Here is a 57,671-nt window from a genome sequence, read left to right as displayed (position 1 = left end):
CGGAGAGGAGTTCGTAGTCGCCCGACTCCAGGTCGAGGACGAGGTGGATGGAGGTGGCGAAGCCCTCGTCCCAGTCCTGGCGCAGCAGATAGCCGTTGGCGGCCGGCAGGAAGCCGTGCGGCGGCAGCGAGCCGAGCAGTCCGCCGAAGGCCCCGGAGAGCAGCAGTGCGCGCGAGCCGGCGTCCATGCCCTTGCCGGAGACGTCCGTCAGGAGGACTTCCAGGGTCCGGCCGCCCTGGGTGCGGGCGGCGACGACGAAGTCGCCCGAGAAGGACTGTCCGCCGGCCGGGCGGAGTGCCATCTCGCGGTGCCAGCCCTTGGGGAGCCGGGGCAGGGCGCTCTGCGCCCGGATCCGTTCGCGCAGGTCGAAGAGCATGGTGCCGCCGCGCCGCCAGGGCACGCCGACGCGGGCCCTGAACTGGGCGATGAGCAGCCCGAAGAGTCCGCAGGCGGCGACGACCAGGACCGTTCCCGGGGTGACCCGGGCGGGGCCCTGGGTGTACGGGCCGAGGACGACGGACTCGACGATCAGGGCGCCCGCTGCGGCCGCGTACAGCCCGAGCAGGCTCGCGGGACGCAGCAGCAGTCCGCCGGCGACGATCGGCAGGACGAGCGCGGCGGGCGCGCACCACACCGGGTCGGCGAGGGTGCCGACGGTGATGGCCGGGATCGTCAGCAGCAGTCCGGCGAAGGCGACCCAGTCGGAGCCCTCGCCCCGGAAGTAGTCGACACCGGATTTGCGCAGGGAGATGCGGACCCGGTGTGCGCTCCTGCGCAACCGGGCCGAGTACGAGGCGACACCCACGCGACTTCCCATTGGCCTGGACCCTATCCACCCGGTCGGATCTCGTGCAGGGGGACCCCTGAGACATTGCGCGCGAAATCGGGTCGCCTCGGGCCGCCGTGCGCTGGTATCGATGGCATATGACGACTCAGATGCGCGTACTTGACCCGGCCGAGTGGGACGAGTGGTACGGGATGCTGGAGCTCGCGTTCGGCGGTGTGGCGGAGGCTCCGGAGGAGCGCCGGCTCTGGCAGGAGCTGACCGAGTACGACCGCTCGATCGGTGTCTGGGACGGCGAGCGCTGTGTGGGTACGGCGGGCGCGTTCTCGTTCCGGCTCTCGGTTCCGGGCGGGGCGCTCGTGCCGACGGCGGGCGTCACGATGGTGGGTGTGGCGGCGACGCACCGGCGGCGCGGGATCCTCACCTCGATGATGCGGCGCCAGCTCGACGACGTACGGGCGTGGGGGGAGCCGCTGGCGGTGCTGACGGCCTCGGAGCCGGCGATCTACGGCCGGTTCGGCTACGGCATCGCCGCGTACTCGACGCGGGCGACGATCGACACGAACCGGGTGTCGCTGGCGGTGCCCGAGGGCACGGACGGCGTGGTGCTGCGCCAGGCCGACCCGGCGAAGGCCTCGGGGGCGTGCGAGGCGGTGTACGCGCGCAAGGTCGCGGCGCGGCCCGGGATGACGGCCCGGCAGCCCGGGTGGGAGCAGCTGCCGTTGCTCGACCCGGAGGGCGAGCGGGGCGGTGCCTCGCCGCGCCAGTGTGTGCTCGCGGAGCGCGACGGGGAGGTCGTCGGGTACGCGCTGTACGCGATCAAGCCGGAGTGGTCGTACGCCGGAGCGGAGGGCAGCGTGCAGGTGAAGGACCTGGAGGCGCTCGATCCGGCGGCGGAGGCGGCGCTGTGGCGCTTCCTCTGGTCGATCGATCTGACGTCGTCGGTACGGCTCCACAGCCGGCCGGTGGACGACGGCTGGCAGCACCTGGTGTCGGACCTGAGGCGGTGCTCGCCCACGCAGCGGGACGCGCTGCATCTGCGTCTGGTGGACGTCGGGGCGGCGCTGGAGGCACGGACGTACCAGGCGCCGGTGGACGTGGTGTTCGAGGTCGCGGACGCGTTCTGTCCGTGGAACGAGGGGCGGTGGCGGCTCACGGGGGACGCCACGGGGGCGGTGTGTGTGCGTACGGACGACGACGCGGACCTCGCCCTGTCCGTACGGGAGTTGGGCGCGGCGTATCTCGGGGGCAACTCGCTCGTGTCGCTGGCCTCGGCGGGGCGCGTGCGGGAGCTTCGTGGGGGCGCGTTGGTGCAGGCGTCCGTGGCGTTCGGGTCACCCGTCGCGCCGTGGCTGCCGCACGGGTTCTAGCGCAACGGCTTCGGGGGGCGCCGGGGGGCCTCCACCACCCTGCAGGACGTGTGCCCGCACGGAGTGCGTCAGTGCTGCTGGCAGCCCGGGCACCAGAAGAGGTTGCGCGCCGCGAGGTCTGCCGTGCGGATGCCGGTGGCGCAGATGTGGCAGGGCTGGAGGGCCCGGCGGTAGACGTAGACCTCGCCGCCGTGGTCGTCCACGCGCGGCGGGCGGCCCATCGCCTCCGGGGTGTGCTCGGGGCGGACGGTGTCGATGCGGTTCAGGCGGACGCCCTCGCGCATCAGGGCGACGAGGTCCGTCCAGATCGCGTCCCACTCGCGGCGGGTGACGTCCCTGCCCGCGCGGTACGGGTCGATGCCGTGCCGGAAGAGCACCTCGGCGCGGTACACGTTGCCGACGCCCGCGATGACCTTCTGGTCCATCAGGAGGGCGGCGATCGTGGTGCGGGACCTGGAGATCCGGTTCCAGGCCTTGGCCGGGTCGTCGCCGTTCCGGAGCGGGTCGGGGCCGAGGCGGTCGTGTATCGCCCGCTTCTCGGGGTCGGTGATCAGGGCGCAGGTGGTCGGCCCGCGCAGGTCGGCGTAGTGCTCGTCGTTGACGAGGCGCAGCCGGACCGTGTCGGTGGGCGGCGGTGCGGGGGTCGTACCGAAGCCGAGCTTGCCGAAGAGACCGAGGTGCACGTGGATCCAGCCGGCGTCCGCGAAGCCGAGGAAGAGGTGCTTGCCGTGGGCGTCGACGCCGTCGAGGACCCGTCCGTCGAGGAGTGCCGCGCTGTCGGAGAACTTGCCCTGCGGGCTGCTCGCACGCACGGACCGTCCGCCGAAGCGCTCCAGGTGGTCCTGGGCGAGGCGGTGGATCGTATGCCCCTCGGGCACTGCTGGTCTCCTGGCTGAACGGGGCGGCACGGCCGTGCCGCCGGGGGGTCGGCCCGGCGGCACGGGTGAAGGCGTCGGCCTCCTGGGGGCGGTCAGCCCTCCTGAGGGTGGTGGGCCGGGATCGGGGGGAGCTCGCCGGTGGCCTCGTAGGCGGAGAGCATGTCGATCCGGCGGGTGTGACGCTCGTCACCGGAGTACGGGGTGGAGAGGAAGATCTCGACGAACTTCGTCGCCTCTTCCCGGGTGTGCATCCGGCCGCCGATGGAGACGACGTTGGCGTTGTTGTGCTCGCGGCCGAGGGCGGCGGTCTGCTCGCTCCAGGCGAGGGCGGCGCGCACCCCCTTCACCTTGTTCGCGGCGATCTGCTCGCCGTTGCCGGAACCGCCGATGACGATGCCCAGGCTGTCCGGGTCCGCAGCCGTCTTCTCGGCGGCGCGCAGGCAGAACGGCGGGTAGTCGTCCAGGGCGTCGTAGATGTGGGGACCACAGTCGACGGGCTCGTGGCCATGGGCCTTCAGCCACTCGACGAGGTGGTTCTTGAGTTCGAAGCCGGCATGGTCGGAGCCGAGGTACACGCGCATGATCCGAGTGTGGCACGGCGGGCTCTGGGTAGCGGTCAGCGGGGTCGGGGCCTACGTCCGTGCCGCCAGGGACCTTCGCCCCTTACGCAACGAATCGGAATCGGCCCTTCCGATCACCCCGTCCCCCGGTGTTGAATGCTCGGGCTCGTGACCCGAGCGCCCCACACACGTAAGGAAGCGTTCATGAACACGCAGCCGACCCTTGCGAAGGAAGGCGAGACCACCGGAAACCCCGGTGATTCGCAGTCTTCCGACGGACTCAAGGCCGGTCTCAAGAACCGACACCTGTCGATGATCGCCATCGGTGGCGTCATCGGCGCCGGACTCTTCGGAGGTTCCGCGGCAGGCATCAAGGCCGCCGGCCCCGGCATCCTGCTGTCGTACGCGCTCGTGGGCGCGATGGTCGTCTTCGTCATGCGGATGCTCGGCGAGATGTCCGTGGCCAACCCCACCTCCGGCTCCTTCTCGGCCCACGCCGACCGGGCGCTCGGACGCTGGGCCGGCTTCTCGATCGGCTGGCTCTACTGGTTCTTCTGGGTCGTCGTCCTCGCCGTCGAGGCGACCATGGGCGCGGACATCCTCAACGGCTGGATCCCGTCCGTCCCGCAGTGGGCCTGGGCGCTGATCGTGATGGTCGTCCTGACCGCCACCAACCTCGGTTCGGTCGCCTCCTACGGCGAGTTCGAGTTCTGGTTCGCGGGCATCAAGGTCGTCGCCATCGCCGCGTTCATCGTGGTCGGCGGGCTCGCGATCTTCGGCGTGCTGCCCGGCGCGGACACCTCGTCCGCCGGACTGAGCAACCTCACCGAGCACGGCGGCTTCCTGCCCAACGGCTACGGCGCGATCCTCACGGGCATCCTCATGGTCGTCTTCTCCTTCATGGGCAGCGAGATCGTCACCCTCGCCGCCGGCGAGTCGTCGGACCCGCGCCGCGCGGTCGCCAAGGCGACCAACAGCGTCATCTGGCGTGTCGGCATCTTCTACCTCGGCTCGATCCTGGTGGTCGTCTCGCTGCTGCCCTGGAACGACCCGGCGCTGGAGAAGGACGGCTCGTACGTCGCGGCGCTCGACTCGATCGGCATCCCGCACGCCGGCCAGATCATGAACGTGATCATCCTGACGGCGGTGCTCTCCTGCCTGAACTCGGGCCTGTACACCGCGTCCCGCATGGCGCACTCCCTCGGCCGGCGCGGTGACGCCCCGAAGGCCTTCGCCAAGACGAACGCCAAGGGCGTGCCGCAGACCGCGATCATCGGATCGGTCGTCTTCGGCTTCGTCGCCGTCTTCTTCAACTACAAGTGGCCCGACACGGTCTTCGCCTTCCTGCTGAACGCGTCCGGCGCGATCGCGCTCTTCGTCTGGCTGGTCATCTGCTTCTCGCAGCTGCGGATGCGGAAGATCATCCTGCGGGAGTCCCCGGAGAAGCTGCTCGTCCGGATGTGGCTGTTCCCGTACCTGACCTGGGCGACGATCGCGATGATCGTCTTCGTCCTCGGCTACATGCTCTACAACGGCGGCTCCGCCCGTGAGCAGGTCCTGCTGTCGCTGCTGGTGGCCGGCCTCGTGGTCGCCGTCTCGGTGGTCCGCGACCGCTTCGGCAAGACCCCCGAGCCCGTCACCAAGGACTGAATCCCTGCCTGACGGGTTCTGTCAGGCAGAGACGGAAAGCTCTCCGTGTTCCAGGGAACCCCTGGAACACGGAGAGCTTTTCCATGTCCGGACCGGCTTCGCCCTTCGCCCCGGGCCGGTCGGCGGCGCGTGACGATGCCGGAACGCCTCAGCCCTTGCGGCCGACGGCCTTCCACGCGGTCGGCAGCAGACCCATCGCGAGGGCGGCCTTGAGAGCGTCGCCGACCAGGAAGGGGGTGAGGCCGGCGGCGACCGCCTGCGAGAGCGTCATGCCGGTGGCGAGGGCCAGGTACGGCACGCCGACCGCGTAGATGACGGCGGAGCCGAGCACCATCGCGCCGGCGGTGCGGAGCACCGAGCGGTCGGCTCCGCGGCGGGCGAGGGCGCCGACGACGGTCGCGGCGAGCAGCATGCCGAGGATGTAGCCGAAGGAGGGCATCCCGTAGCCGGAGGTGGCCTGCGCGAACCACGGCACGCCTGCCATGCCGGCGACCGCGTAGAGGGCCAGGGAGAGGAAGCCGCGGCGGGCGCCGAGCGCCGTGCCGACGAGAAGGGCCGCGAAGGTCTGGCCGGAGACCGGGACGGGCGAGCCGGGGACCGGGACGGCGATCTGCGCGGCGATGCCGGTGAGGGCCGCGCCGCCGACGACGAGCGCGATGTCACGGGCGCGGCTGGACGGCAGCAGGTCGGCGAGAACCGTCCCGGAGCGGAGGGAACGGACAGGGGCGACGGCGGTGCTCATCGGTACTCCGCGGAGGGTGAGGGGGTACGGGGACGGATCGACCGTAGTCCAGGAGTGAACGCTCGATCACCATCAGCCACCCACAAAGCGGAGGTTGAGCGCTTCGTGGAGATCGAACAAAGATCGGCGCCCATGCCTCGCGCCACGTGACGCTTGTCACGGCGTGGAGCTGGAAAGAGGGTCATTTTGCGCCAGGAGGCGGTCGGCAGACAGACTGTGAGTTCTCCATAAACACCTCCGAAGGCACGAGCCCCCTCATGCACGACGCACCGACTGCCGTCCCGGCTCCCCCGGCCACCGAACCGGAGCCGCTCTCCCACGGCCTGAAGCAGCGTCATCTGACGATGCTGGGGCTCGGCGGGGTGATCGGGGCCGGGCTCTTCGTCGGCTCGGGGGCCGGCATCGCGGTCGCGGGGCCCGGCATCGTCCTCTCGTATCTGATCGCGGGCACGCTCGCGATGCTCGTCATGCGGATGCTCGGCGAGATGTCGGCGGCGATGCCGGCCTCGGGCGCCTTCTCGGTCCACGCCGAGCGGGCGCTGGGCCGCTGGGCGGGCTTCTCGGTGGGCTGGCTGTACTGGTTCCTGCTGGTCGTCGTCCTCGCCGTGGAGGCGACGGGCGCGGCGCGGATCGCCCACGGCTGGGTGCCGGGCGTCCCGCAGTGGGGCTGGGTGCTGATCTTCATGATCGTCTTCACCGCCGCCAACCTGGCGGCGGTGAAGAACTTCGGCGAGTTCGAGTTCTGGTTCGCCGCGCTCAAGGTCGGCGCGATCGTCCTCTTCCTGGTCCTCGGGGCGCTGGCGATCGTCGGGTGGCTGCCCGACACGGACCCGGTCGGCGCGGCCCATCTGACCGGAGACGGCGGCTTCCTGCCGAACGGCTGGGGCGGCGTGATCTCCGGTGTCCTCGCCGTGGTCTTCGCCTTCGGCGGCCTGGAGGTCGTCACGATCGCGGCCGCCGAGTCGGACGATCCGGCACGCAACGTGGCGCGGGCGGTGCGCAGCGCCGTGTGGCGGATCCTCTTCTTCTACGTCGGCTCGATGCTGGTCATCGTGACCCTGCTTCCCTGGACCTCGATGCTGCCGGGCCAGTCGCCGTACGTCGCGGTGCTGGACGCGATCGGGGTGCCCTCGTCCGGACAGATCATGAACATCGTGGTCTTCGTTGCGCTGCTCTCGGCGCTCAACGCGAACCTGTACGGCTCCTCGCGGATGGTCTTCTCGCTCGCCGAGCGCGGCGAGGCACCCAGGGGGCTGCTCAAGGTCTCGGGCGGAGGGGTGCCGCGCCGGGCGGTGCTCGCCTCGGTTGCCTTCGGCTTCGTCTCGGTGCTGCTCAATCTGAAGTGGCCGGATTCCGTCTTCCTCTACATGCTCAACGCGGTCGGTGCGGTACTCCTCTTCGTCTGGGGGCTGATCGCGGTCTCGCAGCTGCGGCTGCGCCGCCGGATCGAGCGCGAGGCGCCCGAACTGCTGACGCTGAGGATGTGGGGCTTCCCCTGGCTGACCTGGACCGCGCTGGCCGCGATGGCGGCGGTCCTGGGGCTGATGCTGACCGACGACGGGGCGCGGCCGCAGGTGCTGTGGTCGGGCGCGGCCACCGGGGCCGTGCTGCTGGTGGCCGGTCTGCGGGAGCTGCGGGACCGGCGGCGCTCGGGCACCTGAGGCACACGGCCAGGTCTCGGCGCCGAGGCCCACGGGATGGCGGGGGCGGACCTACCGGCGCGTACGAGAAGACACGAGATCTTCACGTTGCGTGAAGCTCGTGACCGTATAGCGGACATCCGTTCCCTGTCAGCGGTACGCACCCACAGACTGTGGCGCGTCCCCCGCCTCCTCCCCGAACAGGGCTGGTTCATGTCCCGGACCACCGCGCCCGCGCCCGTCGACCGCAAGGACGACTCGGCGACGCTCTCGCACGGGCTCAAGCAGCGTCACCTCTCGATGATCGCCCTCGGCGGCGTCATCGGCGCCGGCCTCTTCGTCGGCTCCGGCGCCGGCATCGCCGCCGCCGGCCCGTCCATCGTCCTCGCCTACACGCTGTCCGGCCTGCTCGTCATGCTGGTGATGCGCATGCTGGGCGAGATGTCGGCCGCGTACCCGTCCTCCGGATCGTTCTCCTCCCACGCGGAGCGGGCCTTCGGCTCCTGGGCCGGGTTCACCGCCGGCTGGTCGTTCTGGGTGCTGCTCAGCGTCGCCGTCGGCCTGGAGGGCATCGGCGCGGCGAAGATCGTCACCGGCTGGCTGCCCGGCACGCCCGAGTGGGCCTGGGTCGCGCTCTTCATGCTGCTCTTCTGCGGCGCCAACCTGGCGGCCGTGAAGAACTTCGGCGAGTTCGAGTTCTGGTTCGCCGCCCTCAAGGTCGGTGCGATCACGCTCTTCCTCGGCCTCGGTGTGCTCGCGATCCTGGGCGTCCTGCCCGGCACGGACTCCCCCGGCACGGCCAACCTCTTCGGCGAGGGCGGACTCCTGCCGAACGGCAGCGAGGGCCTGGTCATCGGCCTGCTCGCCTCGGTGTTCTCGTACGGAGGCATGGAGACGGTCACCATCGCCGCCGCCGAGTCCGAGGACCCCGTCAAGGGCGTCGCCAAGGCCGTGCGCACCGCGATGTGGCGCATCTCGCTCTTCTACATCGGCTCGATGGCGGTCATCGTCACGCTGGTCCCGTGGAACGACAAGGCGGTCGCCGAGAAGGGCCCGTACGTCGCCGCCCTCGATCAGCTGGGCATCCCGGGCGCCGGCCAGATCATGAACGTCGTGGTGCTCATCGCCCTGCTGTCCGCGATGAACGCGAACATCTACGGCTCCTCCCGCATCGCCTTCTCCCTGGTCAAGCGGGGCCTCGGCCCGAAGGTCCTCGGCACGGTGTCCAGCGGTGTGCCGCGCTTCGCCGTCCTCGCGTCCTGCTTCTTCGGCTTCGTCTGCGTGGGCCTCAACTACTGGTCCCCCGAGACGATCTTCCCGTGGCTGCTGAACATGATCGGCGGCGTGATCCTGGTCGTCTGGATCTTCATCGCGGCCTCGCAGCTGGTGCTGCGCCGCCGCATGGAGCGCGAGGAGCCCGAGAAGCTGGTCGTCCGGATGTGGGCCTTCCCCTACCTCACGTGGGTGGCGCTGGCCGGCATGGCGGTGATCTTCTTCCTGATGGCCCGTGAGGAGGGCACCCGCGTGCAGCTGTACGCGACGGGCGCCATGACCGTGGCGCTGGCCGTCATCGGACTCGTCCGCCAGAAGGCGGGCGCGGCGCGCCAGGACGCCTGACACCGCCTCCCGTTTCCCCTTTCGCCGGAACGCCCGGACCGCTCCCCGCGGTCCGGGCGTTCCGCCTCTCCCGGGCCCGCCGCGCCACGAGTCCTAGGACCGAGGACTGATCAACTTCGGACACACCTGCTGCTAGCCTGCACTTGCATAGAGGTTGCAATAACTCAGAAGCAGCGAGAGGCTCGGCACATGGCGATCTACACCCTTCCGGAACTGCCGTACGACTACGCGGCTCTGGAGCCGGTGATCAACCCCCAGATCATCGAGCTGCACCACGACAAGCACCACGCCGCGTACGTCAAGGGCGCCAACGACACCCTTGAGCAGCTGGAAGAGGCGCGCGACAAGGACCAGTGGGGCTCGATCAACGGCCTGGAGAAGAACCTCGCGTTCCACCTCTCCGGCCACATCCTGCATTCGATCTACTGGAACAACATGAACAGCCCGAAGGACGGCGGCGGCGGCGAGCCGCTCGCGGCCGACGGCGTGGGCGACCTCGCCGACGCGATCACCGAGTCCTTCGGCTCCTTCGCCAAGTTCAAGGCCCAGCTGACCAAGGCCTCCGCGACCACCCAGGGCTCCGGCTGGGGTGTCCTCGCGTACGAGCCGATCAGCGGCCGGCTGATCGTCGAGCAGGTCTACGACCACCAGGGCAACGTCGGCCAGGGCTCGGTCCCGGTCCTCGTCTTCGACGCCTGGGAGCACGCCTTCTACCTGCAGTACAAGAACCAGAAGGTGGACTTCATCGAGGCCATGTGGCAGGTCGTCAACTGGCAGGACGTGCAGAAGCGCTACACGGACGCCAAGGGACGCACCCCGCTCATCGGCATCTGAGGAACGTCCTGCTCGTGATCGTCTTCTCAACCTTCACCGGGCAGGCGGAAGAAGGGCGGGCCCCCGCGGTGACGTGAACCGCGGGGGCCCGCCTGTACGGACGGCCGTCCTACTCGAAGCTCGGCGCCGCCGTCCGCGTGCGCTTGATCTCGTAGAAGCCGGGCGTCGCCGCCACGAGCAGCGTGCCGTCCCAGAGCCGGGCCGCCGCCTCGCCGCGCGGGGTCGGGGTGACGACCGGGCCGAAGAAGGCGACCTCGTCGCCGTCCGCGCCCGGCACGGAGATGACCGGCGTGCCGACGTCCTGGCCGACCTTCTCGATGCCCTCCTTGTGGGAGGCGCGCAGCTCGGTGTCGTACGTGTCCTTGTCGGCGTAGTCCGCGAGGTCGGCCGGCAGGCCGACGTCCGCGAGGGCCGCCGTGATCGCCTCGCGCGTCGGGCCCTCGCCGTTGTTGTGGAAGCGGGTGCCGAGCGCGGTGTAGAGCTTGCCGACGACCTCGTCGCCGTGCTGCTGCTGGGCCGCTATGACCACGCGGACCGGGCCCCAGGCCTTGGTCTCCAGCATGTCGCGGTACTCGGCCGGAAGCTCGTCCAGCTTGTCCTCGTTGAGGACGGCCAGGCTCATCACCTTCCACCGGACGTCGACCGGACGGACCTTCTCCACCTCCAGCATCCAGCGGGAGGTCATCCAGGCCCAGGGGCACAGCGGGTCGAACCAGAAGTCGGCGGTGGTCCTGCTCTCGGACATGTCACTCCTCAGGGACGGATGTCTATGCGGACGGATGTCTATGCGCCGGAGAAGGAACACCCCCGGCCGGTGAGGGCATTCCCGCGTGTCGCGTGTCAGCTCCACATGGGAGGATCGGTGCTGTTTCGAACGAGCCACGAAGGAGTGACCGTGCCCGGAGAGAATCTGTCCCGCGACGAGGCCCGCGAGCGGGCCGCGCTGTTGTCCGTCGACGGGTACGAGGTCGCCCTGGACCTGCGGTCGGCGGTCGGGGAGTCCGGCGAGGAGGTCCGCACCTTCCGCTCGGTGACGACCATCCGGTTCCGTCGTACGGGTACGGGCACGGCCACCTTCGTCGACCTGATCGCGCCCAGCGTCACCTCGGTCGAGCTGAACGGCCGCGCGCTCGACCCGGCCACCGTCTTCGACGGCGCGCGGATCGCCCTGGACGGCCTGGCCGACGAGAACGTGCTCGTGGTCGACGCCCAGTGCGCCTACAGCCGGACGGGCGAGGGCATGCACCGCTTCGTCGACCCGGAGGACGGCGAGGTCTACCTCTACACGCAGTACGAGCCGGCCGACGCCCGCCGGGTGTACGCCACCTTCGAGCAGCCCGACCTGAAGGCCCCGCACCTCTTCTCGGTGACGGCGCCCGAGGGCTGGACGGTGTGGAGCAACGGCGCCGGGGAGCGGGACGCGGAGGGCGTGTGGCGCTTCGCGGAGACGGCTCCGATCTCGACGTACATCACCTGCGTCGTCGCCGGGCCGTACCACTACGTGACGGACACCTACCGGCGCACGCTGGCCGACGGGTCCGAGCTGGAGATCCCCCTCGGCGCGATGTGCCGCAAGGGGCTCGCCAGGCACTTCGACGCGGACGACGTCTTCCTGATCACCAAGCAGGGGTTCGACTTCTTCCACGACAACTTCGACTACCCGTACCCCTTCGGGAAGTACGACCAGGCCTTCGTCCCCGAGTACAACCTCGGCGCGATGGAGAACCCGGGCATGGTGACCTTCCGCGAGGAGTACATCTACCGGGGCAAGGTCACCCAGGCCGCCTACGAGCGCCGGGCGAACGTGATCCTGCACGAGATGGCGCACATGTGGTTCGGCGACCTCGTCACCATGGTGTGGTGGGACGACCTGTGGCTGAAGGAGTCCTTCGCCGACTTCATGGGCTCCTTCTCGCTGGCCGAGGCGACCCGCTTCACCAACAGCTGGGTGACCTTCGCCAACAACCGCAAGTCCTGGGCGTACCGCGCCGACCAGCTGCCGTCCACCCACCCGATCACGGCCGACATCCGTGACCTGGAGGACGCCAAGCTGAACTTCGACGGCATCACGTACGCCAAGGGCGCCTCCGTGCTGAAGCAGCTCGTGGCGTACGCGGGCCGGGAGGCCTTCCTCGAGGGCGCGCGGCGCTACTTCAAGCGCCACGCGTACGGGAACACGCGCCTGACCGATCTGCTGTCCGTGCTGGAGGAGACCTCCGGGCGCGACATGAAGGCGTGGTCGCGCTCCTGGCTCCAGACCTCGGGCGTCAACACGCTGGCGCCGGAGGTGACGTACGACGCGGAGGGCCGGATCACCGAGCTGACCGTCGTCCAGGCCGGCGACGAGCTGCGCCCGCACCGGGCGGCCGTGGGTCTCTACCGGCTCTCGGCGGAGGGCGAGCTCGTGCGGTACGCGCGGGCCGAGGCCGACGTCGTCGGCGCGCGGACGGTCGTGGCCGAGCTCGCGGGGGCGGAGCGGCCGGACCTGGTCCTCGTCAACGACGACGACCTCACCTACTGCAAGGTCCGGTTCGACGAGGGCTCGCTCGCGACCCTGCGGGCGCACCTGGGCGACATCACGGACCCGCTGGCGCGGGCGCTGTGCTGGTCGGCGCTGTGGAACCTGACGCGCGACGGCCTGATGCCGGCAAGGGACTTCGTGGCGGTGGCCCTCGGCTTCGCGGGCCGGGAGACGGACATCGGCGTCCTCCAGATGGTGCACGCCTGGGCGCGCTCGGCGGTCACGAACTTCGCGGCGCCCGAGTGGCGCGCGGAGGGCGGCCGGCTGCTCGCCGAGGGCGGGCTGCGGGAGCTGCGGCTCGCCGCTCCGGGCAGTGAGCACCAGCTGACCTGGGCGCGGTTCTTCGCCGCGTCCGCCGCCTCGGAGGCGGACTTCCAGCTCCTGGAGGGTCTCCTCGACGGCACGGCGAAGATCGACGGTCTGGACGTCGAGCAGGAGCTGCGCTGGGCGTTCCTGGAGCCGCTCGCCGCGCACGGCCGGGCGGACGAGGCCCGGATCGCCGAGGAGCTGGCCCTCGACGACACGGCGACCGGCAAGCGCCACCAGGTCCGCTGTCTGGCCGCCAGGCCGTCGGCGGCGGTCAAGGCCCAGGCCTGGGCGCAGGTCGTCGAGTCGGACGCGCTGTCGAACGCGCTGGTGGAGGCGACCATCGCGGGCTTCGTGCAGCCGTCGCAGCGGGAGCTGATCGCGCCGTACGCGGAGAAGTACTTCGCCGCCGTCGAGCGGGTGTGGGCGGACCGTTCGATCCAGATCGGCATGGACGTGGTGCGGGGGCTGTTCCCGGCGCTCCACGGCGAGGGGGCCCTGGCCTCGACGGACGCGTGGCTCGCCGCCCATGAGTCGGCGGCGCCGGCACTGCGCCGCCTGGTCCTGGAGGGCCGCGACGACCTGGCGCGCGCACTGCGCGCGCAGGCGTGCGACGGCGGCCTGTAACCCGCACCGCCCCCCGGAGCGCGGCGCCCTCGTCGGGGGCGCCGCGCTCCCATGTGCGGGAGGTGGTGGTCGTGCATTGTCGGCAGTCGAACGTGCGTACTTTAGGACGAGGATGTCCCGGTTTGGCGACGCGCGTGTAACAGCGGTTAGCGGGGGCCCGGGGAGCGGAAGACCCCCGGCATGAACCACAACACCCCCATCACCCCCCGGCCCCTCCCCCTCCCCTCCCTGACCGACGAGCGCCAACGCGTCGCATCCACCGCCCAGTTGCGCGACCAGGGGCTGTCCGGCTCCGACATCGCCGCGCACTGCCGGCCGGGCGGCGAGTGGCAGCAGATCCTGCCCGGCGTCTTCCTGCTCAGCCCCGGGCAGCCCACCAGCGAGGACCGGCTGCGGGCCGCGCTGCTCCACACCGCGCGCCCCGGCGCCGGGCCGGCCGGCCGGGGCCCCGAGGCGATGATCACCGGTCTGGCCGCGCTCGCCCTGCACCGCTTCTCCTCCGCTCCCCCGCTGACCGCGGTGGACCGGATCGACGTGCTGGTCCCCCGCACCCGCAGACTGCGCTCCACCGGCTGGGTGCGGGTGGTGCGCTCCCCGGAGTCGCCCGAGCCGCTGGACATCGCCGGTGTGCCCGTCGCGCCGGTCGCCCGCGCGCTCGCCGACGCGGTGTCCGCGCTGACCGACGCGGGAGTGGTGCGCCGGCTGCTCACCGAGGCCGTGCGTGCCGGTCACTGCGAACCCGGCTCGGTGGTGAGGGAGTTGAACCGGGCGCGGCTGCTCAGCCGGCCGCACGTGGTGGCCGCCGTCGACTCGCTGCTCGCGGAGGGCCGGAGCATCGCGGAGGAGCGGCTCTACGAGATGGTCCGGGAGTTCGGCCTGCCCGACCCGCTGTGGAACGTGGATCTGCGCCTGCCCGGCGGTCCGCACCTCGGCGGTCTGGACGCCTACTGGCCGGACCAGGCGGTGGCGGTGGAGCTGGACACCCGGGCGCCCCGGCAGGACGACGACGCGCTCTGGTCGGAGTACACCCGCAAGCGCGAGCACCTGGAGCGGCTCGGCATCACGGTCGTCCACATCACCCCGCGCAAGCTGCGCGAGGCGATGGACCAGCAGGCCACCGTGGTCCGTACGGCCCTGATGGCCGCGACGGACCGGCAGCCCGCGGCGTACGTCGTCGTCCTGCCCCGCTGAGTGTCAGCCCCGGCCGCAGAACTCGGCCTCGACGACGGTCTGACTGTCCCCCGCCCAGTCGGCGTTGAAGTTCATGGCGAGCGAGTGGCCGCCGTCGCGGGTGGCGACGGCCTGCGAGGAGGAGCCGTGGATGCCTCCGCCGTGACCCCACACCTCCTTGCCGCAGCTGAGCTTGGCCCGCATCAGCCCGAGGCCGTAGGAGAGCTCCGGCGCCTCGGCGCCGACGGGCACGGCGCGCGTCATCTCGCGCATCTCGGCCCTCGGCAGCAACTTCCCCTTGAGCAGGGCCCGGTAGAAGGTCTGCAGATCGTTGGAGTCGGAGATCATCTCGCCCGCCGCGTGGGCGAGGGACGGGTTCAGCTCGGTGACGTCGTACACCGTCGTCGCGTCCGGGTCCCGGGAGAGCTTCGAGTACGCCCGTGAACTCGGCTTCGGCATCGTCACGGTGGTGCCGGGCACACTGGTGGCGCGCAGCTTCAGCGGCTTGACGATCCGCCGCTCGACCTCCTTGCCGTACGGTCGGCCGGTCGCCTTCTCGATCACCATGCCCGCGAGGACGTAGTTGGTGTTGGAGTAGCTCCAGTCGGTCCCGGGGGCGAAGTCCGGCGCGTGGGTCATGGCGACCGCGACGAGCTGCTCGGGGGTCCAGGTGTCGTAGCGGTTCTTCAGGAAGTCGGTGCCGAAGACCTTCTGCTGGAAACCGGGGTCGGAGGTGACGTCGTAGATGCCGCTGGTGTGGTTGAGGAGCTGGCGGACGGTGACCGTGCGGCCGTCGTGGCCGTTGCCCCGGACCACGCCCGGCAGCCACTTCTCGACGGGGTCGTCGAGGTCGAGCCGTCCCTCGGCCTGGAGCTGGAGCAGGACGGTCGCCACGAAGGTCTTGGTGATGGAGCCGACCCGGTAGCGGTCCTCGCCCCCGCGTTCACCTGCGGTTCCGGTCCAGGAGCCGCGACCGCTCCGGGCCTGGGCGACGGCGCCCGGCACGCCCTCCTCGACGGCCCCGTCGAGGGCCCGCTGGGTGGCGGTGTGGTCGGGCTTCTTCGGCGCGGTGGCCGCGGCGGCGGGCGCGGCGAGCGCTCCGGCGGTGAGGGCGGCCACGGCGGTGGCGGCGAGGACGGTGCGGGCGGCGCGTACGGATGTCATGCGGGTTCCCCCTGGTGTCGTGTGACGTCCTGCGGTCACGGGAGGGGACCCGGCGGCGGGCGGGGCGGTTGAGCGGCCCGCCGTGGTTGAGCGGAAATCAGCCGTTCGCGGGATCGGCGAGGCTGGACCGGCCGACGGGCGGTCGATCGCGCCACAACTGCACCCCGATGTCGACCAGTTCGACACGGGTGAGCTCCTGGACGGAAGCGAGCGGATGCCAGGCGGCGAGGTCGGTGGAGCCGCCGGTCTCGTTGCGCAGGGAGCCTCCGGTGATCCGGCTCTCGTAGATGATCCGCAGGCCGTGGAAGTCGCCGGGCCCTGCGAACCGGCGGATCCAGCCTCGCCGGATGGAGTCGATACCGAGGAGGGCGACCGGCTCGGTGAGGTATCCCGTCTCCTCCTCGACCTCGCGGACGACGGTGTCGACCGGCTCCTCGCCGTGGTCCATCCCGCCGCCCGGCAGGGTCCACCGCCGCTCCCCGGCGCTGTTCACCCAGCGGGCGAGGAGTATCTCGTCGTCACGGACACACACGGCGTAGGCCGCCACCCTCAACTCCTGCTTCATGAGCCGAGGTTAGAACCAGTACACGGGGTATGTCCGCCCGGTCGCCCGGGCGCCCGCGAGCCCGACGGCGACGAGCAGGAGGCTCGCGAGGGCGAGCAGGGCGAGGAAGGTCCAGAACGGCGGATTCTGGAGGGTGACGATCACGGCCGTGGCGGCGGCGGGCGAATGCGGGGTGCGGGTGGCCATCATGACGCCGAGCGCGAGACCGCCGGCGAGGGCGGCGCCCCAGAGGGTGGGGCCGGTGACGAGGAGGACGGAGAAACCGGTGAGCGCGGAGAGGAGCTGGCCGCCGACGACCGAGCGGGGCTGGGCGAGCGGCAGGTCGGGGGCGCCGGCCACCAGCGCCATGCTGGCCGCGAGGGGCGGGATCAGCAGGGGCTGATGGAGGACGGTGCCGAGGGCGACCAGGGCGAGGAGCGCGGTGACGCTGACGGTGGTCGCCAGGGCCACGGCCCGGGGACGGGGCCGGGCGGGGGCGGCTGTGGTCATGCGGGGTCCTGGGGAAGGGGCGGGTTGGCGGGCGAGTACTCCGGCTCCGACCAGCGCAGCGGGCTCCCGGACGGGATCTCGACGGTCCGCCGGACGTGGAAACGGTTGACGCGGACGTCGTCGGGGCCGTAGTCGGTGTGGGCCGTGCCGGAGAGCTGGAGCGTGGTGCCGGTCCGCCAGTCGACGAAGAGGAGCCCGGCTCGGTCGTCGGACGCGAGGTTGCCGAGGGTCAGGAACATGGCGTTGCCGGGATAGTCCCGCCAGCTCAGTTCGGTGGGCGCGTCGACCCGGACGAAGCCGGGGTTGCCGCCGCGATGGCTCGCGTCCACGCCGTCGGGGGCGGTGGTCGCGATGAAGAAGGTGTCGGCGGCCCGCACGAACCGCTCCTGGGCGGGGGTGAGTGCGGTGCCGTGGAGCGGGTCTCCGGGCGGGGTGGCGGGATCCGGAGCGTACAGCTCGCGCTTCTGGAGGTACTTCGGGCAGTTGGAGAAGACCTGCTCCGCCTCGACGGTGAAGCCGCGCGGGCTGGGGCGGGCGACGCCGTTGAGGCGCATACGGCGGCGGGTGCGGGGGTCCAGCGCGATCGTCCCGACTGGGGTGGGGCCGGGGGCGGGGGGCGGGGCGGCCACGGAGATCGTGTGCGGGCCGGTCGCCCTGGCGAAGCCTGGGGTGCCGGTGAGGAGGGTGCTCCAGAGCCGCCCGTCGGCGTCCGCCGCGGCGAGCACGAGCATGGGCTGGAGTTCGAGGAAGGCGGCGGCGACGGGGCGGATGCCGTCGCTGATGGAGCGGCCGATGTGGTCGGCGATGCCGGTGACTCCGACGCGTTCCTGGATGGCGCGGGAGCCCGGGTTGTACGGATCCATGGTCGGGGCCTTTCGGGTGGCGCCCGCGCCGGGGCCCGGGGTGCGGGCCCCGGCGCGGGCAGCGCGTTCACAACGGGGGCCTTCTAGAAGAAGCCGCAGGTCGGGGCGCCCTCGGTGGGGGCTTCCGCGCCTTCCGCGCCCGTGGGGGCGAAGATCTCCAGGCGGGTGCCGTCCGGGTCGTGGAAGAAGATGCCGCCCGAGGAGCCGCCCTCGGAGTGGGGGACGACGCCCTCGTAGGCGAACTCGGTGCCCCGCGCCTTCAGGGCCTCCTCGGCCGCTTTGACCCGCTCGATCGACTCGGCCTCGAAAGCGAGGTGGTGCAGACCCGCGCGGCCGGAGTCGTACCCGCCCTCCGCCTGCTGCCAGAGCGTGACGACGAGCTTGCCCCCCTGGCCGAGGAACGCGTACCGCCGCCCGTCCTCCTTGCCCTCGCCGAGCACCTCGAAGCCCAGCACGTTCCCGTAGAAGTCGAGCGAGCGCTCCAGGTCCGTGACGTTGAGCCCGATGTGGTTGGTGACCAGCGTTCCGATCGCCGACATGGCGGTTCCCCTCTCGACATGGCGAGTACTAACCTCTGAGATAGACATTAGAGGTTAGAGAGCGACCGTGCAACCAGTCACGTAACCTTGAGGGGTTAGTTCTACGAGGAGGATGTCCGCCATGACCGTTTCCGACCCGCGCCCCCTGGTCGGCGAACCCGTCTCCCTCGACCTGCTCAACACCCGCTGGATGCTGGACGGCGCGCGCCAGGACCTGCTCACGGACACCGAGGGGCTGGCCGTCTGGCTCCGGGCCAACGCACTCGACGGACGCTTCGCCGCCGACGCGACGACGCTCCGCCACACGCTCGCCGCCCGCGACGCCCTCGCGGGCCTCGTCGACCGGCCCGGCGACCCTGCCGCGACCGCCCGCGTCGACGCCGTGCTCGGCCACGGCCGCATCCGCGCCACCCTCACTCCCGAGGGCCCGGGCGAGCTGGCCGAGTTCGCGGACGCCGCCTGGGGCCCGGGCTGGACGGCGGCCCGCGACTACCTCGACCTGCTGCGGACCGCACCGGACCGGATCCGGTCCTGCGCCCACGAGGCGTGCATCCTGCACTTCTTCGACACCTCGCGGAACGGCACCCGCCGCTGGTGCTCGATGGCGGTCTGCGGCAACCGGGCCAAGGCCTCGCGCCACTACGCTCGTACAAAGGAAAACTAACCGACCGACCAACTCGCCCCGCTTGAGGGCGATTCATTCCCGATGGCGTACGCCGCGCGGTGGCGGATGTGCGCCATCAGCACATCCCGCCACCTGACAACTCTCCACAAACCCCTGTCACTTACGAAAGGCTGAGCGGTCATCCGGTACCGAAATCCGGACCCTCTTCTTTCACAAACAGGGATGTAAATGACCACCCCCGAATCTCAGAGCTCCATACCCGGGCGCTCGACCCCCGGACACAGACGGGCCGCCCGCATCGCGGCGGCCGCCGGACTCGTGACCGCGCTCATCGCGGCCGGTGCCGCTCCGGTCCTGGCCGCCGAAGACCCGGCGACCACCCCTCCGGTCAAGTCCGCCGACTCGGCCGACAAGCTCGGCCCGACGGACGCCCAGCGCCTCACCGAGGCCGAGGCCGCCGGCGAGAAGAACGTCACGATCCTCGTCGCCACCGCCCCCGGCTCCACCGAGCAGGTCGCCGGCCAGCTCGACGCCGTCCAGGGCGCCTCGGTGGGCAAGCAGAACGACAAGCTCGGCTACGTCCGCGCGACCCTGCCGACCGCCAAGGCGGAGGCCGCCATCGCGGCTGCCACCAAGCTCTCCTCCGTCCAGTCGATCGACCTCCAGGCCGAGATCAAGCTGGACGACCCGACCCCGGACTCGGGCACCACCGGTGCCGTCGAGGGCACGACCGTCACGCAGACGTACCCGGCCCCGGGCAAGAACACCCCGGCGAAGAACCCGTACAACCCGTCCCACGAGACGGGCGCGGTCGAGTTCGTCGAGGACAACCCCCGGGCCGACGGCCGCGGCGTGACCATCGGCATCCTCGACTCCGGTGTCGACCTCGGTCACCCGGCGCTGCAGAAGACCACCACCGGCGAGCGCAAGATCGTCGACTGGGTCACCGCCACCGACCCGCTGACCGAGGGCGACGCCACCTGGCGCGCCCAGATCACCCCGGTCGCGGGCCCGGTCTTCTCCGCCTCCTCGCAGTCCTGGAAGGCGCCCGAGGGCTCCTACCAGTTCAGCCGCTTCAACGAGGCGATCACCGCGGGCGGCGACCCGGCCGGTGACATCAACCGCGACGGCGACACGGCCGACCTCTTCGGCATGCTGTACGACCCGGCCGCCGGCACCGTCCGCGTCGACACCGACCAGAACAACGACTTCACGGACAACGCGCCGATGAAGCCGTACAAGGACGGGTACCAGGTCGGCTACTTCGGTACCGACAACCCGGCCACCGAGGTCGTCGAGAAGACGCCGTTCGTCGTCGAGATCCGCAAGGACGTGGCGATGGACCCGCTCGGCGGGACCTGGGTCGGCAAGAAGGCCGACTTCGTCAACATCGGCGTCGTCGAGTCCTCGCACGGCACCCACGTCGCCGGCATCACCGCCGCCAAGGGCCTCTTCGGCGGCCGGATGAACGGCGCGGCACCCGGCGCGAAGATCGTCTCCTCGCGCGCGTGCACCTGGACCGGCGGCTGCACCAACACCGCCCTCACCGAGGGCATGACGGACCTCGTCGTCAACCGCGGCGTCGACATCGTCAACATGTCGATCGGCGGTCTGCCCGCGCAGAACGACGGCGACAACGTCCGCGCCCGCCTCTACACCCGTCTGATCGACCAGTACGGCGTGCAGCTGGTGATCTCGGCCGGCAACTCCGGTCCGGGCATCAACACGATCGGCGACCCCGGCCTGGCCGACAAGGTCATCTCGGTCGGCGCGGCGATCTCCAAGTCGACCTGGGCCGCCAACTACGGCTCGGCCGTCACCAAGTCGTACGCGATGTTCCCCTTCTCCTCGCGCGGTCCGCGTGAGGACGGCGGCTTCACCCCGACCATCACCGGTCCGGGCTCGGCCGTGAACACCATCCCGACCTGGCAGGCCGGCGCCGGCGTGGCCGAGTCCGGCTACGCGCTGCCCGCCGGCTACGGGATGCTCAACGGCACCTCGATGTCCTCCCCGCAGGTCGCGGGCGCGAGCGCGCTGCTGCTCTCCGCCGCGAAGCAGAAGCGCATCGAGCTCTCGCCGCTCAGCCTGCGCACCGCGCTCACCTCGACCGCCGACCGGATCTCCGGTGTCGCGGCCCACGAGCAGGGCTCGGGTCTGATCGACATCAACGACGCCTGGGAGTCGATCAAGGACGGCGCCACGGCGCACGAGTACAAGGTCGAGGCTCCGGTCGACACCGCGATCTTCCCGGCCCCGCACACCGGCACCGGTGTGTACGACCGTGAGGGCGGCCTCAAGGTCGGCCAGAAGAAGGTCTACGACGTCACCATCACGCGCACGACCGGCCCGAACCGGGCCATCGAGCACGAGCTGGAGCTCAAGAACAACGACGGCACCTTCCGGATCCTCGGCGACGACGAGGTCGACCTGCCGCTGAACAAGCCGGTCACCGTCAAGATCCAGGCCCGGCCGACCTCGGCCGGCGTGCACAGCGTGATCCTGGAGGCGGACGACGACCGCACCGAGGGCGTGGACAAGCAGATCCTCGCCACCTCGGTCGTCGCGAGCGACCTGACCGCGCCCGGCTACGGCTTCTCCGCGTCCGGCTCGGTCCAGCGCAACAGCCACAAGTCGTACTTCGTCACCGTGCCGGAGGGCGCCAAGACCCTCGAGGTCGCTCTCGGCGGTCTGAAGGAGAAGAGCCAGACCCGGTTCATCTCGATCCACCCGTACGGCGTGGCCTTCGAGTCCACCGCGTCCAACGTGTGCTACCCGCACTACAACCCGGGCAACGGCTGCCGTGCGGACCTGCGTTCGTACGCCAACCCGACGCCGGGCGTCTGGGAGATCGAGGTCGAGGCGCGCCGCACCTCGCCCGACCTGGACAACCCGTACAAGCTGGACGTCTCGGTGCTGGGCGCCGACTTCGACCCGGCCGTCCAGACCGTTCCCGAGGCGAAGGTCGGCACGCCGGCCGCCGTCGAGTGGACCGTCACCAACACCTTCGCCGGCATCGACGGCAAGCTGAAGGGCGGCTCGCTGGGCTCGGCCAAGGTCGAGACGCCGACGATCAAGCACCACGAGCAGCAGATCAAGACCGTCACCATCGGTGAGGGCGTCGAGCGGCTGGACGTGGCGATCGGCAACACCTCGGACAAGGCCGCCGACCTGGACCTCACGGTCCTGCGCGACGGCGTCCAGGTGGGTCAGGCCGCCGACGGCGACTCGGAGGAGGCCGTCTCGCTGGTCAAGCCGGCCGCCGGGACGTACACCATCGTGATCGACGGTTACTCGGTGCAGGCCGAGGGCGGTACGACCTTCGACTACAGGGACGTGTACTACTCGGCCGCGCTCGGCAGCGTCCAGGTCGACGCGTCCAAGAGCTACCCGCTGGCCAGCGGCGCGACCGCCAAGGTCGCCGCCGAGGTGCTGGTCGCCGGTGCCGCGCCCGAGGGCCGGCAGTTCTTCGGCGAGGTCCAGCTGCTGAACGCGCGCGGCACCGCCGCGGGCGCCGGCAGCGTCGTGATCGGCAAGGTCACCCCGTAACACCGCTGTACGAGTGAGGGGCGGGCACCGGAACCGGTGCCCGCCCCTTCCCCGTCTCCACCCACGTCCCGGCCCCCGTCCCCGGTCTCCGTCGCCGGTCTCCGTCGCCGTTCCGTCCCGACCCTCGGACAATGGATTGGACAAGGCGGGCCAGGACATACGCATCATGGACGGCAGCAGCCTGCACAAACGTACGGAGGAGTCCCCGTGAAGGTCGGAATCGTCGGAGCCACCGGTCAGGTCGGCACAGTCATGCGCGCCATCCTGGCCGAGCGGAAGTTCCCTGTCGACGAGCTGCGGCTCTTCGCCTCCGCCCGCTCCGCCGGCACCGTCGTCGACGGGGTCACGGTCGAGGACGCCTCCACCGCCGACTACACGGGCCTGGACATCGTCCTGTTCTCCGCCGGCGGCGCGACCTCCAAGGCGCTCGCCGAGAAGGTCGCCTCGCAGGGCGCCGTCGTGATCGACAACTCCTCCGCCTGGCGCCGCGACCCCGAGGTCCCGCTGGTGGTCTCCGAGGTCAACCCGCACGCGATCAAGGACCGCCCCAAGGGCATCATCGCCAACCCGAACTGCACCACGATGGCCGCGATGCCGGTCCTCAAGCCGCTCCACCAGGAGGCCGGCCTGACCGCGCTCGTCGCCACGACCTACCAGGCCGTCTCCGGCTCGGGCGTCGCGGGCGTCGCCGAGCTGCGCACCCAGGCGTGCGCGGTCGCGGAGACCGCCGACCAGCTGGCCTTCGACGGTGAGGCCGTGGAGTTCCCCGAGCCCGCCGTCTACAAGCGTCCGATCGCCTTCAACGTGGTCCCGCTGGCCGGCTCGATCGTCGACGACGGCACGTTCGAGACCGACGAGGAGCAGAAGCTCCGCAACGAGTCCCGCAAGATCCTGGAGATCCCCGGCCTGAAGGTCTCGGGCACCTGCGTGCGCGTCCCGGTCTTCTCCGGCCACTCGCTGCAGGTCAACGTCCGCTTCGAGCGTCCGATCAGCGTCGAGCGCGCCTACGAGCTGCTCAAGGACGCGGAGGGCGTCGAGCTCTCCGAGATCCCGACCCCGCTCCAGGCGGCCGGCAAGGACGCCTCGTACGTGGGACGCATCCGGGTGGACGAGACGGTCGACAACGGGCTCGCGCTCTTCCTCTCCAACGACAACCTGCGCAAGGGCGCCGCGCTGAACGCGGTGCAGATCGCGGAGCTGGTCGCGGCGGAGCTGAAGGGCTGACGCCGTTCCGTACGGGAAGGGGGCGGCCGTCCGGGAGGGCGGCCGCCCCTTTCGTCGTCCGGGAGAGCGGCCGCCCCCTTCGCCGTCCGGGAGAGCGGCCCGCCCCCTACGCCGTCCGCTCGCGCGGTCCGGCCCTGGCCGCCCCTCAGGCGGTCCGACCCCGTCGTCCCGCGGTCACGGTCCGGCGGAATTCGGACAACGCGTTCGAAGCCGGGCCTGCGGGTGACAGGATCCGACCATGACCCAGCTGCCCATGGGTGCCGACCTCCCGGTGCCCGCCCAGGCCCTCCAGGTCGCAGTCACCTGGCAGACCGTCCCCGGCGCGCCCGAGGTGGACGTCTCCGCGCTGCTGCTCGACGGCGGCGGGCGGGTGCGGGGAGACGCGGACCTCGTCTTCTACAACCACACCGCGCACCCCTCCGGCGCGGTACGGCATCTGGGCAAGTCGGCTCCGGGCGTGCCGGGCAGCGCGGCCGCGGACTGGCTGTGGCTGAACCTCGCGCGACTGGAGCCGGGGGTGGACCGCGTGCTGGTCGCCGCCTCGGTGGACGGCGGCTCCTTCGGCCAGGTGCGGGGCCTGGACATGCGGGTCACCGACCTCTCGTGCGCGCCCGTCGCGTACGTCGTCGCCGGGGACGCCACGACCGAGACGGCGTTCGTCCTCGGTGTCTTCCACCGGCGGGAGGGCGGGTGGAGGTTCCGCGCGGTGGGGCAGGGGTACGCCTCCGGTCTTGCAGGCCTCGCGACGGACTTCGGCATCGTGGTCGAGGCCCCGCCGGCTCCGATCCCGGGCCCCGGCTACATACCGCCGCCCGCGCCCGTCCGGGACCAGGGGTACGGCGCGCCCGCGACCCCCGTGCGCGCGGTGGCCGATCCGTTCTCGGTGACCTTCCGGCCCTCCGTCCACCAGGGGCGCGGCAAGGAGACCGTGCGCTGCGACCCCGCCCTTCCGCCCGGCTGCTGGGCGCTCCTGGAGATCGAGTCGTACCACTCGATCTCGACCACCATCGAGTCCTGCGACGCCCACGGCCGCGTCGAGGACTTCCTGCTCATGGCCTACGAGGACGACGTCCGCGCCCGAACCGTCGCCGTCGTCCCGCCGGACCGGCCGCTGACGCTGCGGGTCGACGCGGACACCCCCTGGACCCTGCGCGTCCTCCCTCTCGACCACGCCCGCCGCTTCGACAGCCATATCGAGGGCCACGCCCACGACCTCGTCGTCTACGACGGGCCGCCCGGGGTCCTCGACTTCTCCCACCACGGCGCGTCGAACGTCACCGTCCACCGGCACACCCCCGCGCGCGAGCCCGAGTACGACGCGGAGGACCAGGAACTCCTCGTCGACGCGATCGGCGAGGTCCGTGTCAGCGCGTCCGTGACCGGTCCGGGACTGCTCCGGATCAGCGGCGACGGACCGTGGAGATGTGCGATGCGGCGCTGAGGCACGGCGTGGAAGGATGAGCCAAACATCACGAAACCGAGGAGTTGACCGGGTGCCTGGCACAAACCTGACCCGTGAAGAGGCGCAGCAGCGGGCGAAGCTGCTGACCGTGGACGCGTACGAGGTCGACCTCGACCTCTCCGGTGCGCAGGAGGGCGGCACCTACCGGTCCGTCACCACCGTCCGCTTCGATTCCGCCGAGGCCGGCGCGGAGACCTTCATCGACCTCGTCGCCCCCGCCGTGCACGAGGTCGTCCTCAACGGCCACGCGCTGGACGTCGCCGCCGTCTTCCGGGACTCGCGGATCGCCCTGGCCCATCTGCTCCAGGGCCGCAACGAACTCAAGGTCGTCGCGGACTGCGCGTACACCAACACGGGCGAGGGTCTGCACCGGTTCGTCGACCCGGTCGACGAGCAGGCCTACCTGTACACCCAGTTCGAGGTGCCGGACGCCCGGCGGGTCTTCGCCTCCTTCGAGCAGCCGGACCTGAAGGCGACCTTCCAGTTCACCGTGAAGGCGCCCGGCGGCTGGTCGGTGATCTCCAACTCGCCGACGCCGGAGCCGAAGGACGACGTGTGGGTCTTCGAGCCCACCCCCCGGATCTCGACGTACATCACCGCGCTGATCGTCGGCCCGTACCACTCGGTGCACTCCTCGTACGAGAAGGACGGCCAGACCGTCCCGCTCGGCATCTACTGCCGTCCGTCGCTGGCCGAGTTCCTCGACGCGGACCACATCTTCGACGTCACGCGCCAGGGCTTCGACTGGTTCCAGGAGAAGTTCGCGTACGACTACCCCTTCGCCAAGTACGACCAGCTCTTCGTGCCGGAGTTCAACGCCGGCGCGATGGAGAACGCGGGCGCCGTGACCATCCGCGACCAGTACGTCTTCCGCTCGAAGGTGACGGACGCGGCGTACGAGCGCCGGGCCGAGACGATCCTGCACGAGCTGGCGCACATGTGGTTCGGCGACCTGGTCACCATGGAGTGGTGGAACGACCTGTGGCTGAACGAGTCGTTCGCGACCTTCACCTCGGTGGCCTGCCAGGCGTCCGTGGAGGGCACCCGCTGGCCGAACGCCTGGACGACGTTCGCGAACGCGGAGAAGACCTGGGCGTACCGCCAGGACCAGCTGCCGTCCACGCACCCGATCATGGCCGAGATCAACGATCTCGAGGACGTGCTGGTCAACTTCGACGGCATCACCTACGCCAAGGGCGCCTCGGTCCTCAAGCAGCTGGTGGCGTACGTCGGCCAGGACGAGTTCTTCAAGGGCGTGCAGGCGTACTTCAAGGCCCACGCGTTCGGCAACACGCGTCTGACCGACCTGCTGGGCGCGCTGGAGGAGACCTCCGGCCGTGACCTGAAGGTCTGGTCGAAGCTGTGGCTGGAGACGGCCGGCATCAACATCCTCCGCCCGGAGATCGAGACCGACGAGAGCGGCGTCATCACCTCGTTCGCCGTCCGGCAGGAGGCTCCGGCCCTGCCCGCGGGCGCCAAGGGCGAGTCGACGCTGCGTCCGCACCGGATCGCGATCGGCTTCTACGACCTGGACGCGGCGGGCAAGCTGGTCCGCTCCGAGCGCCTGGAGCTGGACATCGAGGCGGCGGAGCTGACCTCCGTACCGCAGCTCGCGGGCAAGCCGCGTCCGGCGGTCGTCCTGCTCAACGACGACGACCTGTCGTACGCCAAGGTCCGCCTCGACGAGGTGTCGCTGCAGAACGTGACCGCGCACCTCGGCGACTTCGCCGAGTCGCTGCCGCGGGCCCTGTGCTGGGCGTCGGCCTGGGACATGACGCGCGACGGCGAGCTGCCGGCACGCGCCTATCTGGACCTGGTCCTCTCCGGCATCGCCAAGGAGAGCGACATCGGTGTGGTGCAGTCCCTCCAGGGCCAGGTGAAGGCGGCCCTGGAGCTGTACGCGGCACCGGAGTGGCGCGACGCGGGGCTGGCCCGGTGGACGGACGCGACGCTGGCGCACCTGCGCGCGGCGGAGCCGGCGAGCGACCACCAGCTGGCGTGGGCGCGCGCCTTCGCCGCGACGGCCCGCACGCCGCAGCAGCTGGACCTGCTCGCGGCGCTTCTGGAGGGCGGCGAGACGATCGAGGGCCTCGCGGTCGACACCGAGCTGCGCTGGGCGTTCGTGCAGCGGCTCGCGGCGACCGGCGTCTTCGACGAGCCGGAGATCGCGGCCGAGCTGGAGCGGGACCGCACGGCGGCGGGCGAGCGGCACGCGGCGACCGCGCGGGCGGCCCGTCCGACCGAGGCGGCGAAGGCGGAGGCCTGGGCGTCGGTCGTCGAGTCCGACAAGCTGGCGAACGCCGTGCAGGAGGCGGTGATCGGCGGCTTCGTGCAGACCGACCAGCGTGAGCTGCTCGCCCCGTACACGGAGAAGTACTTCGCCTCGATCAAGGGCGTCTCGGAGACCCGCAGCCACGAGATGATCCAGCAGATCGTGGTCGGGCTCTACCCGGCGATCCAGGTCTCGCAGGAGACGCTGGACGCGACGGACGCCTGGATCGAGGCCAACGACCCGGCGCCGGCGCTGCGTCGTCTGGTGACCGAGTGCCGCGCGGGCGTGGAGCGCGCCCTGAAGGCACAGGCGGCGGACGCGGCCGCCGCGTGACGGCAGACGCACGGCGCCTGACGGCTGACGGCTGACGGCTGACGCCTGACGGCTGAGAAGACGAAGGGGCACCCTCCCCCACGGAGGTGCCCCTTCGTCCGTTCGGGTCCGCTCGGCGGGCGGGCGTCGGCGCGCGGCCGCCCGCCGGGCGGAGGCTTGTCAGCCGCCGAGCGCCGCGTAGCGGGCCCGCAGGTCGGCCGCGCCCTGCTCCGTGAGCGCGCCGTGCAGGCGCATCCGGGCGACGCCCCCGTCGGGGAAGGCGTCGAGGCGGACGTGGGTGACCACGGCCTGGGCGGGGAGCTTGAAGCGGTGCAGGGTGTCGGGCTGCAGACGGGTCCGCGGGATGATCTCGAACCACTCGCCGTTCTCGCCGTTGCGCCCCTGGAGCGCGATCCAGCCGGCCGAGTTGCCCTTGAGGTACGCGGTGTCGATCTCGACGGCACGCACGGCTCCCTGCGCGGCGAGCCGGAAGCGGACCCAGTCGTTGGTGCCGCGGACCCGGCGGCGGCGGTTCTCCCAGCCATCGTCCATCTTGCGGGAGGTGCCCGGCAGGATGATCTGCGTCGGCGAGGAGTAGAACTTGTCCGACGCGTCCTCGTACACCCCGCCGTTGAGCACGGCGATCAGGTCGAGGGTGCCGAGCAGCTCCAGCCACTCGGGGTCCGGCACGACCTCGCCGTGGACGCGCAGGCGCGCGATGCCGCCGTCGGGGTGCTGGCAGACCCGTACGTGGGTGAAGCGGTGCTCGACGTCTATCTCGAAGCCGTTGGCGGCGTGGCCGCGGACGGGGGTGGGCGGGACGAGCTCCTCCCACTTCACGTCGTCGGCGAGCAGCTGCTCGGGGCAGGGAGAGCCTTCGACGGCGGCGGCCTGGATCGAGACGCGCTGCGGGTAGTTGCCGCGGAAGTGCGCGGTGTCGACGACGATGCCGCGGATCACGCCGGGAGCGCCGAGGCGGACGATCGCCCAGTCGTGGTCCTCGGGGGCGGGAAAGACGTTCTCGGCGTCGGCGCCGCGGCGGCGGCGGGTCTCCCAGCCGTCCATGATCTTGCCCTTGTGGCCGAAGTGCTCCGGGTCGAACACGGCCCGCTCGCGGACGAGGAGGTTCTCGCGCTCGGCGAAGAACTCGTCGTTGGCGGCGACGACACCGGCGCCGAGGCGACGGTCGGCCAGGTCGACCAGCTCGGTGAAGGAGAAGTCACCGGTGCGGTAGTCGGCGTACGGGTCGCCGCCCGAGTACGGGGCGGCGTCGTTGGCGTGCGGGTCGGCGGTCACGGCGTTCTCGTCGAGGCTCATGGAACGACTGTGCGGCCTGGGTCGCGGCCCGGTCCATCGAATGTTTTCGACAGGTACGTTCAGCTGTACTGAACGATCGGCGCGTGGCGCTACTGGACGGTCTCGCGCTGGACGGCCGCCTGCCGGAGCGCGGCGAGCACCCGGCCCACGGCGGCCCCCTCCTCGGCCCCGCGCCGTACCGCCGCGACGATATGGCGGCGCGGCTGGTCGGCGGAGAGGACCCGCATGACGATCCCGCGCTCGCCGCGGCGCTCGGCGGAGGCCATCCGCGGCACCAGGGCGACGCCCATCCCGGCCTCGACCATGGCGAGGATGGCGGTCCACCCGGCGGCGCTGTGGGCCTGCTCGGGCACGAACCCGGCGGCTTCGCAGGCGGCGGTGGTGATCTCGGACCAGGGGCCGGAGCCGCCGAAGATCCAGGGCTCGGCGGAGAGGTCGGCGAGCCGCAGCCCGGGCGCGTCGGCGAGGGGGTGTCCGGCGGGCAGGGCGACGTCGAGCGGGTCGGCGAGGAGCGGGACGCGGCTGTACTTGGGGTCGCGCGCGGAGGGGGCGTGGGCGGCGAGCGAGAGCGCCAGGTCGACGTCGCCGGCGGTGAGCAGTTCGTACGCCTCCGCCGCCTCGGCCTCGCGGACGCGGACGTCGAGTCCGGGGTGGGCGGTCCTGAGGTGCTGCACTGCGGGGACGACGAGCGCGGGAACGGCCGTGGAGAACGCGGCCACCCGCACCTGCCCCGCCTCGCCGCGCAGATAGCCGTCGAGTTCGGCGTCGGCGCGCTCCAGCTGGGCGAAGACGGCCTCGGCGTGGCGGAGCACGAGATGCGCGGCGTCGGTGAGCCGCACCCGGCGCCCGTGCGCCTCCAGGAGCGGGACGCCGAGCTGCTTGGCGAGGTTGGTGAGCTGCTGGGAGACGGCCGAGGGGGTCATGAGCAGCGCCTCCGCCGTGGCGGTGACGGTGCCGCGGTCGCGGAGGGTGCGGAGGATCTGGAGCTTCTTGATGTCCCACTCGGTCATGGGGCGCAACCTACCGGGGGGCACGGCCGGACCGCTCACCCGCGGGGGCGCGCACTGGCCAGGGCCACCCCGCCCAGGATCAGGGCCATGCAGGCGGTTCCCAGGAGGCCGGGTTCCTCGCCGAGCAGGGCGTACGAGAGCAGGGCCACGCAGACCGGCTGGAGGTAGTAGACGACTCCGGCGCGGGCCGCGCCGATCAGGGTGATCGCCTTGTTCCAGGCGAAGAAGGCGACGGCGGAGGAGAGGACGCCGACGTAGAGCAGCGGGCCGAGCGTGCCGGGCCTGGGCTCGAAGCCGCCCTGGACGACGAGGCTGACGCCGTACGCCGGGAGCAGCATCAGGGCGCCGGACACGAAGGTCGTGAAGAGGAAGGCCAGGGCGCCGATCTCGGCGGGCTTGCGCCTGAGCAGGGCGCTGTAGGCGGCGAAGGACAGGGCGGCGCCGAACATCCACAGGTCGCCCGTGGTGAGGTCGGCGGCGAGGGAGCCCTTGCCGACGAGGAGCAGGACACCGAGCGCCGCGACGAGCATCCCGGCGGTGCGGCGGGCGCCGAGGCGTTCGCCTCCGAGCCGGGAGAAGAGCGCCATGATCACCGGGGACGCGGCCATGATCATGCCCATGTTGGAGGCGGAGGTGGTGAGTCCGGCCTGGTGCACGAGGGTGTTGTAGAGGGCGACACCGAAGAGCGAGGCGAGCGCGACGTAGCCGAAGTGCCGGCGGATCAGGTGCCGTTGGCGCCATGCCTGGCGTGCCGCGAGCGGGGCGACGGCGAGGAGGGCGATGACCCAGCGCCAGAAGACGGCCTGCACGGGCGGGACGGAGTCGGCCATGTCCCGGGTCGCCACGAAGCTGCCGGACCAGACGACCGTGGCGAGGAGCGCGAGGAGCAGCCCCACGCCCGCGCCCCGCGCGAGGACGCGCGGGGCGGCGGTGGGCTGGGCGGGGCGGACGCGGGCCAGGAGTGCCACGGTGATCCTCTCGGTCGGTGAGGCCCTACCGTCGCACCGGAGAAACCTCCAGGTCCATCGAAAGTTCCTGACCATTCCGTTCAGTTGAACTGAACGATTTGGGGGTACGGGGGTTGAGCTGGCCGACCAGGGTGGCGCCGAAGGCGATCGCCATGCCGGCGAGCTGGACGGGGCCGAGCGCCTGCCCGAGGGCCACCCAGCCGACGACTGCCGCGGTGATCGGCGACAGCGGACCGAGGAGGGTCACCGAGGAGGCGCTCAGCCGCTCGATCCCGCGGAACCAGAGGAAGTAGGAGATCGCGGTGTTCCCGAAGGCGAGGTAGGCGTAACCGAGGAGGCTGGTGGAGTCCAGGGCGGGCGGCGCGCCTTCCACCAGGGCGGCGACCGGAAGGATGATCAGGCCGCCGGCCGTGAGCTGCCAGCCCGTGAGCGCCAGCGCCCCCACCCCTTCCGGCCTCCCCCAGCGCTTGGTGAGCACGACACCGGCCGACATGGACAGCGCCGACAGCAGCCCGGCGACCACCCCGACCAGATCGAGCGCCGCGCCCGCCTTCAGGACGACGAGGCTGACCCCGAAGGCGGCGGTGACGGCGGTGAGCAGGGAGCGCGCGGTGGGCCGGTCACCGAGGAGCAGCGCGGCCAGGCCGACCACGAAGAGCGGACCGACCGAGCCGACGACGGCGGCGACGCCGCCGGGGAGCCGGTACGCGGCGAGGAAGAGCAGCGGGAAGAAGGCGCCGATGTTGAGGGCCCCCAGGACCGCGGCCTTCCACCACCAGGCACCCTGCGGCAGCTTGCGGGTGACGGCGAGCAGCAGCAGTCCGGCGGGCAGCGCGCGCATCAGACCGGTGAAGAGCGGCCGGTCGGGCGGCAGGAACTCGGTGGTGACGAAGTAGGTGGAACCCCAGGAGACCGGGGCGAGCGCGGTCAGGGCGACGACGGCGGCCTTGCGGGACATGACAGGTCCCCCCTTGTTTCGGAGTGGGTCCGAGTGGCTTGATGGTAAGTAGCTTACTCGTAAGCTACTTATTCGCAAGAGGCTTCTTGGTGAGCGTCTTGCTTCTCAGTCACTTACTTGCCGTCGAGTCGATCGATGAGGAGACTGCCGCCATGGACAGCACCGAACCCCCCGCGCACGACGCCGTCGACGCGATCGCCGACCAGTGGGCGGCGGTCCGCCCCGACCTGGACACGCTCCCCATGGCCGTCTTCGGACGGATCTACCGGCTGGCCGCCGGTATGCGCGGCCGGGTCGACAAGGCGTACTCCCCCTACGGGGGCATGTCGCTCGGCGAGTTCGACGTCCTGGCGACGCTGCGCCGCTCGGGTGAGCCCTACACCCTCTCGCCGCGCGAGCTCACCGCCACGCTGATGATCACCACGGGCGGGATGACGGGCCGTCTGGACAAGCTGGAGAAGGCCGGGCTGCTCAGCCGCAGCCCCGACCCGAACGACCGGCGCGGACTGCGGGTGACGCTCAGCGAGCACGGGCGCGAGCTGGTGGACCAGGCCGTGGGCGCCGGGCTGGCGCAGCAGCGGGAGGCCCTGGAGGCCGCGCTCACGCCCGAGGAGGCGGAACAGCTGGCGGGCCTGCTGCGCAGGCTCCTCGCGACCACGGTCGCCTGAGGGCCCGGCCGAGCGCGCGAGGGCGGGCGCCCGGCGGCACCCGTGTGAACGCACACGAGGGCGCCGCGCCGGTACACGTGTACCGGCGCGGCGCCCTCGGAAGCTGCTGAGCGCTGGGGCCCTAGGCCTTCTTGGGCCGGTCGGACTTGTCGAGCACCATCACCAGACCGGCGATCACGAGGAAGAGCACGATCGGCGCGGCCACGAACAGGCCGAGGGTCTCGACGACACTCAGCTTGGGGGCCGGGTCGTCACCGTCGTCGCGGGTGAGCGCGAGCGCGGGGGACGACATGAGCAGCATCATCAGCGTCGTACCGGCCGCGACAGCACCGGCGCGCAGGGCGTTCTTCTTGTCCACGGTGCAAACGTAGCGAACACCTAAACGGGCCGCGCGCCCGGGGGTGCCGTACGGACGTCCCCCGCCGGCCCGAAGACCGCGAGCAGCCGGTGCAGCCGGGGCGAGGCGGCCAGCTCCTCCAGGGTGAGCGGCTGGCCCTCGGGGCCCGCCACGGGCAGCCGCCAGTTCGGGTACTGGTCCCAGGTCCCGGGCAGGTTCTGGGGCCGCCGGTCCCCGACCGTGTCCGGCAACCACACCCCGACCATCGTGGCCGGCGTCCACAGCAGGAACCGGTGGACGGCCCGTACCTCGGCCTCCTCGTCGCCCGGGCCCTCCGGAAGCAGCCCGAGCCGCTCCAGGTACGTCAGCCACTCGCCGACCTCGGCCGTGTCCCGGGCGCGCTCGCGCCCCAGGTCGCCGGTGAGCAGCCCGAGCCGGTGGCGCAGGGCGACATGGTCGCCGGAGAGCCGCGCGGCCGTGGAGGGGAGGTCGTGCGTGGTGGCGGTGGCCACGCAGTCGGCGCGCCACTCCTCCGGGGCCAGCGGCCGGCCCGTGCCCGACCAGTCCCGTTCGAACCAGAGCACGGACGTGCCGAGCACCCCGCGCCGCGCGAGCTGTTCGCGCACTCCCGGCTCGACCGTGCCGAGGTCCTCGCCGATGACGACCGCGCCGGCCCGGTGCGCCTCCAGGGCGAGGACCGCGAGCATCGCTTCGGAGTCGTGACGGACGTACGTACCCTCGGTGGGCTCACGGCCCTCGGGGACCCACCAGAGCCGGAACAGGCCCATCACATGGTCGATGCGCAGCGCGCCCGCGTGCCTTAGCAGCTCCCTCAGCAGACCCCGGTACGGGGCGTAGCCGGAGGCGGCGAGCGCGTCCGGGCGCCAGGGCGGCAGACCCCAGTCCTGGCCGCAGGAGTTGAACGCGTCGGGCGGGGCGCCGACCGACATCCCGGCGGCGAAGGCGTCCTGGGTCGCCCAGGCGTCGGAGCCGTCGGGATGGACGCCGACCGCGAGGTCGTGGACGATCCCGACCGGCATCCCCGCGTCCCGTGCGGCCTCGCTCGCGGCGGCCAGCTGGCGGTCTGTCAGCCAGGCCAGCCGGCAGTGGAAGTCGACCCGGTCGGTGAGCTCGTCGTCGGCGCGGACGGCCGCGGCGGCCGAGCGCGGGTCGCGCAGCTCCTCGGGCCAGGACCGCCAGTGGTGTCCGTGCCGTTCGGCGAGCGCGCAGTAGGTGGCATGGTCCTCCAGGGCGCGGCCCCGCTCGGCGAGGAAGTCGTGGTACTCGGCGCGTCTGCCCGGGCCGAGTTCCACGGTCCGTACGAGCTCCAGGGCGCGCCGCTTGACCTCCCACACCGCGTCCCGGTCGATCAACGCGCCCTTGCGCAGGACGCGTTCGCGCAGCTCGGCGGCGTCCTCGAGGACCGCGTCGAGCGCGTCGCGGTGGCGCGGGTCCACGAGGCCGTACTCGGGGATGTCCTCGATCCGCAGATGGACCGGGTCGGGGAAGCGGCGGGAGGAGGGGCGGTACGGAGAGGGGTCGGTGGGCGCGCCCGGCACGGCCGCGTGCAGCGGGTTGACCTGCACGAAGCCGGCGCCGTGCGACCGGCCCGCCCAGGTGGCCAGTTCGCGCAGGTCGCCGAGGTCGCCCATGCCCCAGGAGTGGGCGGAGAGCACCGAGTACAGCTGGGCGAGCAGCCCGTACACGCGCCCTTCGTGCCGGGGCACGCGCGCCGGGGCGACGATCAGCGTGCTGGTGCCGCCGCGCCCCCCGGGGTCCCGGGCCTCGACCCGGTGGACGCCGAGCGGCAGGTCCTCCCAGCGCTCGCCCTCGACGACCTCGCCCGACTCGGTCGTGACGCGCAGCCGGGTGCCGGGCGGAAGGTCCTCGGGCGGCCGGACAGGGGCGTCCCGCCAGAGCACCAGCGTGGCCGGGAGCAGCCGTTCCCGCTCGGCCCGCAGCGCCGCTTCGAGGGCGGCGGCGACCGCCTCCGGGGTGCCGGCGTCCACGTCGAGGGCGGCGAGCACGGTCACGACGGTGGCGTCGGGCACCTGCACGGTGACGCCCGCGGAGGGCTCGTACGAGGTGGCGACGCCGTGGAGGGCGGCGAGGCGGGCCAGGGTCACTTCACACTCCAGAGGTCTGGGACGGCGGTGGCGGCCGGCCCCGCGGTCACACTCCGGGGGACTCCGTGCCGCCCACGAGGCCGGGGGCGGTGGGTTCGCTGGTGAGCGGCGCCACCACGGTCAGCGGCGGCTCGCTGGTGAGGGGGGCCACCGAGGTGAGCGGCGGCTCGCTGGTCAGAGGGGCCGCGGAGGTGAGCGGCGGCTCGCTGGTGAGGGGGGCGGCGTGGGCGAGGGGCGGCTCGCTGGTGAGCGGGCCCTGTTTCAGCTCGGATATCTCGGGGGCGTGGGGGGCGATCGTGGTCACGGGGGGTCTCCCGGTTTCGTCTCGACAGGTGGAACGACGTAGCCCTACCCACCGCACCCCGTTTTACCGGCGCGACGTGGCGATCCACCGCCACCTCGCCGAAAGCCCCCGGGCAAACGCGACACTTCGGCCACCCGCATTGACACCCCCGGCGGACGGGTGGTGGGCTCGTGACCCACTCGTGACCCAGAGGCGGCGTCACCGACAGGAGAGAGGGGCCCCGTGCACCTCCGACGCAGGAAGCGGACCGCGACGGCCGTGGCCGCCGCGGTGATCGGCGGGCTCCTCGGCAGCGGTCTCACCGGCTCCGCCCAGGCCGCCCCGGTCTCCCCCGTCACCACCCCCGACGTCCCGCAGAGCCCGGCCGGGCCCGAGGTGTGGCCCCGCCCGCAGTCGCTGCGGGCCGCCGGGCCCGCCGTGCCGCTGGGCGGCGAGGTGACGCTGCTCGCGGACGCCGACGCCGACCCGTACGCCGTCGCCGCGCTCCACGAGGTGCTCCGGGCGGCAGGGGTACGGACCGTCCACACGTCCCTGCCGGGCGGCGGGACCGTGATCCGCGTGGGCTCCGCCGTCTCCCAGGAGGCACTGCGGGCGCTGCGTGTCGCCGAACGGGCCGATCTGCCGCGCGGCGGCTACCGGCTCGCGACGGGCCGGTTCCAGGGCCGGGACACCGTCGCCCTGGACGGGGTCGGCGAGGACGGCCTGTTCCACGCCGTCCAGACCCTGCGTCAGCTGATCGACGGCGCGGCGGAGGGCGAGCGGCGGATCCCCGGTGTCGTCGTCCGCGACTGGCCCGGAACCGCCGTGCGCGGCCTGACGGAGGGCTTCTACGGCCGCCCCTGGAGTGGTGAACAGCGCCTCGCCCAGATCGACTTCATGGGCCGCACCAAGCAGAACCGGTACCTCTACGCGCCCGGTGACGACCCGTACCGCCAGACCCAGTGGCGCGACCCCTACCCCGCCGGGCAGCGCGCCCAGTTCCGCGCGCTCGCCGAGCGGGCCCGCGCCAATCATGTGACGCTCGCCTGGGCCGTGGCGCCCGCCCAGTCCATGTGTCTCGCCTCGGACGACGACGTGAAGGCGCTCACCCGCAAGATCGACGCGATGTGGGCGCTGGGAGTGCGCTCCTTCCAGCTCCAGTTCCAGGACGTCAGCTACAGCGAGTGGCACTGCTCGAAGGACGCGGACACCTTCGGGCGCGGGCCCGAGGCGGCGGCGACCGCCCAGGCGCGCGTGGCGAGCGAGGTGGCCCGTCATCTGGCCGCCCGCCACCCGGGCTCGGAGCCGCTCACGCTGATGCCGACGGAGTACTACCAGGACGGCGCGACCACCTACCGCACCGCGCTCGCCGCGGCGCTGGACGACCGGGTGCAGGTCGCCTGGACCGGCGTCGGCGCCGTCCCGCGCCGCATCACCGGGAGCGACCTGGCGGGCGCCCGGAACGCCCTGCGCCACCCGCTGGTCACGATGGACAACTACCCGGTCAACGACTACGCGCAGGACCGGCTCTTCCTCGGGCCCGCCATGGGCCGCGAGCCTGCCGTGGCGGCCGGCTCCGCCGCGTTCCTCGCCAACGCCATGGAGCAGGCCGCCGTCTCCCGGATCCCGCTCTTCACGGCCGCGGACTACGCCTGGAACCCACGCGGTTACCGGCCGCAGGAGTCCTGGCGGGCCGCCGTCGACGAACTGGCGGGCCCGAACCCGGCCGCCCGCGAGGCGCTGCGGGCGCTGGCCGGCAACGGCGCCTCGTCGATCCTCGACCCGGCGGGCGAGTCGGCGTACCTCAAGCCGCTCATGACGGCGTTCTGGAACAGCCGTACGGCCCAGGACGGGGCGGTACGGGAGAAGGCCGGGCGCGAACTGCGCGCGGCGTTCACCGTGATGCGGGAGGCGCCCCGGCGGCTCGCCGGCACGGCCGATGGCACCCTGGACGACGAGGTCGGCCCCTGGCTGGAGCAGCTGTCCCGCTACGGCCTCGCGGGTGAGACGGCGGTGGACATGGTCCTCGCCCAGGCCCGAGGCGACGGCGCCGCGGCCTGGCAGTCCCAGCTGCAGCTGGAGTCGCTGCGGGAGGCGCTCAAGGGGAGCGAGGTCACCGTCGGCAAGGGCGTCCTCGATCCGTTCCTCACACGCGCGGTGACGGAGTCGGCCGCCTGGACGGGCGCGGACCGCGCCCGCCGCCCCGGCCGCACCGCGGAACGGGACGGCGACGCGTACACGGTGCGCCTGGACCGTTCGCGGCCCCTGGAGTCGGTGACGGTGATGACCGAGCCCGGCTCGGGCGAGTCGGCGCGCGTGGAGGCGTACGTCCCCGGCGAGGGCTGGCGTCCGCTGGGCCCGGTCTCCCCGACCGGCTGGACGCAGACGGACGTGAAGGGGCTGCGCGCGGACGCGGTGCGGATCGCCTGGGACGGCGCGGACGGCCGGAGCGACCCTCGGGTGCGCTCCCTGGTGCCGTGGTTCGCGGACGAGCCGCCCGCCGAGCTCGTGCTGGCCCGCGGCGAGCTGGACGCCGAGATCGGCGGCCCCGCGGGGCGGGTGGACGTACGGCTGGTGGGCCGGAGCACCGACGAGGTGCGCGGGGCGCTGACGGCGCGGGCGCCGAAGGGGATCGCGGTACGGCTGCCCAAGGAGGCCCGGGTGCCGCGCGGCACGCGCGCGTCGGTCCCGCTGGAGGTGTCGGTCGCGCCGGACGTGCCCGCGGGCTCGTACCAGGTGGCGGTGTCCTTCGCCGGCGAGGAGCGGATCCTGACGGTCCGCGCCTTCCCGCGCACGGCCGGCCCGGACCTGGCGCGTACGGCGACGGCGTCGTCGTCCGGCGACGAGACCCCCGACTTCCCCGCCGCCCTCGCCCTGGACGGCGACCCGGCCACCCGCTGGTCCTCCCCGGCGGAGGACGGCGCCTGGTGGCAGCTGGAGCTGGCGAGCCCGGCCCGGATAGGCCAGGTGGTCCTCCACTGGCAGGACGCGTACGCGTCCCGGTACCGCATCCAGGTCTCGGCCGACGGCCGCACCTGGCGCACGGCGGCGACGGTCGCCGAGGGCCGGGGCGGCCGCGAGAGCGTCCGCATGGACGCGGCGGACACCCGCTTCCTGCGCGTGCAGGGCGACCGGCGGGCGACGCAGTACGGCTACTCGCTCTGGTCGGTGGAGACCTACGCGGTGGCTCCGCCGGAAGAGCCCGTCACGCCCGCGGAGCCCGAGGAGACGGGCCGGCCCGAGGATCCGCCGCAGCCGGAGCGGCCCACGGACGGCTCGCCCGCGGACGCGGACCGGTAGGGGGCGCGCCTCTCGGCGCGCCCCCGTACGACGAAGGCCCGGCTCAACCCGTCTTCACGGCCCCCGTGGGGGCGGTGGAGACGGCGTCGATCCGGGCCATGACGTCATCCGCGCCGTACGGCTGCAGGTAGGGCAGCCAGCGCGGGTCCCGGTGTCCGGTCCCGATGATCCGCCAGGCCAGACCGCTCGGCGGGGCGGGTTGGTGGCGCAGCCGCCAGCCCAGCTCGCGCAGGTGCCGGTCGGCCTTGACGTGGTTGCAGCGGCGGCATGCCGCCACGACGTTCTCCCAGGCGTGCGTACCCCCGCGGCTGCGCGGAACGACGTGGTCGACGCTGGTTGCGACGCCACCGCAGTACATGCAACGCCCGCCGTCGCGGGCGAAGAGGGCTCTGCGGGTCAGAGGAACGGGCCCCCGGTAGGGGACCCGCACGAACCGCTTCAGCCGGACCACACTGGGTGCGGGGATGACGCGGGTCTCGCTGTGCAGGAAGGCGCCGGACTCCTCGAGGCAGAGTGCCTTGTTCTCGAGGACGAGGACGAGCGCGCGGCGGAGCGGTACGACGCCGAGGGGCTCGTACGACGCGTTGAGGACCAGGACATGCGGCACGGATGCCTCCTATGACGCCGGCGGCGCGTGGCTCGCGCCGGGACGAACTGCTCTCAGTCTCTCCTCATGCCTGGTCGGAGCGCCACCACGTACCGGTAACGGGCTTGAAGTGTTCTCGACCACATCGGCATCGTCTCCCCGTACATCCCCGCGTGAGGTCGGTCTCTCCCTCGAACAGGGCAACAGGAGCACACCCGATGCCCCGTTAGTGTGGATGTTCTGCGTACGCCACGCCTGGAGGTTCTACGTGTCCTGGTCCGCCCTGTCGGCCCTGTCGGCCGCCGACGATCCGCAGCAGGTCCCCGTCACTCTCGACGAGGCCGCGGAGAAGGCGACGAACGCCGCGGGCTGGGTGGAGGAGAACTGGTCCACCTGGCTGAACACCGGTCTGCGGATTCTCCTCATCCTGGTCGTCGCCCTGTTGCTGCGGATGGCGATCCGCCGCGCCCTGACGAAGTTGATAGAGCGCATGAACCGCTCCGCGCAGGCCGTGGAGGGCACCGCGCTCGGCGGACTGCTCGTCAACGCGGAGCGGCGTCGGCAGCGCTCGGAGGCGATCGGCTCGGTGCTGCGGTCCGTCGCCTCGTTCGTGATCCTGGGCACGGCGGGGCTGATGATCCTCGGCGCCTTCCAGATCGATCTGGCGCCGCTGCTCGCCTCCGCCGGTGTCGCCGGTGTCGCGATCGGCTTCGGCGCCCGGAACCTGGTCACCGACTTCCTCTCCGGCGTCTTCATGATCCTGGAGGACCAGTACGGCGTCGGTGACTCGGTCGACGCGGGCGTGGCCTCCGGCGAGGTCATAGAGGTCGGGCTGCGCGTGACGAAGCTGCGCGGCGTCGACGGTGAGATCTGGTACGTCCGCAACGGCGAGATCAAGCGGATCGGCAACCTCAGCCAGGGCTGGGCGACCTCGGCGGTCGACGTGACGGTCCGTCCGACGGAGGACCTGGACCGGGTGAAGTCGGTGATCGACGAGGCCACGGCGTCCATGGCGAAGGACGAGCCCTGGAACGAGCGGCTGTGGGGCCCCGTGGAGATCCTCGGTCTGACCGAGGTGCTCATCGACTCCATGACCGTCCGGGTCTCCGCGAAGACGATGCCGGGCAAGGCTCTGGGCGTCGAGCGCGAGATGCGGTGGCGGATCAAGCGGGCGCTGGACGCGGCCGGCATCCGGATCGTCGGCGGTGTCCCGGCGCCGGCGGAGGAGTCCGCCGCGGACCCCACGGCCGGGATGGCGGCCCCCTCGGCCTTCGCCTCGTCCACCTCCCCGCAGGGCATGGCGGCGAGCCCGCTGCCCAAGCCGGATCTCGCCAAGTAGGAACTCCCGGCACGCCGTGTGACACGACGCGACACGCACACGACACGCACACGCACCGTGCATGAACGACGCCCCCGCAGGTAACGCTTTGGTTGCCTTCGGGGGCGTCGTGCGTGCGCGGGTATTGACGCCCCGGCGACGGCCGTCCTACGGTCCTCCCATCCAATAGGAAACTTTCCTAACAGTGAGAAGGGCGGGTGGATCCGACATGGCCGGTACGACCCCGGGCACCCCCGGCACCCCACGTGTGCTGCGGGCCATGAACGACCGTGCGGCCCTGGATCTCCTCCTGGAGCACGGAGCCCTCTCCCGCACCCGGATCGGCAAGCTCACCGGCCTGTCCAAGCCCACCGCCTCGCAGCTGCTCGCCCGCCTCGAAGCAGCCGGGCTCGTCGTCGCCACCGGGACCACCGCGGGCCGTCCGGGCCCCAGCGCGCAGCTGTACGCGGTCAACGGCCGGGCCGCCTTCGCCGCCGGACTCGACGTGACCCCGCGGCTGATCCGCGCCGCCGTCGCCGACATCAGCGGCGAGGTCGTGGGCGCGTTCGAGCTCCCCACCCCGGGCCGCGCGGCCGACGACGTCGTACGGCAGGTCACCACCGCCCTCGACGGCGCCGCCAAGGACGCCGGGATCACCCGGGCCGAGGTGCACCGGCTCGTCATCGGCACCCCCGGCGCCTTCGACCCGGCCACCGGGCGCCTTCGGTACGCCTCCCACCTGCCCGGCTGGCACTCCCCCACGCTCCTGGAGGAGCTGGCGGCCGCGCTCCCGATGCCGTTCGAGTACGAGAACGACGTCAATCTGGTGGCCGTCGCCGAGCAGCGCCTCGGCGCCGCCCGGGGCCACGAGGACTTCGTGCTGCTCTGGAACGAGGAGGGCCTCGGTGCCGCGCTCGTCCTCGGCGGCCGGCTCCACCGCGGCTTCACCGGCGGCGCCGGCGAGGTCGGCTTCCTGCCGGTACCCGGCACCCCGCTCGTACGGCAGGTCACCAAGGCCAACTCCGGCGGCTTCCAGGAGCTGGCCGGCGCGCAGGCCGTGCCCCGGATCGCCCGGGCCGAGGGCATCGAGACCCCCGAGCACCCCCACGTACCCGCCGCGTCCCGGCTGCTCGCCCACGCCGCCGCGCACCACGGCGACGACCCGCGGTACGCGGCGCTCCTCGACCAGTACGCCGAGCGCCTCGCCACCGGTCTCGCCTCGCTCGTCGCCGTACTGGACCCCGAGGTCGTCGTCCTGTCCGGCGAGGCGATCGTCAGCGGCGGGGAGCCCCTCCGCGAGCGCGTCCAGGCCGAGCTGGCCGAACTCGCCGCCTCCCGGCCGCGGCTCGTCCTCGGAGGCGTCGAGCAGCATCCGGTCCTGCGCGGAGCCCTGGAGAGCGCGCTGGCCACCACCCGCGACGAGGTCTTCGACACGTCCCGCTAGCCCGCGGCGCTCCGGGCGGTCGAGCCGGGAGCGCCGAGCACCGAGCGCCGGGCGCCGGCCGGTACAGCGCCCCGGTGACGCCCGCATCGCCCGCACGGCCCCATCGCCCCCGCAGTCCCCTTCGCCCGTCGACCCCTCCGCCACAGGGAGTTCCGTCATGCCCGTACGCGCCCGCAGAGCCGCCGTCGCGCTCGCCGCCACCGCCTCGATCGCCCTCCTCGCCTCGGCCTGCACCGGCTCCACCGAGAACAAGGCGGGTGACGACCCGAACGCCGAGACCACGATCACCTTCTGGCACGGCTGGTCGGCGCCCTCCGAGGTGAAGGCGATCCAGGACAACGTCGACCGCTTCGAGAAGGCCCACCCGAACATCAAGGTGAAGATCGTCGGCAACATCAACGACGACAAGCTGAGCCAGGCGCTGCGCGCGGGCGGTTCGAACGGTCCGGACGTGGCCGCGTCCTTCACGACGTCCAACGTCGGCAAGTTCTGTCACACGGGCGCCTTCGCGGACCTCAAGCCCTTCCTGGAGAAGGACAAGGTGGACCTGGACAAGACCTTCTCGAAGGTCCTCCAGGACTACACCCAGTTCGAGGGCAGGCGCTGTTCCCTGCCGCTGCTCTCCGACGCGTACGGGCTCTACTACAACAAGGACGCCTTCAAGGCGGCCGGTATCACCGCCCCGCCGAAGACCTGGTCGGAGTTCACCGAGGTCGCCAAGAAGCTGACCAAGGAGAAGGGCGACACCTACGAGCAGCTCGGCTTCATGCCGAACTACCTCGGCTACGAGACCGTCCCCTCCCACTACATGTCGCAGTGGGACCACACGTACTTCGACGGCGGCGGCAAGTCCAACCTCGCCAAGGACCCGGGCTTCGCCGAGATGCTGACGTACCAGAAGTCGCTGGTCGACGGCCTGGGCGGGTTCGCGAAGCTCGACAGGTACCGGACCACGTTCGGTGACGAGTGGGGCGCCAAGCACCCCTTCCACACCGGCCAGGTCGCCATGCAGCTCGACGGCGAGTGGCGGCTGAACTTCATCAAGGAGGCGAAGGTCGGCTTCGAGGTCGGCGTCGCGCCGCTGCCCGTCGCCGACGACGAGGTCGCCGAGTACGGCAAGGGCTACCTCTCCGGCACGATCATCGGCATCGCTCCGCAGAGCAAGAAGCAGAACGCCGCCTGGGAACTGATCAAGTACATGACGATGGACACCGAGGCCGTGGTGAACTTCGCCAACGGCATCGGCAACGTCCCCTCCACCCTGGACGCCCTGAAGTCGCCGAACCTGAAGGCCGACGACAACTTCAAGGTCTTCCTGCAGATCGCCCAGCACCCGGAGTCCTCGACCTCCGACGGCGCCGTGAACGGATCCACGTACCAGGACACCTTCCAGGACTTCGCCCAGAAGTACGAGAAGGGCCAGGTCAAGGACCTGAAGAAGGGCCTTGAGGAAACGGCCGCCCAGATCGACCGCGACATCGCCCAGGCGAAGTAAGACCCGGGACCGGTACCTCATGTCCACCGACACCCTCGAAGGGCGCCAGGCGGCGCTGCGGTCGAAGCGCGTCCGGAGCGCGCTTCGCACCGCGGCGTTCATGTCGCCCTGGCTCATCGGCTTCAGCGTCTTCTTCGCGTACCCGCTCGTCTCGACCGTCTACTTCTCGCTGATGAAGTACGACGGGCTCAACCCGCCGACCTGGCGGGGCCTGGACAACTGGACGTACGTCTTCTCCGACCTGCCGAAGTTCTGGCCGGCCATGCAGAACACCCTCTGGCTCGCGGTCGTCATGGTCGCCTGCCGGGTGGTCTTCGGCCTCGGCATCGGCCTGCTCATCACGAAGATCAAGACCGGCGCCGGATTCTTCCGCACCCTGTTCTACCTTCCGTACCTCGCACCGCCGGTGGCCGCGACGCTGGCCTTCGTCTTCCTCCTCAACCCGGGCACGGGGCCGGTCAACTCGCTCCTGGAGGCCGTCGGCATCCCCGCGCCCTCCTGGTTCAACGACGCGGCCTGGGCCAAGCCCGCACTGACCGTCCTCGCCGTGTGGGGCGTCGGGGACCTCATGGTCATCTTCATGGCCGCCCTGCTCGACGTGCCGAAGGAACAGTACGAGGCGGCGGAGCTGGACGGGGCCTCGGCCTGGCAGCGGTTCCGCTACGTCACCCTGCCGAACATCTCGCCGATCGTCCTCTTCGCCGTCGTCACCGGGATCATCGGCGCGATGCAGTACTACACCCAGCCCATCGTGGCGGCGAAGGTCGCCTCCGGGGTGATGGGCGGCTCGGGCCAGACCTTCGAACCGGGCTATCCGGACGACTCCACGCTGACCCTGCCGCAGCTCGTCTACAACCTCGGCTTCGGCCGCTTCGACTACGGCGCGGCCTGCGTCGTGGCCCTCGTCCTGTTCGCCCTCTCCATGGCCTTCACCGCGCTGCTGATGCGGCGGCGGGGCGGCCTGATCGGCTCGGGTGACTGACCATGTCCTCCTCCGTCTCCACGCTCGACCGTCCCGTGGACACCGGGCCCCCCGCCGGGGCCGCCGCGAGGCCGGCCCGCCGCCGGGCGCTCCTGCACTGGATCGCCGTCCACTCCCTCGGGACAGCGGCCGCCCTGTTCTTCGTGCTGCCGTTCGTCTTCATCCTGCTGACGTCCCTGATGAGCGACCAGCAGGCGCTCACCCGCGACCTCACGCCGAACTCCTGGCACTGGGACAACTACGTCCGGGTCTTCGAGACCCCGGGTTTCCTGGACTGGTGGAAGAACTCCCTGCTGTACGCGGGTCTCGGCACCGCGCTCGTGGTGGTGTCCTCGATCCCGGTGGCGTACGCGCTCGCCAAGTTCCGCTTCCGGGGCCGGCATCTGTCGCTGCTGCTCGTCATCTCGATGATGATGCTGCCGCCGCAGGTGATCATCATTCCGATGTACCTGTTCTGGGCCAAGCAGATGGACCTCTCGGGGACGCTCTGGCCGCTCGTCATCCCGATGGCCTTCGGTGACGCCTTCGCGATCTTCCTGCTGCGCCAGTTCCTGCTGACGATCCCGAACGAGTACATCGAGGCCGCGAGGATCGACGGGTGCGGCGAGCTGCGAACCCTCCTCAAGGTCGTGCTCCCGATGGCGAAGCCCGGCATCGCCGCCGTGGCGCTCTTCCAGTTCTTCTACTGCTGGAACGACTACTTCGGGCCGCAGATCTACACCTCCGACAACCCGGCGGCGTACACGCTGAGCTACGGCCTGGAGTCCTTCAAGGGCGCACACCACACCGACTGGAATCTCACCATGGCCGCGACCGTCCTGGTCATGGCCCCTGTGATCCTCGTCTTCTTCTTCGCCCAGAAGGCGTTCGTCGAGGGAGTCACACTGACCGGAGTGAAGGGCTAGGCCGAAAATGAAGCTCGCTGTCGTGGGGGGCGGCTCCACCTACACCCCCGAACTGATCGACGGATTCGCGCGGTTGCGCGACACCCTGCCCATCACCGAACTCGTCCTCGTCGACCCCGCCGCCGACCGGCTGGAGCTGGTCGGCGGGCTGGCCCGGCGGATCTTCGCCAGGCAGGGCCACGGAGGGAAGATCGTCACCACCTCCGACGTCGACACCGGCGTGGCCGGCGCGGACGCCGTGCTGCTCCAGCTGCGGGTCGGCGGCCAGGCCGCCAGGAACCAGGACGAGACCTGGCCCCTGGAGTGCGGCTGCGTCGGCCAGGAGACCACCGGCGCCGGCGGTCTCGCCAAGGCGCTGCGGACGGTGCCGGTCGTCCTGGACATCGCCGAGCGGGTCCGGCGCGCCAACCCGGACGCCTGGATCATCGACTTCACCAACCCCGTCGGCATCGTCACGCGCGCGCTGCTGCAGGCCGGCCACAAGGCCGTCGGGCTGTGCAACGTGGCCATCGGCTTCCAGCGGAAGTTCGCCCAGCTGCTCGACGTGACGCCGGCCGACATCCACCTCGACCACGTCGGGCTCAACCACCTGACCTGGGAGACCGCCGTACGGCTCGGCGGCCCGGAGGGCGAGAACGTGCTGCCCCGGCTGCTCGCCGAGCACGGTGACACGCTCGCCGACGATCTCCGTCTGCCCCGCCTGTTCATGGACCGTTTCGGGGTCGTCCCCTCGTACTACCTGCGCTACTTCTACGCGCACGACGAGGTCGTACGGGAGCTGGGCACCAAGCCCTCGCGGGCCGCCGAGGTCGCCGCGATGGAGAAGGAGCTCCTGGAGATGTACGGGGACCCGGCGCTCGACGAGAAGCCCGCGCTGCTCGCCAAGCGCGGCGGGGCGTTCTACTCGGAGGCCGCCGTCGATCTCGCCGCGTCCCTGCTGGGCGGCGGAGGCTCGCCCCACCAGGTGGTGAACACGTACAACAACGGCACGCTGCCGTTCCTCGCCGACGACGCCGTCATCGAGGTGCAGGCGACGGTGGGGGCGAACGGTGCGACGCCGCTGCCGGTGGCCCCGCTCGACCCGCTGTACGCCGGGCTGATCGCCCATGTGTCCGGCTACGAGGACCTGGCGCTGGAGGCGGCGCTGCGCGGTGGCCGCGACCGGGTGTTCAAGGCGCTGCTCGCGCACCCTCTCGTCGGGCAGTACGAGTACGCCGAGGGCCTCACCGACCGGCTGATCGCCCACAACCGGGAGCACCTCGCGTGGGCGTGAACCTCGACGGCGCGCTCCTGGCGATCGACGCGGGCAACAGCAAGACCGACGTGGCGATCGTGGGGCCGGACGGGACCGTGATCGGCTCGGCGCGCGGCGGCGGGTTCCAGCCGCCCCTGGTCGGTGTCGAGGCGGCCCTGGACGTCCTGGCGGAGGCCGTGGGGCGGGCTGCCGCCACGACGGGCCGCCGCCTGGAGTTCGCGCATGTCTCCGCGTGCCTCGCCAACGCCGATCTCCCGGTGGAGGAGGCGGAGTTGAAGGCCGCTCTCGACGCGCGCGGCTGGAGCCCGTCCGTACGGGTGTACAACGACACCTTCGCCATCCTGCGGGCCGGGCTCGACGAGCCGCGGGGTGTCGCGGTGGTGTGCGGGGCGGGGATCAACTGCGTCGGGATGCTGCCCGACGGGCGGACCGCCCGCTTCCCCGCCCTGGGGAAGATCTCCGGCGACTGGGGCGGCGGCAGCGGACTCGCCGAGGAGGCGCTGTGGTTCGCCGCCCGCGCGGAGGACGGGCGGGGCGAACCGACGGCGCTGGCACGGACGTTGCCCGCGCACTTCGGGCTGCCGACCATGTACGCGCTGATCGAGGCGCTGCACCGGGGGAGCATCGCGTACGAGCGGCGGCACGAGCTGACACCGGTGCTGTTCCGTACGAGCGCCGAGGGTGACGCGGTCGCCCGCTCTCTGGTACGGCGGCTGGCCGAGGAGGTCGTCACGCTGTCGGCGGTCGCGCTCGGCCGGCTCGGTCTGCTCGACGAGGAGGCTCCGGTGATGCTGGGCGGCAGCGTGCTGGCCGCGCGCCATCCCGAGCTGGACGGTCTGATCGCCGAACTCCTGGCGGTGAAGGCGCCGAAGGCGGTCGTGGGCGTGGTCGTCGCGCCGCCGGTGCTGGGTGCGGCCCTCCTCGCCCTGGACGAGGCGGCGGCGCCGCCGGAGGCCGCGGCACGGCTGCGGCTCCACTACGCCTGAGGCGCGTCGCGTACGCCTGAGGCGCGTCGCGTACGTCCGAGGCTCGGCGGCACGACGGCGGGGCGTCTCCCTCACGGGGAGGCGCCCCGCCCCTCGTTCACCCGTTCGTGTCGTCCGTCCGTGGAACCGATGGGGGCGAAAAGCCGTATTCATAGCAGGGGGTTCGCCTACGGGGCCGACGCGACATGGGGCACGATAAGACAAGATCCAGTCAATCCTGGTGTGCGGGTGGGGCCCCTGAGGCCATACTGCTGGCCGGGAACGTCGGACCGAGGGGGAGGCCACGTTGACACACCCGCCGAATGCGCCCGCCGCCTCGGCGCCGGGCAGTGTGCCCGTGCACCCGGTTCCGGGTGTGCCCGCGCAGCCGTCGCCGCCGTCCGGTGCGCCCGTGTCCGCGTCCTCCGCAGCCCCGTCACCGGCCGGCCCGCCCGCCGGGCACGGCCCGTGGGACGAGGTCCGGGCACGGCTGCGCCGCGCGGCCACGACCGAGCCCGGCCGCCTCCAGATCCTCGGAGCCGTACTGGCCCTGCTCGTCGTCGCGTTCGGCGCCGTGACCGCGTACGAGGTCTCCGACCGGGCCGGCTCCGCCGACGACGTGGTGAGCCGCAGCCAGCCGCTGAGCGCCGACGCCGCGGACATCTACCGCTCCCTCGCCGACGCCGACACGGCAGCCGCCAGCGCCTTCCTGTCCAAGGAGCGCGACCCCGCCGACCTCCAGAAGCGATACGCGGACGACATCACCACCGCGTCCCGCCTCCTGGTCAAGGCGGCGGCGAGCACCGGCGGATCGTCGCAGTCCGCCCGTGAGATCACCACGCTCAACGAACAACTCCCGCGCTACACAGGCCTGATCGAGCGGGCGCGGGCCGCCAACCGGCAGGGCCTGCCGCTCGGCGGCGCCTATCTGCGGTACGCGAACCAGCTGATGACCACGCAGCTGCTGCCCGCGGCCGAGCGGCTGTACGAGGCGGAGACCCAGCGGCTGCAGCGGGACGACGAGGACGCCCGCGACTGGCCGTTCCTCTCCCTCGCTCTCGGGGCCGCCGCCCTCGCCGTCCTGGTCTGGGCGCAGCGCCGTACCTACGCGCGGACGAACCGGGTCTTCAACCAGGGCCTGCTCGCCGCGACCGCAGCATCCGTGATCGTGCTCCTCTGGCTCGCCGCCGCGCACACCGTCGCCCGCGCCGGGCTCGACGACGCCCGTGAGCACGGGCAGAGCTCGCTCCAGGTCCTCAACGCCGCCCGGATCAGCTCCCTCAAGGCGCGGGCCAACGAGAACCTGACGCTGGTCGCCCGGGGCGCGGTCCTCACCGACGACGGCAAGAACGACAAGTACGAGACGGACTACACGACCAGCATGGAGTCGCTGACCACCGCGCTCGCCGAGGCGCGCCAGCTGGCCGACGACGACGCCGGCCGCGATCCGCTGAGCGCCGCCGCTGAGCGTACGGCCGACTGGCGCGAGCGCCACAAGGACGCCCGGGACAAGGACGACGCGGGCAACTACGAGGGCGCGCGGACCAGTGTCGTCGGACCGGGCGCCTCCACGGGGCAGTCCTTCGACCAGGTCGACGCGGCCCTGAAGCAGGCCCTGGACCACGAGCAGGGCGAGTTCACCCATGCCGCCGAGAGCGGCAGGGGCGCCCTCACCGCCCTACCGCTGGGCGCGGCCGTGCTCGGCATCCTCGGCGCGGCGGGCGCCGTCACGGGCGTCAACCGCAGGCTTTCGGAGTACCGGTGAGAGGGGGCGGGATGCGGAACGGCGTCGACGGCGCGAGGAAGCGCGGACCGGCCCGGCTCCTCGGCGGGCGCCCCCTGGGGCGGCTGCGCGGCTGGGGCGGAGTGGGGGCGATGGCGGTGGCCTGCGGGCTGACCGCGTCGCTCACCCTGCTGCCGCTGACCCACAGCGCGAACGGCGCCCCCGTCTCCCCCGGGGTGACCGGCCCCGGGGTCGGTGTCGGCGTGCAGGTCAAGGCGGACACCTGCCGGAACCCCGAGGCCTCGCTCACCCCGTCCGACGCCGACGGCCCGGCCGTGGAGGCGATCAAGGCGCGCGGCAAGCTCGTCGTCGGCGTCGACCAGAACAGCTTCAACTGGGGGTACTTCAACCCCGAGACCAGGCAGCTGGAAGGGTTCGACATCGCGCTGGCCAGGGCGATCGCCAAGGACCTGCTGGGCAGCGAGGACGCGATCATCTTCCGCACCATCCCCACCAACCAGCGGATCGCGGCCCTGGACAGCGGGAAGGTCGACCTCGTCGTCCGCACGATGACGATCAACTGCAGGCGGATCGAGCAGGTCGCCTTCTCCACGGCCTACTTCCAGGCCGGTCAGCAGGTGCTCGCGCCCAAGGACTCGACCGACATCACGGGGTACGACTCCTCGCTCGACGGCAAGCGGGTCTGCACGGCGGAGGGTTCCACGGCCTACGAGGCGCTGGTGGACAACTCCTTCGGCGCCACGTTCAAGGACGAGGGGGACGGCACCGGGAGCGACCGGGACCGGTTCACCGTCCCCAACCAGCTGGACTGTCTGGCCCGGCTCCAGATGGGCGAGGTCGACGCCGTCGTCACCGACAACGCGCTGGCGGCGGGGCAGGCCGCGCAGGACCCGGCCGTCGAGCTCAAGGGCAGACCGTTCACCACCGAGTACTACGGAGTCGCCGCCAAGCTCGGCAACGACGACCTGGTCCGCCGGGTCAACCACGTCCTCGTGCAGTACCGCCAGGGCGCCTGGACGGCGGCGTACGACAAGTGGCTGAAGGCGGACCTGCCCGGGATATCCGGGCCGCCCGCACCCATGTACAAGTAGAGCGAGAGGTGATCGATGGGCGTCGCGGGCACCCCCGGGCCGGTGATGGACCGGGACGAGGTGGACCGTGCGCTGGCGCGGCTCGGCGCGGAGCACAAGGCGATCGAGGACTCGCTGCTGGCGCTCCAGGACCACGCGGGCCGCAGGCTGCTCGAAGGGGCCGAGCTGACCGGGACCACCCGGGACCGCTGGCACTCCACCGAGCGGACGATCACCCTGCTCTGGACGTACTTCGACGCGTACACGGACGCGCTGCACGACGCCCGTGAGCTGCGGGCACGCCGGCGCTGGGCCAGCCGCGAGGACCTGGTGGAGCTGACCGAGCGGCTGCGCGGCGAGAGCGTGCTCGTCGCGGGCGGCGCGCAGCAGCCCGCCGCCGCGTCGCTCACCGGCCCCGCCCGGCTCTCCGAGCGGTTCACGCTGGAGCGGCTGGTCGCCCGGATGAACGAGCTGTACGCCTCCTCGCTCGACATGGTCGTGACCGCCGACGCCGTCTGGTCCGCGCTGCCCGCGCGGATAGACCTCCTCGCCGCCGAGCTGGGGCGGACCCGCTCGCTCGCGCACTCCGTAGGGGTGCGGCCCGGGGAGCACCCGGCCGGTGACGAGCTGGAGGAGATCACGGCCGAGCTGAGCGCGCTGCGCTCCCAGGTCGTCACCGACCCGCTGGCCTTCTGGCGTCCCGCCGCGGGGAGTTCGGCACCGGGCGGCGGACGGCCCGACACCGAGCGGTACGACCGGGCGGCCCGCGCCCTGGAGGACATCCGGCGGGAGATCGAGGCGGTCCTCGCGGTCCGGCAGGACTCCGAGGACCGGCTGCTGCGGCTGCGGGACGTCCTCTCGCGCGCCGACCGGACGCTCGCCGAGGCACGCGTGGCGCGCGGCGAGGTCCTCGCCAAGATCGCCGCCTCCGAGGTGCCGGCGGTCAGCGGCCCGCCGACGGTCCTCCAGGAACGGCTCTCGACGGCCGCCGAGTACCGCCGGCACGCCCAGTGGCACCGGCTCTCGCCGCTCCTGGAGTCGCTGGAGCAGGAGGCCGAGGACGAACTGCAGCGCGCCCGGGCGTCCCTGACCGCCGTCACCGCGCCGCTCGCGGTCCGCGCCGAGCTGCGCGGCCGGCTCGACGCGTACAAGGCGAAGGTGGCCCGGCTCGGCGCTGCGGAGGATCCGCTGCTGATCGAGCGGTACGACGCGGCGCGCCGGATGCTGTGGAGCGCGCCCTGCGACCTGCGCGTCGCGGAGCAGGCGGTCCTGCGCTACCAGCAGGCCGCGGCCGAGGTTCTGTCCGGACCCAGAGATGCCAGGGGGCGTCAGTGGTGAGCACCTGTCAGCGTCCCTCGTGCGAGGGATCGTACGAGGACATGGGCGGCGGCGAGCTGTACTGCGACACCTGCGGGCTCGCCCCGGTCGTCGCCGCGGGCGGCGTGCTCCAGGCCAACCCGACCGGGATGGCGGTGCCCGGCAAGGGGTCGGCCTCGTCCCGGTCGAGCTCGCGCTCCTCCTCCCGCAGTTCCACGCGCTCCTCCCGCTCGGCCACGTCCCGGCGCTCGGTCTCGGGGCGTCTGTCCCGTTCCCTGTCGGGCAGGAGCAGCGGCCGTTCGGTGTCGGTGCGCAGCTCCGGCTCGTCGACCGCGCAGTCCGGGCGGAACCGGCTGGGCGCCGGGCTGGTGGCGATCCCCGAGGTGCCGCGCCCCGACCCGCGCGGCGCGGTGATGGAGAACCCCGAGGTTCCCGAGCGGAAGCGATTCTGCTCGCGCTCGGACTGCGGCGCACCGGTGGGCCGGTCGCGCGGCGACCGGCCGGGACGTACGGAGGGCTTCTGCACCAAGTGCGGGCATCCGTACTCCTTCGTGCCGAAGCTGCGCGGCGGGGACGTCGTGCACGGGCAGTATGAGGTCGCGGGCTGTCTCGCGCACGGCGGCCTCGGCTGGATCTACCTCGCCGTCGACCGGGCGGTCTCCGACCGCTGGGTGGTCCTCAAGGGCCTGCTGGACACCGGCGACCAGGACGCGATGGCGGCGGCGATCTCGGAGCGCCGCTTCCTCGCCGAGATCGAGCACTCCAACATCGTCCGGATCTACAACTTCGTCGAGCACCTCGACGCCCGCACGGGCTCCCTGGACGGCTACATCGTCATGGAGTACGTCGGCGGCAAGGCGCTCAAGGAGATCGCCAACGACCGCCGCACGCCGGACGGCCGGCGCGATCCGCTGCCGGTCGAGCAGGCCTGCGCGTACGGGATCGAGGCCCTGGAGGCGCTCGGGCACCTGCACAGCCGGAACCTGCTGTACTGCGACTTCAAGGTCGACAACGCGATCCAGAGCGAGGACCAGCTCAAGCTGATCGACATGGGCGCGGTCCGGCGGATGGACGACGACGAGTCCGCGATCTACGGCACGGTGGGCTACCAGGCGCCGGAGGTGGCCGAGGTCGGCCCGTCGGTGGCGAGCGACCTCTACACCGTGGCGCGCACGCTCGCCGTGCTGACCTTCGACTTCCAGGGGTACACGAACGTCTTCGTCGACTCCCTGCCCGACCCGGAGCACATCGAGGTCTTCCGGACGTACGAGTCGTTCTACCGTCTCCTGGTCCGCGCGACGGACCCGGACCCCGCCCGCCGGTTCGCCTCCGCGCAGGAGATGGCGGAGCAGCTGACGGGTGTCCTGCGCGAGGTCGTCGCCCTCCAGTCGGGCCGTCCGCGCCCGGCCCTTTCGACCCTGTTCGGCACGGAACTGCGGGTCACGGACACCGAGCTGTTCGCGGAGCTGACGGAGGACGTCTCCCTCCTGGGCGCCCGGGAGCGGGGTCGGGGCCGCGGCCGGACGGCGGCACGGCGCGTCGCACCGGCGCCGCTTCCGGCACAGGGCGCGCCGCCTACCGTCCAGGGCGCGCCGCTACCGACGCCGGGCGCCCCGCTTCCGGCGCCGGGCGCCCCGCTACCGACGCCGGGCGCCCCGCTCCCCGTCCAGGGCGCGCCGCTTCCCGCGCCGGCCGGCGGCCCCGTGCCCGCGCAGGCACCGGGCGTGGCGTTCCTCGCTCCGCTCGACGGAGGGAGGGCCTCGCTCGCGCTGCCCGTGCCGCGGGTGGACCCCGGGGACCCCAACGCCGGTTTCCTCGCGGGTCTGATGGCCTCCGCCCCGGCCGAGCTGATCAGCGCCCTCGGCACCGCGCCCGCGCCCTCCCTGGAGCTGCGGCTGCGCGAGCTGCGGGCCCTCCTGGAGATGGCCGACCTCGGCTCCGCCGGGCGCGCGCTCGCCACGCTGGAGGAGGAGCACCCGGACGACTGGCGGGTCGTCTGGTACCGCGGCGTGACCTCCCTGGTGACCGGCGACCACGAGCACGCGGCGCTCTCCTTCGACGCGGTCTACGACGCGTTCCCCGGTGAGCCCGCGCCGAAGCTGGCCCTGGGCATCTGCGCCGAGGTGCTGGGCCAGCTGGACAACGCCGCCGAGTACTACCGTCTGGTGTGGGCGACCGACCCCGGCTTCGTGAGCGCCGCGTTCGGGCTCGCCCGGGTGCGCCTCGCGGCCGGCGACCGTACCGGAGCCGTACGGACCCTGGAGTCCGTACCGGAGGCGTCCATCCACTACACGGCGGCCCGCGTCGCGGCCGTCCGGGCGCGGCTGCGGCGGCGGGCGGCGCACGAACCGCTCGGCGCGGACCTCACGGCGGCCGCCGCGCAGGTCTCCGCGCTCCAGGACTTCGGTCTGGACGCGGTACGCCGGGAGACGCTGTCGACGGAGGTCCTCGGCTCGGCGCTCGACTGGGTACTCTCCGGGAGTCCCGGAACGACTCCGGGCGGGGCGCAGCTGCTCGGCAGCGAACTGGACGAACGCGGACTGCGCTTCGGCCTCGAACGCTCGTACCGGGTGCTCGCCCGGCTCGCTCAGCGGGGCGAGGAGAGGATCGAACTGGTGGAACGGGCCAACCGTTTCCGCCCCCGGACGTGGGTGTGAGTATGTCCCAGAAGCCCCAGCACGAAATCTCCGCCTGCCCCGGCTGCGCGGAGCCGCTGGAGTCGGGTGACCGGTTCTGCGGGGCGTGCGGTCACGACCTCGCGGCCGTCCCGGCCGCGGCCCCGGAGCCGGACCGTCCCACGGTCGCGATCGGTACGCCGGTGAACTGGCCCGAGCCCCCGCCCCGCGAGCCGGGCTCCCTCTCCACGGCCACGCAGCACCCGGGCGACCTCCCGGGCACGGACTCGGGCGGCCGCGACCTGCCGACGCCGGCGGTCCGCATGGACGGTCCGCCCCGGGCCGAAGCCCCCGAGCCGGCCGCCCCAGAAGGGGATTTCACCCTCGCCGCGCCCGACCCGCGCGCCGCCGCGCAGCTCGCCACCCCGGCCGCCGGGACCAAGCTGTGCGTCGCCTGCCGTGCCGGAGCCGTGGACCCGGACGGGTACTGCGAGAACTGCGGGCACGCCCAGCCGCGCGAACGCGACCACATGGAGCAGGAGCTCTCCACCGTCGCCGCCGTCAGCGACCGCGGGCTGCGCCACCACCGCAACGAGGACGCGTTCGCGGTCTCGGCCACCGCGCTACCCGACGGTTCCCTCGCCTCCCTGGCGATCGTCTGCGACGGCGTCTCCTCCGCGACCCGCCCCGACGAGGCCTCCGCGGCGGCCGCCAGGGCGGCCGGGCAGTCGCTGCTCATCGCCCTGCCGCGCGGCACCCATCCGCAGCAGGCCATGCACGAGGCGATCGTCGCCGCCTCGGAGGCGGTCAACTCCCTCGCCGAGGAGCCCGGCCCGGACGGCATGGAGCACGATCAGCACCGCCACCAGAACGCCCCGGCCTGCACCATCGTCGGCGCGGTCGTCGCCGACGGACTGCTGATCGTCGGCTGGGTCGGCGACAGCCGTGCCTACTGGGTGCCGGACGACCGCACCTCCCCGCCGGCCCGGCTCACCCAGGACGACTCCTGGGCCGCCCAGATGGTCGCCACGGGCCTGATGAACGAGGCGGAGGCGTACGCCGACGCGCGCGCCCACGCCATCACGGGCTGGCTCGGCGCCGACGCGTACGAACTGGAGCCGCATACCGCCGCGTTCAAGCCCGACCGCCCCGGGGTGGTCGTCGTCTGCACCGACGGGCTCTGGAACTACGCGGAGGCCGCCGACGAGATGGCCCGGGTCGTCCCCGCGGACGCCGCGGGGCGCCCGCTGCACGGCGCCCAGGTGCTGGTCGGCCACGCCCTGGACGGCGGGGGCCACGACAACGTAACAGTGGCGCTACTGCCGTTCGCCCTCTCCCCGCAAGGGGCAGGATCGGCCTGAACGGTCGCCGGTCCCCTGTCCCTCCCACACTTCACGCCTGTCCGTCGAGGAGCCTCAACCCATGGCGAACTTCTCCAAGTCGAACGTGCCGCAGTTCTCGGTGGACGTGTACCAGAACGAGTTCCTGCCGGAGGGCGGCCGCGAGGTCAACGCCATCGTCACGGTCACCTCGACCGGCGGCGGCACGAGCGGCCGTGCGGCGTCGGGCGCCGGCGCGGACGCGGGCGTCGTGATCATGCTCGACTGCTCCGGTTCGATGGACTACCCGCCGACCAAGATGCGCGGCGCCCGGGATGCCACGGCCGCCGCCATCGACGCCCTGCGCGACGGCACCTCCTTCGCCGTCGTCGCCGGCACGCACGTGGCGAAGGAGGTGTTCCCGGGGGACGGCCGGCTCGCCGTCGCCGGTCCCGCGACCCGCGGCCAGGCGAAGGACGCCCTGCGCCGGCTGAGCGCGGGCGGCGGTACGGCCATCGGCACCTGGCTGCGGCTCGCGGACCGGCTGCTCGGCTCCGCCGAGGTGTCGATCCGGCACGGCATCCTGCTCACCGACGGGCGCAACGAGCACGAGTCGCCCGAGGACCTGCGGGCGGCGCTCGACGCCTGCGCGGGCCGCTTCACCTGTGACGCGCGCGGTGTCGGTACGGACTGGGAGGTCAAGGAGGTCACCGGCATCGCCTCCGCGCTGCTCGGCACGGCCGACATCGTGGCCGATCCGCAGGGCCTCACGGCGGACTTCACGACCATGATGGAGAACGCCATGGGCAAGGAGGTCGCGGATGTCGCGCTCCGCCTGTGGACCCCGGTCGGGGTGGAGATCGGATTCGTGAAGCAGGTCGCGCCGACCGTCGAGGAGCTGACCGCGCGCCGTACGGAGGCGACCGCGCGGGCCGGCGACTACCCGACCGGATCGTGGGGCGACGAGTCCCGCGACTACCACGTGTGCGTACGGGTTCCCCAGGCCGGAATCGGCCAGGAGATGCTCGCCGCCCGCGTCTCCCTGATCGCCCCCGACCCGCTGGGCGACGCCCCGAAGGCGCTCGGCCAGGGTCTGGTACGGGCCGTGTGGACGGACGACATGGCGATGTCCACGTCGATCAACCCCCAGGTCGCGCACTACACCGGCCAGGCCGAGTTGGCGCAGGTCATCCAGCAGGGACTGGACGCCCGCAAGTCCGGCGACCACGACGGGGCCACGGCGAAACTGGGGCGCGCGGTGCAGCTGGCGGCCGCCTCCGGCAACGAGGACACTGCGAAACTCCTTTCGAAGGTGGTGGACGTCGTCGACGCGGCGACGGGTACTGTGCGTTTGAAGGCGAAGGTCGCGGATGCGGACGAGATGACTCTCGAGACCCGCTCCACCAAGACCGTTCGCGTCAAGAGGTAGCCCGGCCACGGGCCGGACGACGAGAGGGGGAAGCACCGACATGCCGACCTGCCCGAACGGACACCAGTCGGTCTCCGACGACTGGTGCGAGGTCTGCGGCCACCGCATGGCCCCGGCGGGTGCGCCGGCGGGTGCCGTTCCGCCGCCTCCCCCGCCGCCGCCCGCGTACGGCTACCCCGGCCCCGGCGGCCCGGGTGGTCCCGGCGGTCCTCCTGGCCCCCCGCCCGGGGGCTACGACCCGAACGCGACCGCCCAGGCTGAGCTCTGCCCGCAGTGCCGCACCCCGCGCGAGGCCATGGCCCCGTTCTGCGAGGAGTGCCGCTGGAACTTCCTGACCAACACCGCGACGTCGTACACCCCGGTCGCGCCGCCCTCGCCGCAGCAGAGCCCGCCGCCGGGCCTCAACCTGCCGCCGGGCTTCCAGTCGCCGCCTCGGCAGCCTCAGCCCCAGCAGCCCGATCCGTACGAGTACCAGGGCTCGCGGCCCTCGCAGATGAACC

The 57,671-nt window shown here is 72.2% G+C and carries 46 protein-coding genes (2 of these 46 only partly in view); 28 read left to right on the top strand and 18 right to left on the bottom strand.

The window, feature by feature from the left end; translation table 11 throughout:
* Positions 1-817, bottom strand: partial view of a PP2C family protein-serine/threonine phosphatase gene (locus tag ACF1G2_RS07320; RefSeq protein ID WP_391797328.1) — the 5' portion only. 329 nt of this gene lie to the left of the window's left edge; only the first 817 of its 1,146 coding nucleotides appear in the window; the start codon lies at positions 815-817; its stop codon lies beyond the left edge, outside the window.
* 107 nt (positions 818-924) lie between these two features.
* Here ACF1G2_RS07320 and ACF1G2_RS07315 point away from each other — a divergent pair, with 107 nt between their 5' ends.
* Positions 925-2,154: a GNAT family N-acetyltransferase gene (locus tag ACF1G2_RS07315; RefSeq protein WP_391797327.1), complete on the top strand. Its 1,230-nt coding sequence runs from the start codon at positions 925-927 to the stop codon at positions 2,152-2,154.
* A gap of 68 nt (positions 2,155-2,222) precedes the next feature.
* Here ACF1G2_RS07315 and ACF1G2_RS07310 read toward each other — a convergent pair whose 3' ends face one another.
* Positions 2,223-3,032 carry an Fpg/Nei family DNA glycosylase gene (locus ACF1G2_RS07310; protein ID WP_391797326.1) on the bottom strand — a complete coding sequence of 270 codons (810 nt, stop codon included), beginning with the start codon at positions 3,030-3,032 and terminating at the stop codon, positions 2,223-2,225.
* Between the two features lie 92 nt (positions 3,033-3,124).
* A complete protein-coding gene (locus ACF1G2_RS07305) occupies positions 3,125-3,613 on the bottom strand; it encodes a ribose-5-phosphate isomerase (protein ID WP_391797325.1) in 489 nt (162 codons plus the stop codon).
* Positions 3,614-3,796: 183 nt separating this feature from the next.
* Between ACF1G2_RS07305 and ACF1G2_RS07300 the strand changes: the two genes are divergently transcribed.
* The gene (locus tag ACF1G2_RS07300) at positions 3,797-5,242 is read left to right on the top strand and encodes an amino acid permease (RefSeq protein ID WP_391797324.1); all 1,446 of its coding nucleotides are present in this window, start codon (positions 3,797-3,799) and stop codon (positions 5,240-5,242) included.
* 148 nt (positions 5,243-5,390) lie between these two features.
* Here ACF1G2_RS07300 and ACF1G2_RS07295 read toward each other — a convergent pair whose 3' ends face one another.
* A complete protein-coding gene (locus ACF1G2_RS07295) occupies positions 5,391-5,984 on the bottom strand; it encodes a biotin transporter BioY (RefSeq protein WP_391797323.1) in 594 nt (197 codons plus the stop codon).
* A gap of 257 nt (positions 5,985-6,241) precedes the next feature.
* On the opposite strand from ACF1G2_RS07295, the gene ACF1G2_RS07290 reads away from it, so the two are divergent.
* The 3 genes from ACF1G2_RS07290 (at position 6,242) to ACF1G2_RS07280 (ending at position 10,075) form a co-directional block, all read left to right on the top strand.
* On the top strand, positions 6,242-7,645 hold the full coding sequence (locus ACF1G2_RS07290) for an amino acid permease (protein WP_391797322.1): 1,404 nt from the start codon (positions 6,242-6,244) through the stop codon (positions 7,643-7,645).
* A gap of 192 nt (positions 7,646-7,837) precedes the next feature.
* Positions 7,838-9,241, top strand: a complete 1,404-nt coding sequence (locus ACF1G2_RS07285; protein WP_391797321.1) for an amino acid permease — start codon at positions 7,838-7,840, stop codon at positions 9,239-9,241.
* Positions 9,242-9,430: 189 nt separating this feature from the next.
* Positions 9,431-10,075: a superoxide dismutase gene (locus tag ACF1G2_RS07280; protein WP_391797320.1), complete on the top strand. Its 645-nt coding sequence runs from the start codon at positions 9,431-9,433 to the stop codon at positions 10,073-10,075.
* A gap of 109 nt (positions 10,076-10,184) precedes the next feature.
* Here ACF1G2_RS07280 and ACF1G2_RS07275 read toward each other — a convergent pair whose 3' ends face one another.
* Complete coding sequence (locus ACF1G2_RS07275; protein ID WP_391797319.1) at positions 10,185-10,820, bottom strand: DsbA family protein; 636 nt, start codon at positions 10,818-10,820, stop codon at positions 10,185-10,187.
* A gap of 150 nt (positions 10,821-10,970) precedes the next feature.
* Here ACF1G2_RS07275 and pepN (ACF1G2_RS07270) point away from each other — a divergent pair, with 150 nt between their 5' ends.
* A complete protein-coding gene (gene pepN / locus ACF1G2_RS07270) occupies positions 10,971-13,529 on the top strand; it encodes an aminopeptidase N (protein ID WP_391797318.1) in 2,559 nt (852 codons plus the stop codon).
* 180 nt (positions 13,530-13,709) lie between these two features.
* Positions 13,710-14,720: a hypothetical protein gene (locus ACF1G2_RS07265; protein WP_391797317.1), complete on the top strand. Its 1,011-nt coding sequence runs from the start codon at positions 13,710-13,712 to the stop codon at positions 14,718-14,720.
* A 3-nt stretch (positions 14,721-14,723) separates the two neighbouring features.
* Here ACF1G2_RS07265 and ACF1G2_RS07260 read toward each other — a convergent pair whose 3' ends face one another.
* The 5 genes from ACF1G2_RS07260 to ACF1G2_RS07240 all read right to left on the bottom strand — a co-directional run bounded on the left by ACF1G2_RS07260 (position 14,724) and on the right by ACF1G2_RS07240 (position 18,319).
* The gene (locus ACF1G2_RS07260; protein ID WP_391797316.1) at positions 14,724-15,863 is read right to left on the bottom strand and encodes a serine hydrolase domain-containing protein; all 1,140 of its coding nucleotides are present in this window, start codon (positions 15,861-15,863) and stop codon (positions 14,724-14,726) included.
* Positions 15,864-15,960: 97 nt separating this feature from the next.
* Complete coding sequence (locus tag ACF1G2_RS07255) at positions 15,961-16,428, bottom strand: NUDIX hydrolase (protein WP_391797315.1); 468 nt, start codon at positions 16,426-16,428, stop codon at positions 15,961-15,963.
* Positions 16,429-16,437: 9 nt separating this feature from the next.
* A complete protein-coding gene (locus ACF1G2_RS07250; protein WP_391797314.1) occupies positions 16,438-16,917 on the bottom strand; it encodes an HPP family protein in 480 nt (159 codons plus the stop codon).
* The gene (locus ACF1G2_RS07245; RefSeq protein WP_391797313.1) at positions 16,914-17,780 is read right to left on the bottom strand and encodes a pyridoxamine 5'-phosphate oxidase family protein; all 867 of its coding nucleotides are present in this window, start codon (positions 17,778-17,780) and stop codon (positions 16,914-16,916) included. The genes ACF1G2_RS07250 and ACF1G2_RS07245 overlap by 4 nt, the downstream gene beginning before the upstream one ends.
* 83 nt (positions 17,781-17,863) lie before the next feature.
* On the bottom strand, positions 17,864-18,319 hold the full coding sequence (locus tag ACF1G2_RS07240; RefSeq protein ID WP_391797312.1) for a VOC family protein: 456 nt from the start codon (positions 18,317-18,319) through the stop codon (positions 17,864-17,866).
* Positions 18,320-18,440: 121 nt separating this feature from the next.
* On the opposite strand from ACF1G2_RS07240, the gene ACF1G2_RS07235 reads away from it, so the two are divergent.
* From ACF1G2_RS07235 to pepN (ACF1G2_RS07215), 5 genes are all read left to right on the top strand, one after another.
* Entirely contained in the window at positions 18,441-18,983 is a 543-nt protein-coding gene (locus tag ACF1G2_RS07235) for a CGNR zinc finger domain-containing protein (protein WP_391797311.1), read from the top strand.
* Positions 18,984-19,172: 189 nt separating this feature from the next.
* Positions 19,173-22,490, top strand: a complete 3,318-nt coding sequence (locus tag ACF1G2_RS07230; RefSeq protein ID WP_391797310.1) for a S8 family serine peptidase — start codon at positions 19,173-19,175, stop codon at positions 22,488-22,490.
* 207 nt (positions 22,491-22,697) lie between these two features.
* Entirely contained in the window at positions 22,698-23,714 is a 1,017-nt protein-coding gene (locus ACF1G2_RS07225) for an aspartate-semialdehyde dehydrogenase (RefSeq protein ID WP_391797309.1), read from the top strand.
* 238 nt (positions 23,715-23,952) lie between these two features.
* Entirely contained in the window at positions 23,953-25,155 is a 1,203-nt protein-coding gene (locus ACF1G2_RS07220; protein ID WP_391797308.1) for a TerD family protein, read from the top strand.
* Between the two features lie 52 nt (positions 25,156-25,207).
* Entirely contained in the window at positions 25,208-27,781 is a 2,574-nt protein-coding gene (gene pepN / locus ACF1G2_RS07215) for an aminopeptidase N (protein ID WP_391797307.1), read from the top strand.
* Positions 27,782-27,940: 159 nt separating this feature from the next.
* Here the strand turns inward: pepN (ACF1G2_RS07215) and alc are convergent, their stop codons facing one another.
* From alc to ACF1G2_RS07195, 4 genes are all read right to left on the bottom strand, one after another.
* The gene (gene alc / locus ACF1G2_RS07210) at positions 27,941-29,077 is read right to left on the bottom strand and encodes an allantoicase (RefSeq protein WP_391797306.1); all 1,137 of its coding nucleotides are present in this window, start codon (positions 29,075-29,077) and stop codon (positions 27,941-27,943) included.
* Between the two features lie 89 nt (positions 29,078-29,166).
* Complete coding sequence (locus ACF1G2_RS07205; protein ID WP_391797305.1) at positions 29,167-30,087, bottom strand: LysR family transcriptional regulator; 921 nt, start codon at positions 30,085-30,087, stop codon at positions 29,167-29,169.
* A gap of 35 nt (positions 30,088-30,122) precedes the next feature.
* Complete coding sequence (locus tag ACF1G2_RS07200) at positions 30,123-31,055, bottom strand: DMT family transporter (RefSeq protein WP_391797304.1); 933 nt, start codon at positions 31,053-31,055, stop codon at positions 30,123-30,125.
* A 25-nt stretch (positions 31,056-31,080) separates the two neighbouring features.
* Complete coding sequence (locus ACF1G2_RS07195) at positions 31,081-32,013, bottom strand: EamA family transporter (protein WP_391797303.1); 933 nt, start codon at positions 32,011-32,013, stop codon at positions 31,081-31,083.
* 152 nt (positions 32,014-32,165) lie between these two features.
* Between ACF1G2_RS07195 and ACF1G2_RS07190 the strand changes: the two genes are divergently transcribed.
* Positions 32,166-32,681: a MarR family transcriptional regulator gene (locus ACF1G2_RS07190; RefSeq protein WP_352192385.1), complete on the top strand. Its 516-nt coding sequence runs from the start codon at positions 32,166-32,168 to the stop codon at positions 32,679-32,681.
* Between the two features lie 121 nt (positions 32,682-32,802).
* Here ACF1G2_RS07190 and ACF1G2_RS07185 read toward each other — a convergent pair whose 3' ends face one another.
* From ACF1G2_RS07185 to ACF1G2_RS07175, 3 genes are read right to left on the bottom strand one after another with little or no spacing between them, the layout of a single operon-like run.
* On the bottom strand, positions 32,803-33,039 hold the full coding sequence (locus ACF1G2_RS07185; protein ID WP_260226244.1) for a hypothetical protein: 237 nt from the start codon (positions 33,037-33,039) through the stop codon (positions 32,803-32,805).
* A gap of 20 nt (positions 33,040-33,059) precedes the next feature.
* Complete coding sequence (malQ, locus tag ACF1G2_RS07180; RefSeq protein ID WP_391797302.1) at positions 33,060-35,144, bottom strand: 4-alpha-glucanotransferase; 2,085 nt, start codon at positions 35,142-35,144, stop codon at positions 33,060-33,062.
* Between the two features lie 46 nt (positions 35,145-35,190).
* Positions 35,191-35,439, bottom strand: a complete 249-nt coding sequence (locus ACF1G2_RS07175; protein ID WP_391797582.1) for a hypothetical protein — start codon at positions 35,437-35,439, stop codon at positions 35,191-35,193.
* A 231-nt stretch (positions 35,440-35,670) separates the two neighbouring features.
* On the opposite strand from ACF1G2_RS07175, the gene ACF1G2_RS07170 reads away from it, so the two are divergent.
* On the top strand, positions 35,671-38,727 hold the full coding sequence (locus ACF1G2_RS07170) for a beta-N-acetylglucosaminidase domain-containing protein (protein WP_391797301.1): 3,057 nt from the start codon (positions 35,671-35,673) through the stop codon (positions 38,725-38,727).
* Between the two features lie 43 nt (positions 38,728-38,770).
* On the opposite strand, the gene ACF1G2_RS07165 is transcribed toward ACF1G2_RS07170, so the two are convergent.
* Positions 38,771-39,334, bottom strand: coding sequence for an HNH endonuclease (locus tag ACF1G2_RS07165; protein WP_391797300.1), 564 nt, complete (start codon positions 39,332-39,334; stop codon positions 38,771-38,773).
* A gap of 247 nt (positions 39,335-39,581) precedes the next feature.
* Between ACF1G2_RS07165 and ACF1G2_RS07160 the strand changes: the two genes are divergently transcribed.
* The 14 genes from ACF1G2_RS07160 to ACF1G2_RS07095 form a co-directional block, all read left to right on the top strand.
* Complete coding sequence (locus tag ACF1G2_RS07160; protein WP_391797299.1) at positions 39,582-40,652, top strand: mechanosensitive ion channel family protein; 1,071 nt, start codon at positions 39,582-39,584, stop codon at positions 40,650-40,652.
* Positions 40,653-40,860: 208 nt separating this feature from the next.
* Positions 40,861-42,075: an ROK family protein gene (locus ACF1G2_RS07155; RefSeq protein WP_391797298.1), complete on the top strand. Its 1,215-nt coding sequence runs from the start codon at positions 40,861-40,863 to the stop codon at positions 42,073-42,075.
* Between the two features lie 157 nt (positions 42,076-42,232).
* The gene (locus ACF1G2_RS07150; protein ID WP_391797297.1) at positions 42,233-43,570 is read left to right on the top strand and encodes an ABC transporter substrate-binding protein; all 1,338 of its coding nucleotides are present in this window, start codon (positions 42,233-42,235) and stop codon (positions 43,568-43,570) included.
* A 19-nt stretch (positions 43,571-43,589) separates the two neighbouring features.
* Complete coding sequence (locus ACF1G2_RS07145; protein WP_391797296.1) at positions 43,590-44,552, top strand: carbohydrate ABC transporter permease; 963 nt, start codon at positions 43,590-43,592, stop codon at positions 44,550-44,552.
* Positions 44,553-44,554: 2 nt separating this feature from the next.
* Positions 44,555-45,457: a carbohydrate ABC transporter permease gene (locus ACF1G2_RS07140; RefSeq protein ID WP_391797295.1), complete on the top strand. Its 903-nt coding sequence runs from the start codon at positions 44,555-44,557 to the stop codon at positions 45,455-45,457.
* A 7-nt stretch (positions 45,458-45,464) separates the two neighbouring features.
* On the top strand, positions 45,465-46,730 hold the full coding sequence (locus ACF1G2_RS07135; RefSeq protein WP_391797294.1) for a 6-phospho-beta-glucosidase: 1,266 nt from the start codon (positions 45,465-45,467) through the stop codon (positions 46,728-46,730).
* A complete protein-coding gene (locus ACF1G2_RS07130; protein WP_391797293.1) occupies positions 46,721-47,698 on the top strand; it encodes an N-acetylglucosamine kinase in 978 nt (325 codons plus the stop codon). The genes ACF1G2_RS07135 and ACF1G2_RS07130 overlap by 10 nt, the downstream gene beginning before the upstream one ends.
* Positions 47,699-47,984: 286 nt before the next feature.
* Positions 47,985-49,442 carry a hypothetical protein gene (locus ACF1G2_RS07125; protein ID WP_391797292.1) on the top strand — a complete coding sequence of 486 codons (1,458 nt, stop codon included), beginning with the start codon at positions 47,985-47,987 and terminating at the stop codon, positions 49,440-49,442.
* An 11-nt stretch (positions 49,443-49,453) separates the two neighbouring features.
* The gene (locus tag ACF1G2_RS07120) at positions 49,454-50,512 is read left to right on the top strand and encodes a glutamate ABC transporter substrate-binding protein (RefSeq protein ID WP_391797291.1); all 1,059 of its coding nucleotides are present in this window, start codon (positions 49,454-49,456) and stop codon (positions 50,510-50,512) included.
* Positions 50,513-50,527: 15 nt separating this feature from the next.
* A complete protein-coding gene (locus ACF1G2_RS07115; protein WP_391797290.1) occupies positions 50,528-51,829 on the top strand; it encodes a hypothetical protein in 1,302 nt (433 codons plus the stop codon).
* A gap of 41 nt (positions 51,830-51,870) precedes the next feature.
* Positions 51,871-54,465, top strand: coding sequence for a tetratricopeptide repeat protein (locus ACF1G2_RS07110; RefSeq protein WP_391797581.1), 2,595 nt, complete (start codon positions 51,871-51,873; stop codon positions 54,463-54,465).
* A 2-nt stretch (positions 54,466-54,467) separates the two neighbouring features.
* Positions 54,468-55,784 carry a PP2C family serine/threonine-protein phosphatase gene (locus ACF1G2_RS07105; protein WP_391797289.1) on the top strand — a complete coding sequence of 439 codons (1,317 nt, stop codon included), beginning with the start codon at positions 54,468-54,470 and terminating at the stop codon, positions 55,782-55,784.
* A 61-nt stretch (positions 55,785-55,845) separates the two neighbouring features.
* Positions 55,846-57,171 (top strand): VWA domain-containing protein, encoded by a 1,326-nt coding sequence (locus tag ACF1G2_RS07100; protein WP_391797288.1) that lies wholly within the window; start codon positions 55,846-55,848, stop codon positions 57,169-57,171.
* Between the two features lie 40 nt (positions 57,172-57,211).
* On the top strand, positions 57,212-57,671 hold the start of the coding sequence (locus tag ACF1G2_RS07095; RefSeq protein WP_391797287.1) for an FHA domain-containing protein. It continues 740 nt past the right edge of the window; only the first 460 of its 1,200 coding nucleotides appear in the window; it begins with the start codon at positions 57,212-57,214; its stop codon lies beyond the right edge, outside the window.

Source organism: Streptomyces sp. NPDC013457, assembly GCF_043089925.1.
Taxonomy (GTDB): domain Bacteria; phylum Actinomycetota; class Actinomycetes; order Streptomycetales; family Streptomycetaceae; genus Streptomyces.
This window is presented reverse-complemented; position numbering and strand designations above follow the sequence as displayed.

What these genes read in the sequence shown, in the direction of transcription:
- ACF1G2_RS07110 (WP_391797581.1), top strand. Translation starts at nt 51,871, where the DNA reads ATGGGCGGCGGCGAGCTGTACTGCGACACCTGCGGGCTCGCCCCGGTC.
- ACF1G2_RS07295 (WP_391797323.1), bottom strand. Translation starts at nt 5,984, where the DNA reads ATGAGCACCGCCGTCGCCCCTGTCCGTTCCCTCCGCTCCGGGACGGTT.
- ACF1G2_RS07255 (WP_391797315.1), bottom strand. Translation starts at nt 16,428, where the DNA reads ATGAAGCAGGAGTTGAGGGTGGCGGCCTACGCCGTGTGTGTCCGTGAC.
- ACF1G2_RS07300 (WP_391797324.1), top strand. Translation starts at nt 3,797, where the DNA reads ATGAACACGCAGCCGACCCTTGCGAAGGAAGGCGAGACCACCGGAAAC.
- ACF1G2_RS07235 (WP_391797311.1), top strand. Translation starts at nt 18,441, where the DNA reads ATGACCGTTTCCGACCCGCGCCCCCTGGTCGGCGAACCCGTCTCCCTC.
- ACF1G2_RS07145 (WP_391797296.1), top strand. Translation starts at nt 43,590, where the DNA reads ATGTCCACCGACACCCTCGAAGGGCGCCAGGCGGCGCTGCGGTCGAAG.
- ACF1G2_RS07150 (WP_391797297.1), top strand. Translation starts at nt 42,233, where the DNA reads ATGCCCGTACGCGCCCGCAGAGCCGCCGTCGCGCTCGCCGCCACCGCC.
- ACF1G2_RS07305 (WP_391797325.1), bottom strand. Translation starts at nt 3,613, where the DNA reads ATGCGCGTGTACCTCGGCTCCGACCATGCCGGCTTCGAACTCAAGAAC.
- ACF1G2_RS07265 (WP_391797317.1), top strand. Translation starts at nt 13,710, where the DNA reads ATGAACCACAACACCCCCATCACCCCCCGGCCCCTCCCCCTCCCCTCC.
- ACF1G2_RS07260 (WP_391797316.1), bottom strand. Translation starts at nt 15,863, where the DNA reads ATGACATCCGTACGCGCCGCCCGCACCGTCCTCGCCGCCACCGCCGTG.
- ACF1G2_RS07195 (WP_391797303.1), bottom strand. Translation starts at nt 32,013, where the DNA reads ATGTCCCGCAAGGCCGCCGTCGTCGCCCTGACCGCGCTCGCCCCGGTC.
- ACF1G2_RS07230 (WP_391797310.1), top strand. Translation starts at nt 19,173, where the DNA reads ATGACCACCCCCGAATCTCAGAGCTCCATACCCGGGCGCTCGACCCCC.
- ACF1G2_RS07205 (WP_391797305.1), bottom strand. Translation starts at nt 30,087, where the DNA reads ATGACCGAGTGGGACATCAAGAAGCTCCAGATCCTCCGCACCCTCCGC.
- ACF1G2_RS07275 (WP_391797319.1), bottom strand. Translation starts at nt 10,820, where the DNA reads ATGTCCGAGAGCAGGACCACCGCCGACTTCTGGTTCGACCCGCTGTGC.
- ACF1G2_RS07105 (WP_391797289.1), top strand. Translation starts at nt 54,468, where the DNA reads ATGTCCCAGAAGCCCCAGCACGAAATCTCCGCCTGCCCCGGCTGCGCG.
- ACF1G2_RS07245 (WP_391797313.1), bottom strand. Translation starts at nt 17,780, where the DNA reads ATGGATCCGTACAACCCGGGCTCCCGCGCCATCCAGGAACGCGTCGGA.
- ACF1G2_RS07315 (WP_391797327.1), top strand. Translation starts at nt 925, where the DNA reads ATGACGACTCAGATGCGCGTACTTGACCCGGCCGAGTGGGACGAGTGG.
- ACF1G2_RS07115 (WP_391797290.1), top strand. Translation starts at nt 50,528, where the DNA reads ATGGGCGTCGCGGGCACCCCCGGGCCGGTGATGGACCGGGACGAGGTG.
- ACF1G2_RS07100 (WP_391797288.1), top strand. Translation starts at nt 55,846, where the DNA reads ATGGCGAACTTCTCCAAGTCGAACGTGCCGCAGTTCTCGGTGGACGTG.
- ACF1G2_RS07140 (WP_391797295.1), top strand. Translation starts at nt 44,555, where the DNA reads ATGTCCTCCTCCGTCTCCACGCTCGACCGTCCCGTGGACACCGGGCCC.
- ACF1G2_RS07190 (WP_352192385.1), top strand. Translation starts at nt 32,166, where the DNA reads ATGGACAGCACCGAACCCCCCGCGCACGACGCCGTCGACGCGATCGCC.
- alc (WP_391797306.1), bottom strand. Translation starts at nt 29,077, where the DNA reads ATGAGCCTCGACGAGAACGCCGTGACCGCCGACCCGCACGCCAACGAC.
- ACF1G2_RS07220 (WP_391797308.1), top strand. Translation starts at nt 23,953, where the DNA reads ATGACCCAGCTGCCCATGGGTGCCGACCTCCCGGTGCCCGCCCAGGCC.
- ACF1G2_RS07290 (WP_391797322.1), top strand. Translation starts at nt 6,242, where the DNA reads ATGCACGACGCACCGACTGCCGTCCCGGCTCCCCCGGCCACCGAACCG.
- ACF1G2_RS07120 (WP_391797291.1), top strand. Translation starts at nt 49,454, where the DNA reads ATGCGGAACGGCGTCGACGGCGCGAGGAAGCGCGGACCGGCCCGGCTC.
- ACF1G2_RS07250 (WP_391797314.1), bottom strand. Translation starts at nt 16,917, where the DNA reads ATGACCACAGCCGCCCCCGCCCGGCCCCGTCCCCGGGCCGTGGCCCTG.
- ACF1G2_RS07240 (WP_391797312.1), bottom strand. Translation starts at nt 18,319, where the DNA reads ATGTCGGCGATCGGAACGCTGGTCACCAACCACATCGGGCTCAACGTC.
- ACF1G2_RS07155 (WP_391797298.1), top strand. Translation starts at nt 40,861, where the DNA reads ATGGCCGGTACGACCCCGGGCACCCCCGGCACCCCACGTGTGCTGCGG.
- ACF1G2_RS07135 (WP_391797294.1), top strand. Translation starts at nt 45,465, where the DNA reads ATGAAGCTCGCTGTCGTGGGGGGCGGCTCCACCTACACCCCCGAACTG.
- ACF1G2_RS07280 (WP_391797320.1), top strand. Translation starts at nt 9,431, where the DNA reads ATGGCGATCTACACCCTTCCGGAACTGCCGTACGACTACGCGGCTCTG.
- ACF1G2_RS07285 (WP_391797321.1), top strand. Translation starts at nt 7,838, where the DNA reads ATGTCCCGGACCACCGCGCCCGCGCCCGTCGACCGCAAGGACGACTCG.